Source organism: Paenibacillus xylanexedens (genome assembly GCF_001908275.1).
Taxonomy (GTDB): Bacteria; Bacillota; Bacilli; order Paenibacillales; family Paenibacillaceae; genus Paenibacillus; species Paenibacillus xylanexedens_A.
Genome location: NZ_CP018620.1, coordinates 5478792 through 5534389, shown reverse-complemented (window position 1 = coordinate 5534389; position 55598 = coordinate 5478792). Strand labels below are relative to the sequence as shown.

Genomic DNA, 55598 nt, shown 5'->3' with positions numbered 1-55598 from the left:
TCGTACCTTATTCAGGTATGAACCGGCTTTTATTTATGAATGGGGGATACCAGATGAAGATTATCATTGGACAACCGAGGCTCGAACAGGATTTGTTGCAGCTTGAAGCCGAACTCAAGCAACACCCGGATGCAGATGTATTGCTCTTTCCTGAAGGTTATCTGAACCAGAATGTCAAAGACGCTTGCCGCCTGGCGGCTGAATATGGAACCATGATTGTATCAGGTCATCGCAGGTTGGACGAACGTCCAAAGGACCGATCGATTATCATCAGTAAGGCTGGAGAGATTGTATTGGTGAAAGCTAAATATACACCTGCTGAGACGGTTGAGGAACAGGGTTGGGTAATAAGCACTTTGTTGTGTGATGAGCTGGTTCTGCAAGGATTTCGCAATGAGAATATAGGGGATGTGGACATTGTGATGCATTCCATTGGTGTGGGCATGTTCAGTGAAGAGCAGTACAGTGAGTGGGCCGAAGAGGCTCGGCAGATCGCCATGAAGCATCAATGTATTGTCATGGGCACAAGCCATGCGGATGGTTCGTACCATGATAGCGAGATCTCCATTCCGATCGCCTATTGTATAACACCTGATGGAGAGGTTGTTCTGGCATCCCGAAGTGATACACGTACTCGTACAATCCTTCTGGACAGAGGAAATACAGACCCTTCACCTCAGGAGTCACAAGAAAAACAACTGAAAATTTCCATAGCCCCATCCGGTTAAATTAACGGGTATGGATCCCAGATGAATGGGCTGTTGAACTTGCCGATTCGCCCGGTCACTTGCACGGAATACGCATATGTTATGGCATACCTTGAAATTCAAAGGAGGCCAATCAAATGAGTCAAGTTGGATACGGTTGTTGTAATGCTGGTGGCGGATGGACTTCTACAAGTGCAATTCTTGTGCTTTTCATCCTGCTCGTGATCATCACAAAATCTTTCTGGCTGTAAGTCACGTGTAGAAACGTGCAAACAGTGGCTCCGCTGAGACTTCAGCGGGGCTTTTCCTGTTTATAAGAAGCAACATATGCCATCCATGACATTTGACAACTGAAAACAATGTGCTTAAAATCACATAAGAGACTATTAACAGAGATTGAAGGGATAGCAATGCCGTTTATTCGCTTTAAAGGATTCACTGGTCCTCAGCTAGAGGAAGTTGTACCCCAAATTACAGAGCAGATGGCCCTAATTACTCATATTCCAAAAGAGAGAATGAAGGCAGAGCGTCATGATGTACAAGCGCTAACACCTTCTCCGGCTTCTATAGAGATTCTGATGTTTCAACGTGACCAGGAGATTCATAATCGGATTGCATCGTCGGTGCAAGCTATTTTGGAAGAAGCATACATGCCGGATGTGCATATTTTCTTCAATATATTGTCACCTACTTTGTATTATAAAAAAGGCAGGCCGCTGACAGATTATCGATTGGATTGAGATTGTGAGGGACGAGCAGAATGTTGCTCGTCTCTTTTGATTTACATATTTTTCGTATGTTTAGCAATGGGCTGGTTCCTGTGAACCCTGCTCAACGATAATGAGCATATCGCAGACACAATAAACAAGGCTCCGCCGATAAGGTATACCCATCGAACGCCCAGTTGATCGGCGACTAGACCAAAGATGACTATGGATACACTCATAACGGTGGATATCAGGACGCCATGAGTGGCGTATACCTTGTTTAGGGATTCGACAGGTACACTGTTCTGAAGCGCTGTCTGCTGAGCCACATCACGAATCTGATGAACTGGACCCTTGAGTATGCATAACACCAGAGCGAGCCATGGCAGGTTGTTTAGACCATAAACGACGGTCAGTAGGCTGAAGAGAAGAGAACCCATGGTCATACTAGCGATTAGATGCTTCTGAATACGTTTGGCTAGTGCAAGAGCCAGAATACCTCCAAGCATGGTTCCAGCAGCGTAACTCGAGTTCATGAGTCCCCACCAACCTTCTCCTCGTCCCAGAGCTTCTTTTGCAAAGGCTAGCGTAACAGCTCCGATCCAGATGGAACCCGCAAGAGCCTGGGCAATGTCCATAAGCGTAATCAGTCGTAAGGTTGGATTCTTCCAAAGTATACTCCAACCTTCCCTCAATACATTCCGCGATACAGCAGATTTCTGAGGTTGTTCTACATTCCGTGTGAGCGAGCCCATGGCAATCATGAAGATCAGAACGGCCCAGGACAGGCTTGTAGCTGCCCAGAAGGTCTGTGACGCCCCCCAGTTCATCACGGCGAATCCCGTCATGGCGTAACCGACAATGGTTACAGTCTGATTGGAGAAAGATAGTAGGCTATTTGCTTTTATAAGGTCTTCACCTTGAACCAATCGTGGCGTTAAAGTCTTCAGTAACGGAGTTTCCCATCCGTCCAAGAAGGATAGTACAATCACTCCGAGCAATAGAAGCGGCAGTTGTGAAATCAAGTGATTCAACGAAATGGCTATACAGGTCATGATTAATGTTTTGGCTATGGAAATGCTGATCAATAGTCTGGAGAATGGGAAACGGTTCACAAGTAATGGCAAAGTGAGACCTGCTATTATGCGTGCAATGATCTGAATCAGTGGAAACATTGCAGCAGAGAGTACCGATCCAGTGAGACCGTATATAAATGTAGTAATGACCATGATATATATGACATTAATAAGCGAGAGCAGCGTTTTGGCGGCCCAGTACGGATAAAATGCGATGTTCATGCCAATGATGTCCTTTCCGAAACGATATATCTATACTACGGGCATTGTCATCATTGCACCACAAACAAAGTTATCATTTTCCCGTCATTTCATCACAAAAAACTGCCCAACAGGGCAGTCATCTTCTAATGCCTATAGTTCATGCCATAGCAAGTGTGAAGGCGATAAGCAACATCAGCAGGCTGGTCGTTCTGACCATAGTCATATAAGGCCTGCTGGGTTCGGCTTCACCCTGGGAAATCCAGCCATAGCGCAGATACCAGCCGAATTTTGGAAAACAGAGATTGATGATACAGAGTACCATGAATATAAAAAAGAGGGTTCTCATACCCATCTTCCTTTCTCACTTACATAACGGATCTTATTTTAACGTTTGCGTCTGGTAAAAAAGACTACAATCAAAATAATAATGATGATAATTAACAGAAATTTCATGTATGTTCCTCCTGGTGAGTAGTTAGGTTATTGTGGAATGTTAGTTATCAACTATTACCCAAGAACCACATGACTTGAATAACTATGTTACAATTAAAATATATTGATTTAATATCAACACATTCCGACTGGTTAGTTTTCTCTCCTTATAATGTACGATTGCAGAATATATAAACATTAATGTGTGTGAGATGAAGGAGGAAGGCATGAGCCAACATAATCAACTCTCATTACAATGGGAATTTATCATCTCGAAAGTGAAATCCTCCGTGACGGTGGTCGATGCTACCTTGCCTGAGCTTCCGCTCATGTATGTAAACGAACACTTTACCCAACTGACAGGATACACGTATGAAGAGTCTGTCGGACACAATTGCCGATTTTTGCAAGGGCAGGATACAGACCCCGAAACGGTAATGCAGATTCGTGATGCATTAAAGAAACAACAATCCATTAAGATTGATATTTTAAATTATACAAAAAGTGGTCAGAAGTTCTGGAACGAACTGAATATTGATCCGATCTTTAATGAATCCGGAGAGTGTTTATATTTTGTAGGCATTCAATACGATATTTCAGAACGGAAGTATGCCGAACAGCAGTTGAAGTTCGCAACTTCCATGGCTGAGATGAACAGCAGAGGGCAGTTGGAATTCATCGGCAAGCTGAATCACGAGCTTCGTACCCCGCTTAACGGCATTATGGGCATGATCGAACTTGCCAGTATGGGTGAAACTACGGATGAGCAGACAGAATATCTGGAGCTTGCACGTCAATCAGGTGAGGCGCTGCTGAACATCATTAACAATAGCCTGGATATGGCGAAACTGGGCAGAGGCAAAATGGATGTTGAAAACATTGAGTTTCAACCTCTGAAGCTGATTCAACAGATTGTGAAGACACATGAACCTGCGGCGCAGAATAAACAAATACGTCTGCTCTGTCATGCTGATTTGAATGTTCCTGATGTGCTTATCGGTGATCCGCTAAGACTTCGGCAGGTACTGGATAATTTGCTGAGTAATGCGATCAAGTTCACTGAACAAGGTGAAGTGCAGTTACAGGTGGATGTGAGGCAACAACTGATGGATACCGTTGTATTGGTATTCTCTGTACGTGATACGGGAATTGGCATTCCTCAGCATCAGATCGAACAATTGTTTGATGCATTTACCCAGACCGACATCTCCCATGCGCGCCGATTTGGCGGAAGTGGTCTTGGTCTGACCATCTGCAAAGAACTGCTGGAACTGATGAATGGTCAGATTTCGGTGGAGAGTACAGAAGGGAAAGGCACACAGTTTGAGGTGACACTGCCCTTGCTGCGCCAACAGGCCATTCCCAATGTAGGATAATCAATCAAGCAGGACAGCCGGGCGGTCTCGGCTGTTTTTTTATTGTATTGGATTGTTTTACGAACGGGCGTTCTGTTATAATGCAAGTGTTGAATGGGGGAGACACAGCATGAGTAAGAGACGCACAAGAAGAAAGCGTAAAGGCAAACAAGGTTTCAAAAAGCAGGTACTGACGCTGGTAGCAATGCTGCTGGTAGCCCTCTACGCCTGGGCTGGGGGAGAATGGCCCGAGGAGATACCTAATCCATTCGGTGGGACTAATAAGAGTGTAGACCATACCATTACGTTCCCTTCAGAGCGTTATCCCGAAACAGCCAAACATATTAAAGCTGCTATCAAGGCAGGGCATTCGGATGTATGCACCATTAATCGTAATGGAGCGGAAGGCAATCGGGATCTATCACTTAAGGGTGTTCCGGTCAAAAAAGGTAAGGATCGTGACGAGTGGCCCATGGCGATGTGTGCTGAGGGAGGAACAGGTGCAGATATCCAGTACATTACCCCGAAGGATAATCGTGGTGCAGGTTCATGGGTAGGGAATCAGTTAAGTACATATCCGGATGGAACACGAGTGAAGTTTGTAGTGAAGTAACAACAGGATATGGTTGGGCAGAAATAAGGATTGTAAGGCCTTTGTTGTGAGGTCAGTGGCAGCGTGGTACAGGATAAGTAGAAGAGAAAAACCAGACGTGCATGCGTCTGGTTTTTTGGTGTAAAGTGCTGGCATAAATAGATCTAGTTAACGTATCTATACGGGAACTGGAGTTTCTAGGATTACAGAGCCGACTAAACGAGTTGCATTCCGCTTAAATGATGAGAACGGATGCTTAACAGACGCGTAACATGTTCAACCTCATCAAACGGTATCCACAGACTGCCGTGAACCGTACGTAAGGAGAGAATGGATGTATCAGCGGTACGCTCGGGAAATCCGGTTACCGTCTGACCACTTGTATTACGAACCATGATCTGTTGCTTGCGCCGGATGGCAATTTCTACCTCTTTTTTCATAAGTCATTGCTCCTGATTATGAGATGTTAAATCCATATGTCAATGTTTTCAATGGTTAATTTGTCTTCTTTATCTAGTCTATCAGAACTAGGTATAGATTTCCAGAAGAGAAATCAACATTCTTCTAGGTGATTTGTCTTAGCTGTGGATGATCCGTTTTTGAATGGGGATTACGGGGTTATATTAGGGTAAAAGGAGGGGAACGGAATGACACAATTGATTATTGGGCTGGCCCGTACCGAGAACGAGGCTATAATTATGCTGAATAAGGTGAAAGAGGAAGGCATCAAGGATAAATATTTGGGAGCGGTGGCGAAGGAACAGCTCAATCTGGAGCTGGTGAGCGAAAAGACGGGGCTGCCCAAACCTTTGAAGGGTGCCGGAACAGATGGTGCCTTTGGCGCTCTGAAAGGCATATTGGCTGGTCTGGGGAAGCGGATGGATCAGACGATGTCGATCGGAAATGCAGTGCGCAGACTCGCTGGTAATGAGATTGGAAGTGAGACCGATGATTTGGTGCTTACACTGACTGAAGCGGGGATCTCGGAGGAGGATGCGCGGTATTACGAAGATTGGCTGTTAAAGGACCATATCTTGGTTATCGTGGAGTGCAGTGAGGAAGAAGCGGCTCGTGTTCGACCTATTTTACTTTTTTAGTTTAATTTAAGGCTGATTTTAGGTTTCTTTAATGTTGGGGAGGTATTCTTATCTCACACCTCCCTTAATATAGATTGGTTTACCGGAAGTCCGGGACCGCAACTCGGACTTTCTAGGCACTGTGAGCTGACGCTTGCAGTGCCTGTTTCATTTTTTTTATTATTTTTAATAAAAGTGTTGCAAAGTTAATTAGTTCATGGTAAGATATTTCTTGTCGCCAAGAAATACATAATCCTGCCGGGGTGGCGGAATTGGCAGACGCACAGGACTTAAAATCCTGCGGTAGGTGACTACCGTACCGGTTCGATCCCGGTCCTCGGCATCTTAAAAAGAAAGATCGTATGACGCTTGTTAACCAAGCTGCATGCGATCTTTTTTTATGTTCTGTAATATCAATGTCACTTCATTGCAGACCACATCACCATGCAGCTCATAAACATAAACCCTGCATAATACATATCAGAAGGTACATTTATCTGACTTTTATGAAGAGACGGAACAATGGTGTATACTATCCGTAGGCATATATTACCTCTACCTTGCTGAACGATATAGGTTCAACTACACATTTACACGATAACGGAGAGGACAGCTGTTGTTCTGTCATCGGAGTGCCCGTGTAAATAAACATATTTGAACTTATGTAGAGTCACAAAACCAATAAAACAATCTTATGGACGGAGGACTCAAGTTTATGTTGAAACAGCTTAAGCCATACAAGGTGTTACAGGAGCGCAGAATCGAAGAACTGAAATCGGATGCGTATCTGTTGGAACATCAGAAATCCGGAGCCAAAATTGTACTTTTGTCCAATCAGGACGACAACAAAGTATTCAGTATCGGTTTCCGCACACCTCCGGAAGATGATACAGGGGTAGCCCATATCCTCGAACACTCCGTGCTCTGTGGGTCCAAGAAATTTCCGGCCAAGGATTCTTTTGTTGAGTTGCTGAAAGGTTCATTGAATACATTCCTTAACGCCATGACGTATCCCGATAAGACGATCTACCCGATCGCGAGTCGTAATGACCATGATTTCCATAACCTGATGGATATATATCTGGATGCGGTATTGAATACGAATATTTATGAGAATGAAAAGATATTTTTGCAAGAGGGCTGGAACTACAATCTGACCTCTGCAGATGATGAGTTAACCTACAACGGAGTTGTATATAACGAGATGAAGGGTGCCTTTTCTTCACCGGAACGAATGGTGCGCAGAGAAGTGCTGAACTCCCTTTTCCCGGATACTACGTACTCCTCCGAGTCTGGCGGGTTCCCGGAAGCTATCCTGGATCTGACTTATCAGGGGTTGCTGGATTTCCACACGAGATACTATCATCCTTCCAACAGTTACATCTATCTCTACGGCGATATGGACATGGAAGAGAAGCTGCAATGGCTGGATGAAAACTATCTGAGTGCATATGATCGAATTGAGATTGATTCGGCCATTCAACTTCAACCTGCCTTTGCAGAACGGGTAGACACGGTTAAGACTTACTCTGCGGGAAGTACGGAATCGGAAGTGGATAACAGCTTCTTAACCTATAACGCGGTGATCGGCACAAGTCTGGATAAGGAACTGAACATCTCGTTCCAAATTTTGTTATATGCACTGCTGAACGCTCCGGGAGCGGTACTGAAGCAGGCGTTGCTGGATAAGGGCATTGCGAAGGACGTCTACGGTTCCTATGATGACAGTCTGTATCAACCTGTATTCACTGTGGGACTGAAGAAGAGCAATCTGTCTAGCAAAGAGGATTTCCTGGGAACGGTCAAAGAAGTGCTTGAGCGTGTGGTAAAAGAAGGTTTTGATCCTAAAGCGCTACTCGCAGGGATTAACTCATATGAGTTCAATCACAGGGAAGCGGACTATGGCAGAATGCCGAAGGGCCTGATCTACGGATTCTCTTCCCTGCAAAGCTGGTTGTACGATGAAGATGCACCTTTCACCCATTTGGAGGCCAATGACGTATTTGCTGAGCTGCGGACAAAAATGAACGAGGGTTACTTCGAACAATTGATCGAGAAGTATTTATTACAAAACACACATACTTCTTTTGTGGCGCTTACCCCGGATAAGGGGCTGAACTCACGCAAGGAGGAAGCGTTGAAAGAACGTCTGAAAACTATTCAGGCTGGTCTTAGTGAGGAAGAAGTTCAGACGTTGATTCAGAAAACGGAAGCTCTCGCCGAGTATCAGAATACACCTTCAACCAAAGAGCAGCAGCAGGTCATCCCGACGTTATCGATCGAAGATATTGAACCGAAGGTCTCTACGTTGCATCAAACGGTGAACCAGGTCGACGGCACAACCATTCTCCATCATAACCTCTACACCAACGGAATTGGTTATCTGAGACTGCTGTTTGATATCAAAGAAGTGCCACGTCATCTCCTGCCGTATGCAGGATTGCTGAAAAATGTGTTGGGTTACGTGGATACTCAAAACTACTCGTTCAATGAATTGTCCAATGAAATCCATATCCATTCAGGTGGTATTCATAGCGGGATTGGATCTTATGCTAACGCGCATAAGCACAATGAATTCAAGGCTACTTATGAGTTCAACGCGAAAGTGTTGTATGACAAGCTTGGATTTGCCTTTGATATGATCAAAGAAATCGTGTTCACTTCCCAATTCGATAATTCGAAGCGATTGTATGAGATCATCTCTCAAATGAAAGGTAATCTGCAACGTAATCTGATCAATAGTGGACATTCAGCAGGAATTGGCCGGTCTTCGTCCAAACATTCAGCGGTTGCGGATTTCAGAGAAGCTGTGAGTGGTATCGCGTTTTACCAGTGGCTTGAGGATCTTCAGGCGAACTTTGAGGCGAGAAAAGAAGAGTTATCTTCCAGTCTGCAAGAGTTGACGGGGTATATTTTCAGACCGGAGAACTTGCTTGTCAGCTATACTGCCGATGAGCAGGGATATGAAGGACTGGAGCAACAGGTATCCGACCTGAAAGCGAAGCTGTTTACACATGAGGTTGCCAAGGAAGAGTTTACGTTCACACCGGCTACTCATAAGGAAGGATTCCGTTCTCCTTCAGAGGTGCAGTATGTGGTGCAAACGGGCAATTATATCAACAAAGGATATCAATACACAGGTTCACTACGGGTCTTGCAGGGGATACTGTCTCTGGATTACTTGTGGACCAATATCCGCGCCAAAGGTGGAGCTTATGGCTGTATGTCAGGCTTCAGACGGAACGGAGACAGCTACGTTGCATCGTATCGTGATCCGAACCTGGATAAAACGTACAAAGTATATGAAGAAATACCGCAATATTTGAAAGATTTCCGGGCAGACGAGCGGGAGATGACGCGTTATATCATTGGTGCGATTCAGGATCTCGATACGCCGAGGACACCTTATGGCGAAGGTGCATTCTCGCTGGAGTGTTATCTGTCGAATGTGACTGAAGCGGATCTACAACAGGAACGTGACGAAGTGTTAAGTACAAAGGAAAGCGACATTATCGGTTTTGCTGAGCTTTTATCGGCCGTACTTAAACAGCAACAGCGCTGCGTGATCGGTAATGAGAACAAGATTGAGGAACAGAAACAAATGTTTGACGAGACGCTGGATTTAATTAAAAACTAAGCATTAGTCGCTTATTTCCGGGTCGAATAGGCAGCAAAGCAAAAGGCACTTTTATGAGCTGGTTTCAACAGCTTATAGAAGTGCCTTTTCTAATGGGGAGGGACTGTCTCCATCCATATGATATGAGAATGTGTGACACGCTGCGTTGTTCAGGTGACAGCGAGCATGTTGTATATTTTCAGGGTCCGCAGATCTTCCTTTGAAATTTTTAATTCATTATATAACTCCTGATTCTCGGGCAGCGGGGTTCTGGAGAATAACATTTTGAGCGCAATAGGCATGAAAGGTCTGAAAGAGACACCCGCCATCAGTCCCCATTTTTTCTCCGATTCCTGAAAAGACGCCAGAATATTAATATATAGATTCTCCAGCGGCGTGGCCTGATTTTTCAAAATCAGCGTGGTGAGTGTATCATAATGCTCGGTGTGGCCCCAATACATATTCTCGCACTCCTGGTAGTTCTCAAAATCCTTCACATTCATATACATCACGGTGCGATAACGGTTGGCATCCGACTGAGCCATCATGTCAATGACACAACGAATGAGACTGTTGTTCCGCCCATCATAGAAGTAAGAATAGAAACGTGTGGAGTTCTTGAAAAAGCTGGACGGGACCGCATTCATCAGGGGAGACGCGTGTCTGGGATCTTGGTACAAGAGTTGCTCCACCTGAATGTTGAGCGCGTTAGCAATATGGTGTAACGTGACCAGATCAAGTGTAATATCTCCGCTCTCATATTTGGACAGCGTGCCTTTGCTTTTGAAGATCTGATCCGCAAGCTGTTGAATGGTCAGTCCCCGCCACTTCCGAAAGTTTCGTATTTTCTTGCCAACTTCCTGATTGATATTGTTCATAATCGGTTCTCCTTATGCCAATGTTTCTTGAGAGTACGTGAAAATGATGAAAGTCATTCATAAAAATGATGTTATATGAGAAATATATCACTTTTTCACGGAAATACCTATTTTGGAGAAACAATAAACTTCATTTGTTTCGTCAGAATAGATTGTATTACATTTGATGCAATTCCTGCGTCATGAAATAATGGATGTAATACGACATGAAACGACAATGAAATGTTGAGCAGACAGAGGAGCAGAAGCTATGAAATATAACTTTGATGAGATTATAGACCGCACAGGTACAAATGCCATGAATACGGATGGTTTCCGTCAATATATTTTTAATGCCACAGAGGACATGACTTTTCCATTCAAAGATGAAGAATTTATTCGCATGTGGATTGCAGATATGGAGTTCGCCACACCTCCCGAGATTCTGGATGCAGTTAAGGAGCGTCTGGACCGTAGAATCATGGGTTACTCCCAGGTGTTTGATCCGGCGTATTACGAAGCTGTCTCGAACTGGATGAAAAGATACTATGACTGGTCCTTCCCGAAGGAGCATTTGGAGACCTCAAACGGGATCATTCCCGCTTTGTATGAACTGGTGGAATATATCTGTCAGTCGGATGAGAAAGTACTGATCGTGACCCCATCCTATGGTTTCTTCAAGTCAGCTGCGGAGCATAATGATCTTGAACTGGTATGTTCGGATATGCTCAACGAGCAGGGGCGTTACTCCATTGATTTTGAGGATTTTGAAGCCAAGGCCAAGGATGAGAAGGTAAGGGTATGTATTTTCTGCAACCCGCATAATCCGTCTGGACGTGTCTGGACAACCGAAGAGTTACAACGTGTGGGTGAGATCTGCCTGAGGAACAACGTATGGGTCATTTCGGATGAGATTCACTGTGATCTGCTGCGGACGGGTAAGAGGCATACGCCACTTGCAAAGCTGTTCCCGGATACGGATCGAATCATTACATGCATGTCTCCGAGCAAAACATTCAACATGGCTGGTCTGATGTTCTCCAATGTCATCATTCCAAATAAGGCACTTCGAGACATCTGGCAGGCACGTCATTATGGTTTCAAAAACCCACTGAGCATCGCTGCCACTCAAGCGGCTTACGAAACGGGTGATGAATGGCTGAAACAATTAAAAGGTTATCTAGACGCCAATTTCGCCTGCGTAGAACAGTATGTGAAGCAGCATCTGCCACGGGCTGTTTTTCACATCCCGGAAGCCACGTATCTGGCCTGGATTGATATCTCGGCATATGCGCCCCCAAGTGTAAGTTTACCTTTATTCTTCGCTGAGCAAGCGGGTGTATTGCTCGAAGATGGTCATATGTTTGTAGCCAATGGTGAGGGTTGTATTCGGTTGAATCTGGCTTGTCCGCGTTCTGTCCTTCAGGAAGGGTTACGAAGAATCAGCAGTGTACTTGTGAAAGAAGTCGAAGAGGTACCCGTTCAAGTGTAAATTCATCAAGTCATCACGCAACAGCGAGGTGACTTTTTTGTATGAATATACTGAATGTAGCAAGAATACGGTTTTTTTTGAGGTGGACTTATACCTGATGCGCAATTCTGGTCTGCTGTCCCCGGTTATGTTAAAATGGTGGATAGTCTATGAGTTGCATGACATGCGGCTCTCAGAAGGTAGAGCCCAGTAGTTGGGCTGAACGAAACTGCATTCATCAGGGGAAAGGAGCCTATACATATGTTTGGAAACGATTGGGACAAGGTGCTTCAGGAAGAGACGGAAGCCGAATATTTTAACAAGATTCGTTACACTCTCGCCGCCGAGTACAAAACGCAGACGGTCTTTCCGCCCAAAGAAGACCTGTTCTCCGCACTGAAGCTGACGCCATATCATCAGGTTAAGGCTGTTATTATTGGTCAAGACCCTTATCACGGAGCGGGTCAGGCTCATGGATTGAGCTTTTCGGTTAGACCGGGGGTGCGCGTACCGCCTTCTCTGAAAAATATATATAAGGAACTTCATGCCGATCTGGACCTGCCAATTCCGAATCATGGATCTCTGGTTCATTGGGCACAGCAGGGAGTCTTGCTATTAAATGCTGTTCTGACGGTTCGTGAAGGTCAGCCTAACTCGCATCAGGCACTAGGGTGGCAGACATTTACGGATGCTGTCATTCGTGCGCTGAATGAACGTTCGGAGCCGATGGTATATATGCTGTGGGGCAGTCATGCCCAGAAGAAAGGTGCTTTTATTAACAGGGACAAGCACCTGGTACTGGAGTCTACACATCCCAGCCCGCTGGCTGCGCATCGTGGATTCCTTGGCAGTCGTCCCTTTTCCAAAGCCAATGATTTCTTGACCTCCAAAGGTATTGAACCGATTGATTGGAAGATACCTGAAAACTAGACAGATGGAGGTGAGAACATTGCGACATTGGATAGGACGAAAAGTAGCGGTATATCGTGCAACAGGCATACGGGAGCCATTGAAGGGAACGCTGGTTGAGTGGGATGAAGAAGCGGAATGTGTACGGATCGGACCGAAACGGATTAAGGTATCGTTTGACAATATCGCAATGATCAGACCTCTTCCCGAAGAGAGTCTTCCCTTAAAGAAAGCGCGTTCTGAAGTGCACAAGGTTGGATATGTGATGAAAAAGGCGATTCAGTTCGAAAATGCGATCTATTTCAAGTCACAGGTTATGATCTGGCGCCGGGCCAAAATTGTAGCGTTATCCACGACGATTCTGCGTCATGACGAGGATCAGGTTGAACTTGCAGATGGTCGGGTTCTTCGTAAAGACAAGCATATGTTTGTCGTACGTTCACGCCGTGGGATACGTTAGTTATACGAAGATTTAATAATCATTTCATGCAAAAATCATACGGATTTAATATTTGGTCTGTATATTAGGTAATAACAACCCCTTCTAAATTGATGTGTATTGAAATGGGAGCCCGACCGGCTGCAAACGGTCGGGTATTTTTTTGCCCATTGGTTCTGTTAACCTGTTGTACGTTGTACATACCCATAACATTCATGTTGTATACTATTAAAATAGAAAATTGAACTAAACATTTACACGAGAACGTAGAGGGCAGAAATAACCTGAAGAAGCGGAGCGTTCGCCTAAAAGCTTTCTGAAAGAAAGCTACATCGGAAGCATACGCTATCCCAAGATATTCACCTTTGTAAAATTGAATCAAAAAATCTGGGGATAACAGCGATCGGAAGGTTGTTCTGTCATCGAAGTGGCAAGTGTAAATATTCTTTAGTTCAATCTAAAAGATCACGAGAAGGAGTGAAACCCAATGAAACGTATAGCTGTTTTTGCAGGCTCCAATCCGGGAAATCACCCCGATTATACAGAGAAGGCTGTTCAACTGGGCAAACAGATTGCTGATAGTGGTTATGCACTGGTCTATGGTGGTTCTTGCATGGGCTTGATGGGTGCAGTAGCCGATGCTGCTCTTGAACAAGGGGGAGAGGTTATCGGGGTTATGCCTACCGGATTGTTCCGGGGAGAGGTTGTTCATGGAGGGCTCACACAACTGATTGAAGTGGGAACCATGCATGAACGGAAGGCTACGATGGCTGAATTATCCGATGGATTCATTGCACTTCCCGGAGGGATGGGTACATTTGAAGAACTATTCGAGGTGCTGTGCTGGGCACAGATCGGTATTCATCGTAAGCCTGTTGGCTTATTAAATGTCAACGGATATTATGGACCGTTAATGAAGATGGTAGAACACAGCGTACAGGAAGGATTCTCCAACACCTCCCATCTTAGTCTGTGGAGTCTGGAAGCTGATCCGGCTGAACTGATCAAACAAATGTCATCCTATATTCCTGCAGAGCTGACTCAGAAGTGGTCACAACTCAACGGGAAATGAGTGCATAAGAAGACGGGCCTGAACCTACTCGTTCCTCGGGAGAATTTTCGATCTGCCCAAGCAAGTTGCGCTATCGGACATAGTCTATAGTGTACTTCGATGAAGAGGGGAGTGTCACTCATGAGCGAACTCAAAGGCACAGGTTACGGATATTGCGGAGGCTTCGGTGGTGGAGCATGGACATCAACAGGTGCAATTCTGGTATTGTTCATTCTGTTGGTTATTATCTCTCGCACATTCATTCTGTAATTCGGTCAGTATCCCGGGACGAGGATTAAGCTGCAGAGGCAGCGCCCGAATAAAAAATGACCTTTCCAAAGAGACGCCGGTATATGCCGGCGTTTCAGGGGAACGGTTTTTTGACGTTTCCAGCATACGTTGAGTAATTGAAAAAGCAAAAACCTGCCCCTGAATAAGGTCAGAAGCAGGAGAGAGCCTCCTGAGCCATTAGCTGCGCAACAAGTAGCTTACACCACAACAGCAGTTTGATCCGGATTACTTAACGATTTCCAGGCGATATATAGCCCGATGGCGGCTGCAATTAAGGAGAGTATTGCTGCAACAATAGCCAGCTGATCCAGTGTGTTGGGTGAACTGGAGTTAAGAGAACGCTGATTAGCCGTCTTGCCGGATTTGTTTTTGATATGGACAGATGTTCTGGAAAGCCTGGAAGCCGACTGTAACTGGGATGTGTGAGGACGCGTAGGTATCGATTTTTTCTTTGAGGGATTCAATAGTCAACCTCCTTATAACGGAGTTCAGTGCTTCCATCGTTCATACTATGTTATGTCGATTTTCAGATTGAGTTCGCAAAAATGAGTGAATCCCCAGCCCGTTAGATGTTGAACTCGGTCGCTAGTATTAGCGAAGCAGGCAACCGATTATACGTTCTGTTAATACAGGTCTAACAAACCGTGTTTATAGTGATGATCATAGAGTGAAGCTTGAACACAGGAGGCGCTGGAATGAGGAACATGGAGATTATTGCCCACCGTGGTGCATCTGCCGTATGCCCGGAGAATACGATGAGCGCTTTTGAACGAAGTCTGGAGCTTGGAGCGACAGGCATTGAGACCGATGTGCAGATGACGAGTGATGGCAGACTGGTACTGATTCATGATGAGACGTTAAGTCGAACTGGCGGCGCAGAAGGCTGGGTTAAGGATACGACTTACGATCAATTGCGCACACGGGATGCGGGGTCCTGGTTCCATGCTGATTTTACCGGGGAACGTATTCCTTCTCTGGAGGAGTTATTCAAGCTGGTACAGGGGAAAGGAACCCTGCTTAATCTGGAATTGAAAAATGGTATTGTGAGTTATAAAGGGATGGAAGAGAAGGTCATACAGGCGATCCGGGAATGGAATCTGGAGCAACAGGTTGTGCTGTCCAGCTTCAATCATGCTTCGCTTGTGAGATGTAAACGTCTTGCCCCGGAGATTCGTACAGCACTTCTATATATGGAAAAGTTATATCGTCCCTATGATTATGCCGCCAAACTCGAAGCTTCAGGCCTTCATCCCTACAAGCTGGCCGTCACACAAGAGGATGTTGCTGCTGCACTGGCACATGGCGTTGTTACCTATCCATTTACGGTGAATGATCCTGCTGAGATGCAGGCCATGATTGACATGGGTGTGCAAGGAATCATTACCGATGTTCCGGATGTCCTGGCATCCTTACTTACGGTACATGCTCGTTAAACGAGTCTGTATTTTACATGTTCTACATAGGCAATGATAAGGCTGTGTTCGAGCTTTTTGGCTCCTGCGCAGCCTTTTTGGGTGTAAAATTGTGTGAAAATCTTCATATATGCAATAAACATGTCCTATTTGTCCATTGCCAGAGCCGGTGGATTCACTTACAATGGTCTATGGGAATGAGAATCAATATCATTAAAGTTTGGTATTTATAGAGAGGTGATTGTTATGTACATAGGTTTGAGCAGCTCCACTCATAACGAGGGTGGGCGCGTATGAATTCACAAGCTTCACCAGAAAAACATAATCCGGATTCACCCACAGCGAAGATACACACTCGTCCGTGGGCAGCGACACTTATTCTTACAGGGGGAGTTTTGCTACTCGCTCTGGGTATGGCGTTGTCCATTTCATTTGGCGCTGCTGATATTAAGCTTAGTGTAGTCTGGAAGGCCATCTTTGATTTCAATCCTGAGCTGACTCCACATCAGATCATATGGGAGATTCGATTACCACGTATCCTTGGAGGAGCAATGGTAGGTGCATGTTTCGCTGTAGCTGGTGCGATCATGCAGGGCATGACTCGTAACCCGCTGGCCGATTCAGGTCTGCTTGGGTTAAATGCGGGCGCTGGATTTGCGCTTGCAGTTTGTTTTGCCTTCTTTCCTGGCTTGCCATTTATGTATATCATCATGTATTCCTTCCTTGGGGCAGGGCTTGGTGTCCTGTTGGTTTATGGTTTTGGTGCAGCTTCCAAATCAGGTCTTACACCACTACGCCTTGTGCTTGCAGGTGCGGCTGTATCAGCGATGTTGTCGGCACTCAGTGAAGGGATTGCATTGTATTTCAGAATTGGACAAGATCTGGCTTTCTGGACAGCCGGTGGTGTAGCCGGAACGAAGTGGTCTCAACTTGAGGTCATGTTCCCCTGGGTACTCGCGGCCCTGATCGCAGGTCTTCTCATCTCCCGTTCCATTACTCTGCTTAGTCTCGGAGAAGATATTGCGGTAGGCTTGGGGCAACGTACTGGGCTGATCAAGCTCATAGGCCTGATTGTTGTACTGATTCTCGCGGGTACCGCTGTGTCCGTGGTGGGTGCGGTCGGTTTTGTTGGACTCATCATTCCCCATCTTACGCGGAAGCTGGTTGGGGTCGATTATCGCTGGATTATTCCATGTTCCGCTGTGATGGGCAGTTTGCTGCTTGTATTTGCGGATCTGGCTGCACGTATGATTAACCCGCCGTACGAGACGCCAATTGGCGCATTGGTTGCCCTCATCGGGGTACCATTCTTCCTGTATCTGGCGCGTAAAGAAAGGAGGACTCTGTAACGATGGAATCCTCAACAATAGTTGGAGCAGAGCGCAAGAAGAGAACCAAGAGTACGATTGTCCTCATTGTGCTTGCCCTATTAATTATTACGGCTTTTGTGGTGAGCATGAACACAGGTTTTACCAAGCTTTCGCCGCTTGAGGTGATGCGAACCCTGTTTGGTGGAGGCACGGCTAAACAGGAATTGATCCTGTTTGAATTCCGTCTGCCACGTATTGTGATTTCGGTGCTGGTCGGGGCCGGACTTGCGTTATCTGGTTGTATTTTGCAGGGAGTATCTCGGAATGCGTTGGCAGATCCGGGGATCCTCGGGATTAATGCAGGTGCTGGTCTGGTCGTCATGTTATTTGTTTCCTTTTTCCCGACAACGACAGCAGCGCCGGTATTTCTTTTGCCAATTCTGGCCCTGATCGGTTCCGGTTTTGCTGCATTTCTGATCTACATTCTCTCTTACAAAAAAGGAGAGGGCATCCTGCCTACGCGTATGTTGCTTACAGGGATCGGGGTAGCAGCGGGAATCAGTTCTGCCATGATCGTGCTTACGTTAAGGCTTAGTCCGGAAAAGTATCAATTTGTAGCTACCTGGATGGCAGGCAGCATCTGGGGTTCGAACTGGAAATTTGTAACGGCATTGCTACCGTTTCTTATTATTCTTGTCCCGCTAGTTCTGTATAAGGCACGTGTATTGAACGTACTGAATCTGGGGGACCAGACTGCAAGCGGACTCGGGACTCCGGTTGAGCGTGAGCGACTGATTTTGCTTGCGGCTGCTGTAGGACTTGCCGGCTCATGTGTATCTGTGAGTGGGGGGATCGGTTTTGTAGGTCTAATCGGACCGCATTTGGCGCGTCGTCTGGTGGGTCCAAAACATCAATTCCTGTTACCCGCATCTGCACTGATCGGTTCATTGCTTGTACTGGTTGCAGATACGCTGGGTCGTGTCATCCTGCAGCCTTCGGAGATTCCTGCGGGGATCCTGGTTGCCATTATTGGTGCACCATACTTCCTGTACCTCTTAAGCAAGACGAAATAGAACGTAATCACCATTGTGTGGTTGCATAAGGAGGACTTCAGTCCATGCTTCGCCGTTTCTTTGCCTATTATAGGCCTTACAAAAAGCTCTTTATTCTTGACTTCAGTTGTGCGATTTTAGTCGCCCTGCTGGAGCTGGCTTTTCCACTGGCAGTCAACCGGGTAGTCGATGATCTGCTGCCAGGCGGCCGCTGGGACTGGATTCTATGGGCGTGTCTGGCATTGCTCGGCATCTACTTATTGAATTCATTTCTCAACTTCGTGGTTACCTATTGGGGACACAAGCTCGGTATTAACATCGAGACGGATATGCGTAAAAGTCTGTTTAATCATGTGCAGAAGTTATCGTTCCGTTTCTTCGATAATACAAAAACAGGACACCTCGTGTCCCGCATGACTAACGATCTGATGGATATCGGTGAGATTGCCCATCATGGTCCAGAGGATGTATTTATCGCGGTCATGACGCTAATTGGTGCATTCAGCATCATGATGAGTATTAACGGGAATCTGGCGGTGTTAACCTTTATCATCGTACCGCTGATTATCTATCTGTCGCTCTACTTTGGTAGCAAAATGTCCAAGGCATTCAGCCGAATGTTCGGAGATATTGCGGACTTCAACGCTCGCGTAGAGAACAATATTACAGGTATCCGTGTTGTTCAGGCTTTTGCCAATGAAGAGCATGAAAAAGCACAATTCGCTGTGAACAACGGTCGTTTCCGTCAGACCAAGTTAATTGCATACAAAATCATGGCCTGGAACTCCTCTGTCAGTTATATGCTGATGAAGCTGGTATCCCTCTTTGTCCTGGTATGCGGAACATGGTTTGTCATTCAAGGCAGTATGACCTACGGTCAGTTCATTGCATTTATTATGTTGTCCAATGTGTTCCTGACACCAATTCAGAAGATCAACTCGGTTATTGAGACGTATCCGAAAGGGATTGCAGGCTTCAAACGTTATACGGAGTTGCTTGATATGGAACCGGATGTGGAAGATCGTCCAGGGGCCGTATCGGTATCCCATTTGCGTGGAGATATCCGTTATGAGCAAGTGACCTTTGGTTATTCGGATCAGGAGCCTGTGCTCAAAGGTATTGATCTAAACGTGCGTGCAGGTGAAACCGTAGCGCTTGTCGGTCCATCGGGGGCAGGTAAAACAACGCTATGCAGTCTGCTGCCGCGGTTCTATGATGTGCTGGAAGGTCGCATCACGATCGATGGGCAGGAGATACAGGACATGACGCTGGATTCCTTGCGCAGCCAGATCGGTATTGTACAACAGGATGTATTCCTCTTCGATGGAACCATTCGCGAGAATATTGCCTACGGTAAGCTGGATGCATCCGAAGAAGAAATCTGGATGGCTGCCAGACGTGCACAGATGGAACCTTTGATTCAATCCATGCCGGAAGGATTGGATACGTTAATTGGTGAACGCGGTGTGAAGTTGTCCGGTGGACAGAAACAGCGTTTGTCTATTGCCCGTATGTTCCTGAAAAACCCACCAATTCTGATCCTGGACGAAGCCACATCCGCGCTGGATACAGAAACGGAAGCGGCGATTCAGCAATCCCTTGCTGAGCTGTCTGAAGGCCGGACTACGCTGGTTATTGCTCACCGATTGGCTACGATCAAAAATGCAGACCGCATTATTGTCGTTGCTGAACAAGGCATTACGGAGCAGGGACGTCATGAAGAATTACTCGCAGCAGGTGGGGTGTACAGCCGCCTTCACTATGCGCAGTTTGGTGCGTAACCTATTCGATGTGGATTTAACATTGTAAATATGAGAAGTAACGCCATCATTCTTGACTTGGAAGGAGTCAGGACGGTGGCGTTTTTTTCTTTTTCATGATCAAGTGTGGGTCAGGGGTAATGTGCTCTTATCTGCCTGTGATCATGGATGTGGAAACGGGTAATATAGTAAAGAGAACGCTTAACGTGTAAGATATGTTCATCATCTTGCAAGGTGTAAGGAGGTACACGATATGCAGTTGAACGATATGCTGAAAATTCTTATAACCTGTCTATTATTTATTCTGATTTGGTGGCTTCTGACTCAAGGGATTCGCAAACTTTCCAGTACTCGTGCGGGGTCCGGTTTCCAACGCTGGGGTGGATGGTCCATTGGACTTTTCGTTGTTGGCGCCGTGCCACTCGGTTTTTCGCTATACACAGAGATCTTTGATAAGGGCCTGGATGCTAACATCGGGTTGGGGCTTGCCATGTTTTTTGTATGGGCTTATTGTGTGATCTTGTTGTGTGCGGCGTTGGTGGTATGGGGAAGGTACGTGTACAAAAGGGATATAAAGAAGTGAATGGTTTAACAACCTGTTTACGATGGTCACATCTGCATGCTTGGACATAAGGAAAGGCTCATGACCGAATTCGTATAGAGAATTCATCATGAGTCTTTGGGTTAGTTTATGATTATACATACTGGAAATTCAGTTTTACAAATACGATAGATGACCATGGAAGACTACTCAGAGGTTATGCTAAGGTTATTGTAAAAGAACCCAAGATTCATGGATTCTTTTTAAGAACAAAATTAACTGTGTTATGATCTCCTGGGACTAAATCTACTAATGTTATGTGTCTTGGATACCCTGTAAAGTCTGCGGCTAGTGCGACTGAACCTGCCATAGTGCGTCTGAGAATGAAGTATCCCTGAGCATCAGTCGTTGTTCTTGTAGGATTACCACTTATTCTGACCCCAGGCATGGGTACCCCGTTTTCATCAACCACCTGTCCCCTTACATGTGCAGCCTCTTCTAACACTACGTCGATTTGGATCGTTTCACCTGCTCGAATGTATATACGATCTTCCACGTAGGGAACATAGTTGTCACTATCAACCCACATTGCAATGTTTGCACTATAATCGTAATCAATACCCGTTACTGTATATCTGCCATTTTCATCTGTTTCGACCAGGTATGGGACACTTGTAACTTGAATTTTAGCGCCAGCGATGGGCTGGCCGGTCTGGTCTTTTACCGTACCCATAATTGTGGCAGGCTCATACAACCAGATGTCATGCTTCACCTCATCACCAGGTCTTAGCGTGAAGGTATCGTGTTTATTATAAGAAATGTAGGTGATGAAACCATCCGCACTGACGTACAAATACATATCTGTGGAATCTCGTACAACAGCCTCAATATGGTAATTTCCGTTCTCATCTGCTACTGTACTATATTTCGTTATTTCTCCTAGATGATTGAGTTCATATTCAACTTTGGCGTGGGGTATCACATTTCCTCCTCTATCCGTAACTTTTCCATAAACAACAGCCGGTAGGGTGATATCATTCTCGTAAGTGGAAGGTGATGCCGCTGAACCAGCAGCATGAGATGCTTCAGCATATGTAATGTAAAGTAAGATAGTAAAAATACATAGCATGAATGATTGAATTACCGCTTTTGGACTTTGGATCATACATGATTCCCCCTCATTAATTATATTATCTAATATAAATGATACGTTTTGTATCAAAAGAAAACAAGAGGACTTTTGGGTGTATTTGTAAATCTAACACTCAAAGTTGGCTCCATTGTTATGCAACAATAACCTGATCTAAGACGTCAGCATTAAGAAGTATAATGTGAATTTTGTTAGAGGGGGGAACCAGGAGGTGACTAATCTTCGTATCGTTTGTACAATACTCTCGATCTGGATACTAGGTCTTACGGGATGTGCTGGATCAAACGAGTGCAACTCAGCACAAACTATTGCAAATTCACCGACAGAAAAGGGCTTCACTGGTTATGTGGTTGAACGCAAAGACAATTCCATTCTTGTGGTTGATCCTGCATATGAAGATTTCAGTGCGAACGGAGGAGGAAATCGGTATTATCCGGCAAAATGGTTCTCCAATGCGCCTGATCCGCAGATCGGCTCCTATGTTGAAGTCTGGACGGATGGAGGCCCGGAAAATCAACCCTATCCTGGGGAGGCCAGAGCAGAAACGATAGCGGTATCTTGTCCAAATACTCCAGACGGTGCCCATCTAAGTGAGGCGGACGCAATTCGGGGTGGACTATATTCACCAGATGGAGAAAGAGTACGTGTTCCTGTGATTGAAGATGTACACTTTTATCAGGATGCAGGAATGTGGACGATTCGCATGAGAGATGCGATGTCAACGACGAAGAATCAAGATGAGATTGAGATCAGAGTAGAGGATGTAGAGCCAGTAGAATAACAGAGGGAGTATATGATTTTGCACATAGAGATGAGGAAGTCTAAATGGATATTAGGGCGTGTCTTCCCCGCGACAAACATGACTTTGAAGCGGTTAACAAGTTAAATGAATTTAGAAATGAAGAGTTGAAAGTTATCATCCCAGAGCTTATGGAGTGGTTGCAAGACGGGAATTGGCCTATCTCTAAGCCGGTAGAGGATATACTATTGAGACTAGGCGAGGACTTAGTTCCTCATATTAAGGATGTATTGCAAACCCAAGATTCTTCTTGGGAATATTTTATTTTGGTTGGATTAATTGATCGATTGCCTGTATCTCATCTAAGTATGTTACGGTCGGATTTGGTAAGAATACTGGAGTCTCCTACACATGATGAGATACTAGAGGAGTTGGATGAGGTTATCTTGGAGCTTTTGGAAAAGATGAAGGTTGGATACATAGAGACTTGGAATTAGCATTCTAAGAAAGACTGAAATATTGAAGATGGAGTGATAAAAATGCTAAAATACCAACTTCTTTTCCCTACCTTTTTGAGTTCGGAAATATATTGTTTGCACATTGTTCAACTATTAATTGAATTATTTGATATTTCAGAGAAGGAAGCTTTTCTCAGGATTAATTCTTTTTGGGAAGGCAATGATTTTTTATCAGAAGAAGACCTGATTTTTCATGAGTCCCCTGAGTTTTGGGCAAAAACAATTTATTATGAGGAATCCAATTGGTGGAATTTCCCTGAGAATGAACTAATCCCCAGAAAAATAGATTGAAGATCCAAAACTATAACTAGGCTATAATCTATATGATAAACAAGGAAAACGCCATTATGATTCTATAAAAAGGGAAAGGACTCCTCTGCCCATGAAACTATCAAGGTCTCAGCAATTAGCTCAAGAGCATGTAACCAATTATGCAAGAAGCCGCAAAAATGAGGCGGAGCAAACCATTAGAGAAATCCTTCGTATGTCCAACATCGAGCTGAAGACATTTGAAAAAGCTATCAATAAACTAAAATCTCATGCAAGTATTGCGCTACACTTTCACCCAGATCGATTAGATCCGACCATGAAAAGCGTGGCTGAAGCACTACTTGAGCAGGGAGTTTATAAAAGTCAGTTTGAGACTTTTTTATCAAATGGAAGTGTCTCCGCATTTTCAGGCGGTGAACGTGACGTTTGGGAGAATAAAATGTTTGGCGGAGCGTACCAAATAAATGGCTCAACCAATAGTGAACGGCCCAAGTATGGGGCACTCAATGTTATGTTACATCCCGATGGACCTGCTCCGCGTTTTGGATCATGTTACTTCCTTTTATCCACTGAGGTCTCTCAACGTTGCACGTATACATATTTGGATTCTCACCAAGACCCCGAGGAAAAGGGAACGTATGAGGAATTTGACCTCATTTTGGCTGCTCTTATGAGGGATGTATTCTATAGTGATTTTGCCATTGGTGAAAGAAATCTAACGGTTCAAAAGTTAATCGATCATATGCTCGTCAATCTTGAGAAACCATTCCAAAATCCATCAAGCCAAGAGCCGAACCGAAATCTGGATTATTATATCGAAGCTCAGGTTCATGGTGATATTTCCCTTGAAAAAGATGTAGAGTTGCTTGTTGCCGACCCATCATTTAAAGGCACACATACAGGAAGAATCTTAGAGCAGATATGTTTAAAGTATTCCATTGATCTCCATTGGCACATGGGCTTTACACTATTGGTTGATGACGTTCCAATGGATTTTCGAGGTACTTCGATGCCTTCACTAGCCAAAAGAATTGCAAAAAGTGATTTGATTGATGCAGATATCATTGGTTCCGCAGCTATGGACTTGAAACGAAACCCAAGCCATTGGAGCGATAGAGGAACCTACAGAGAAGTTCTACAAGAGTTAAAATTACTCTGGCATGTCTTAGTGAGATATGGAAAGCCAATGGAAGAGTGAAATAGTACTCTAACGACCTTGAGCGCCTAACCTTTCAAGGTTGTTTTATTATTGAAACTGATTACTGACTATAGATTTATCTATGAATCTGCTGTCACAAAAACGAACGTATGTTTTATAATTAAATTGACTTTTTGTCCTGACAATAATATATTATTGTCAGGACAAAAAAAGAGGTGAAGCAAATGTCCGCCAAAAAGATGGGGCGGCCTAAATCTGACAAACCCAAAAGCAGAACGATTGATATACGTGTCGACGAGGAAATTATGAACAAGCTCGATATTTCGGCTGAGAAACTGAATACGAATCGATCAGACATCGTTCGCAAAGGGATTGAGAAGATTTACGACGAGCTCCAAAAATAAAAAAGGAAGCAGCTTGAGTCCCACGAAGAACATGCTGCTTCCTATCCCGCAATCACTTAAATGAGCGACTGCATAAATATCCTACCATGTGTAGATCGTTCATTCAAGTGAGGTGCGAATTGATATACAGGAGGATGCACATGAATTCGATATTAGAAGCATTATATAATGGACGACTTCGACCGGATGAGATGATGATGCCGACACATCCTGAATACCAAGCGTTAGGGCGGCAGATTGCAGCTCTGACAGAGCAATGGAAGAATCGATTGAGCGAGGAAGAATTCCGTGAGCTTGAACAGTTATTTGACTTGTGTGGCAGATGTGAGGGCATGCATACGGAAGCAGCGTTTGCACAAGGTTTTCGTCTGGGTGCCAACATGCTAATTGAAGTCATGAGTCAGCGTGAGGAATCGGTGTTGGAGTTTAACTAAGTTTAACGATGTCAGCAGAGATCCGGTTTACTTTTACAGCTAAATTCTCAGGAAATGACGTGCATACAACATACTTATTTTTCACCATAAAATGGTATCATAAATTTATTATAACAAAGCCCTCAAATCCTCTCTGCATTCAGCAGCAGGGTTCGAGGGCTTTACTTAAACATACAGTTAACAATATATATAGGGAAAGAACCTGTTAAACAAAATTGTTCCTTAATCTGCAATATTCCCAGCCATTTTCAGACGACGTGCAATTTCCTTGAAGTCTTCTTGCGATATACCTGGTGCAAACTCCTCCTCGACCGCAGGAGCTTCCGGAATCGGGAATCCTTCAGGTATCCCTTGAATGACTTCCAGAGGTTGTCCATCTTCGGGGTGAGTTCCTTTCCAGATCTGGCCGATTGTGTTGAAATCTTTATCACTATAGGTATACAGCTTGGTGTGTACGCCTTTTTCTTCATATTTACGAGCCTCGTTGAAGGCTTTGTTGTTCAGTGAAGGAATAGGAACCAGCTTGGTGACATTTACGCCAGTTGCAATCTCAAGTGCTTTTGCATATGCCACGACATGCACACCGCCACGTACCAGCAGGAAACCAACCACTTCCCGGGCTGCCGGGTGATCCGTCATCTCATATACTTTCATCTTATGGGTACGAGCGCCACATTCTAGGAAGAAGTTATGCAGCAGATCCTCGACCAGATTGCCGCTGTTGAAGACGTTTGCTCCCGTCCATGGATTACCCATAGAGTCAAAAGGCATTGCGCCTTGTGCACCTGCCAGGTAGTGATACGACAGACGAGCATCTTTCACGGAACCTAGCGGTGTGTCGTCGGGTTCTTTGTACTCGGTTGAACCTCTGAGGCATTTGTTAATACCATGAGACACGAGTTCAACATGACCCAATTCTTCGGCCGTAATGCTCATGACGAGGTCATAGAAGGGCTTCAGCTTTTCTTTGGATCGAAAATTAAACGATTGATAGAGGTAGTTGTTCAACGTTGACATTTCTCCGAATTTGCCGCCGAGTAATTCTTGTATAGCTGCCGCAGCATTCGGATCTGGCTTCTCGACATTGGGAATCTCAATCAGGATTTCATCCAAGCGTTTGAACATTCGGGTGTAACCTCCTCTTATTGGTATTGCAGATCGTGTAGAGTTTCAGATCGTGAAGTCACTCTGTCATGGCCTATTACACGTCTATTGGGTTTTTTAAACAAAAAAACAACCAAATGGGACTTAAGCATCGCATAACGCATGCTTCAACTCTTCTTCCATTTGTTATTTCCAATACGGTCAAATTTATGTATAATCAAACATTCAAACGAGTCTTCACGTACAAGAGAAGAGAGTCAGTAATCCATAAAGGAGTAAGAGATGAGATGAACAAGCGTTGGATACAAATAGTTGGGATTGTGATGTTTCTAATGATTCTGATGTACATAAGCAGCGAGCCTGCCACAGCATATGTCGTTACGAACGAGGTTCAGGTGGATGAAGAAACGCGGGAGTTACTTGAAAAGAAATACGGGTTGGATCGTCCTGAGGAGCCGAAGACACAACAACACGTTTTCTCGGGTGACTGGGGAATGAGTTTCCGGACGGAGCCTACTGATTCGTTTGACCGGCTTGTTCATGTGGTTCCTTTTTCCCTACGGCCACTGGCCTGGATCTTTCGTTTATTCGTGTAAAATGAAACCCGGACGGGCAATATAACAGAAACATATTGTCCCAAGGAGTGAGTGAAATGAGAATGCTCATCGTTACCGTCATGTCGGTAGTCCTGAGTTTAGCCGGAATTACATCAGGCACAGGCGCCGCCATCCCTGATTATGCGAAGTGGGGAATTATTGCGGTCAAAGAAACACAGACCAAGTATAATGTGGATATTTTGGACTATAAGCATATCGGTCGTACCTCTCTAACAGCGGATCAATCACGGGAACAGTTCAAGCTATGGGTTCGTGCGAAAGACGGCAAACAATTCGCAGTCTATGTGAATGTTGATTTTAATCCATCTACACAGCAATTGAAAAAAGTGCAATTTTCGGAATCGGATCGACATTGATCCGTTAATGAACGTAGTGATTACAATACAAGGTGTTCATATTAGCTACACTATGGGATGAACCAGACTGCCTTAATCTTAAGGTGAAAGTCTGGTTTTTTATTTTATAAAAATCCTTTTTTTACTATTGAATAAAGAACTTATGTTCGCATATAATAAGGGATACAAACAAACGTTCTTGTCGGAGGGATGACTATGCTAGGGAAATATATTGGCGAGATGGTGGAGCTTGTCTACATGGATCGTGCAGGGCAGATTACGCAGCGACAGATTCGAATTAACAGTGTACGTGGCGGGATGATTAGAGCATCAGCGGGAAAAGAAGGCTCGCCCCGAACATTTCTGGAGCAAGGTATTCTGGCATGGCGTCCTGTTACCGATCTGAATGGGGAGGTAAAGTATGCTGAACGACTTTGAACGCAAGATTTTGCGTATTATGGTGAACTATGCAGGACAACGGCGCAGGCTGCCGCGTATGGATGAACTGGAGAACAAGACGGGACGAAGCAGAGCTTACATTCATGAGTCATTGCTGGAGCTTGAACGCACCGGGCACATCGCGTGGGAGAACCGGTCTACTATGGAAGGGATACAGATTTTGCAGGCATGGGAACAGGCACAACAACCGATTCACAAAAGCCAGCCTTCCGGGGACTCCGCAAAATATTTTACGGACTACTAATCATAATAAGAAAACGCCAACCCGGATATCCGGATCGGCGCTTACTATGTCACACATACAACGTGTGCATCTATTTTAGAAATGGGGAAGTTGGTCCAGGTTGTTGGTTGGGTCACCATCGGCATCGCCGCGAATGTACATTTCGCCATCCTTGCCTTTAAATACATTCACACCAGCAATAGCGCCAGCTTTTACTTCTGCAAGTGCCTGCTGATAATCCAGTACACGTCCTGCTGAAGTCTGAAAGGCTGTCAGGTCACCGTCACCATTTTTCTGTACGGCTGTGAAACTCTCGCGTGTTGTTTGATCCATGATGTCACACTCTCCTTATATGACGAGATAGGAATCTGCTTACCTGATTAGCCTATCCGATTTCCTCGGAAGTATGCATCATATGCTGATAAGACCTGCCAACGCCGAGGGTTTACAAGCTCTTTCTCATACGAACATGCAGAATATCTGCATCATAAAAAGGTTCTTCCGAAATCACTTCATAACCCAGTTTTTCATAGAATTTCTGTGCCTGACATTGAGCATCCAGTACAGAATAGGATAAACCGAGTTCACGTGCCAGCTCCTCCATCGCGAGCAGAAGCACACGTCCATAACCAAATGAACGATGAGATTCAAGCACTGCGATCCGCTGCATTTTGGCCGTATCCTTGCTGTAATAGATCAGACGTCCTGTGGCTACAGCTTGGCCATCCGTACTTAACAATACATGATGCACATCCGGACTGATGACATCATATTGATCAATCTCAATCTCGGCAGGCACCTGTTGCTCGATCACAAAAACGTGATGGCGAATTCCCAGGGCTTGCTCCAGTTGTTCTTCTGTCGATACATAACTAATCTCAGCTGCCAATTCCATTCCTTCTTTCTGCTCTTGCGCGACATATCAGACTGAATTATACAAAAAAATGTTTTTCCTGTATAGTGAAGTCTGGAACATATTGGGAGAGGAGGGGGTAGTGATGGGCATGACAGGCATCATGGTAATTACATTGCTAATGTCGGCGGGAATGATTACTCTGTTGTATTTCGTTACGAAGAAAGCATACTCACGCAAGTGGGATGAAGACGAGTAATTCACCTGTTAACCTTCACGGCAAGACTTCACTGCTTCCTCGCGGAGAATACACATCTTGAATTACAGATTTGGAGTATACGTCCAGCCAAACGGGCAGAGATTCATCATTTTCATTGGGCTGTTGTAATTGTTGGAATTGTACCGTATGTTCATCCTTCTCCAAGCCGCAACCCGTAACGGTAGTAATGAGAATCATAAGCCCAGCAAAGAGAAAGAAGCATTTGGTAAATGTATATTTATTGGATTTTGACCGTTTTGTTATGTTTCTCATAGGGAATTCACCTCGTTGTAGAAATGGTAATCTTTCCTTTATTGTGCACCATTTCGGGTGATTTATAACCAAATAAATCATTGACAATGAACACGGTTACTTGATATGATACTGTTACTTGATTGGGAAACAATTATATATCATGATCTGTTAGCTCAGCTGGGAGAGCACTATCTTGACAGGGTAGGGGTCAGTGGTTCGAGCCCACTACAGATCATAGCCAAAAGTCCTTGTATATCAAGGGCTTTTTTTATTATGGCTTTAGCCAGTTGAGTGCGTGAAACGCGCGAAACAAAAAACCACCCGCTATGCGGGTGGAGGGATCGAGGGTTTGACCACCAAGACCATTCCGATAAAATTGAGATGTTCAGGCTCAAAAGAAAAGAATGGTTTAGGATGGCAAACAAGAGCTACAGTCTAGCTCACACAAAGTGGATGTGCAAATACCACATTGTATTTACCCCGAAGTATAGACGGAAAGAAATCTATAATCAAGTGAGAAAAGATTTAATCGATCGAAATTTTCAAACGTCTATGTAAGTACAAGGGAGTAGAAATTATAGAAGGTCACATGATGCCCGATCATGTTCACATGTTGGTAGCGATTCCACCGAAAATGGCAGTCTCCACGTCCATGGGATATCTAAAGGGAAAAAGTTCACTAATGATATTCGAGAAGCATGCCCAGCTCAAGTATAAATACGGCAATCGAAAGTTTTGGGCAGAAGGGTACTATGTGAGTACAGTGGGTCTAAATGAAGCAACAGTAAGAAAGTATATTCGTGAGCAAGAAGCACATGATCAGGCGGTAGATAAGCTGAGTGTAAAAGAATACGAAGATCCATTCAGCAGTAATCGAAGCAAAAAGAAGTAAAACCATTTTAACAGCCCTGCTGTCAGGGTAGCGTCTTTAGGCGCAGTTTGGCAACAGGGGGTTATACCCCAAGAGGAAACCACCCGTTGGACGGGTGGTCCTGATTTTGAACTTGTAAATCCGTAGCCACTCCGTAACAAAGATAAAAGATAATAAATCCATGAAGCCCTATTCCTTAATTGGAAGGGGCTTATTTTCGTATAGAGAGGAGGAAAGGTCTTGGCAAAGATGACACATACACTCCAAGTTGAAATGGATTTGAATAAACCGGTTGAAGAATTGACACAGGTGATTACTGCTGTTCTTAGCTCGCATCCACTTAATCAAATAGAGATTCTGGCAGCTTTAGATTTGAAGATCGGGAATGCACTGGCAGCACTTGAGATTCAAAAACAAAAAGAGAAAGCGGAAGTTACTGAATAGGGCAGGAAATTTTTCCTGAACAGAGAGACGGGGAAGACGATGGAAGCCATGCCAGGAGGTGAACACGATTGTTGATTTAAAGGTCCAATTAGCTCGGATTGAGGAAGCGTTGAAACCTTTGGCTGCTCTGGCTCCGGGAGTAGCTGAGGTCAAAGAGATTTCCAAAGAAGCACTACAGACAGCGCAGCAGATGGCCCTTCGTATTGTTGAGATTGAATCTGATCTTAAGAAGACAACCGATGTTGCTTATGATGCCAGACGCAATGCAGCAGATGCATTGTCGAGATTGGATAAGCATGACGAAGATCAAAAATGGCTGAAACGTACCGTGTACGGAGCGGCATTAACTGGCATGACAGGACTCATTGTAGCGGCTGTATGGGCCGGAATTAAGTTAGGGGGAATGTAGTGTGGAATGGGAAATTATTAATGGCTTGATTGATGCAAGGTTGGTTATTGTGCTGGCTGCCTGCTGGATTATCGGTATCGTGCTGAAGCAGACGCCGCGGGTACCGGACTGGACGATTATTTTTATAGTTACTGCGGTAGCCATCGTGTTTGTGCTGTTGATGTTGGGCCTTTCGGTGGAAAGCGTGGTTCAAGGCATCTTAGTTGGTGCTGTGGCGGTCTATGGTAATCAATCATCAAACAAGCTAAAAAGGGAGCTGATCAGCAATGACGCTCACATTGGATTATGTAGTGAGTAAATCTGCTTCCAGACTGACAGGTTTATTGCCTATCGTGCGTACAGCTGCGGAGCGGCTTATACAGCGCTCTTTTGCTATTGGCATCCCAATTCATCACGCAGGGTTTGCGGACCATAGCGTAGCAAGACGCTTTGTATGCACAGGGTCGTAGCAAGCCAGGGAAGGTTGTAACTAACGCACGCGGTGGATACAGTTATCACAATTTTGGTGTGGCCGTGGATTATGTGTTGCTCATGCCTGACGGTAAATCAGTAAGCTGGGACACAGTGCGGGACGGCAACGGAGACAAACGGTCTGATTGGCTCCAGGTCGCTGAGATCGGCAAGGGGTGGGCTTCACATGGGGTGGAGATTGGGCGAGCTTCCCTGACTATCCTCATTTGCAAATGGACTTTGGTTTATCAACAGCGCAATACCGTTCTGGGCAGCATCCAACACAGGCGGAAATTAATGCTGTTATGGCAAAATTACAAAACAAGGAGGACAACCAATGACATCAGAAGAAAAGAAACAAATGGATGAACTGAAGGCAACTGTTGAATCTCAGGCCAAGTGGATCGCGGCTCAGAAGGTTAAGGAGAACATGGAATGTCCTAAATGGGCAGAATCAGCTTATGAGTTTTACAAGCCTTTACATCGCTGACAGCAATGGCAGTTACGACTTCTGGCGGCAATTGCTTTTCAACTACCGCAAAGAAGTTGGAATTAAAGTACAATCACAATAATAAAAGTGAGATGTAATTTGCTGTGCGAAGATGCACAAAGCGCGGGTGAAGTTGGACAAGATACCGAAGCAACAAGCTAAGTCAGTTGTAATGAAAGAGGTAGTTAATGAAATGGTTAAAGCGGAGTTTGTTTGATAAGGTAGTACAAAGATAAAAAAACAAGCCTGTTTTCAAGGGCTTGTACATAATTTACTTATTTTGGCGTTTATGATATGATATAAAAGATAGAATTCTTAGGTACTAAGACGTATGTCTTAAGTCCTGGGCACAATGGAGTATCTATAATTGTGCTTACATATATGGAAAGAGTGGTGTTAAGCGATGACTGAATTTTCGCTCAACTTCAAGTATAAGTTCACCGAAGATTATAATCCTGTTTACATTAACGGAGCGCAAGGTGGACTTTCTCCAAACGGAGAGTTTGTTATTAACTTTTACATGGAACGGCATCCGCTTCCCTATTCCGAAACAAGGGATCTGAATGATGATGGGACATTAAGCGCTAATGTTAGATTCGAACCAGAGGAACATAACCTGAATATTATGAGGTTTATACAAACTGGAATTGTAATGAATAAGGAGACTGCTGCTTCCATACACTCTTGGTTGGGTAATATGCTGGAGTCGCTTGAACAATCAAATAGAGAGGGTGGTTAAAATGACTTCCACTTCCACTATTCCTCAAAAAATGATTACTTTCAGGAACTTGGAAAACGTCAGTGCTTTCCAAAAGATGACGCAGTACAAGGAAATAGTTCAGTCTGCATCAAGAAGTTATTCAGAAAAAATTATTATGTATAATAGAAACAAGGCAACTTATAGTCACTTACTTTCATATTTTGAAAAGCGAGAAAAAGTAGTTGAAAGTTCCAGCACAACTACTGAGAAAGATGCTTTTCACCTTAAAGAGGAGAAGCAAAGAACTAGAAACCTTGTGACTATTCAAGAAATAAAGAAATTAGATGATAATTGGAATGATAATGGCGCTGAAAAATTTGAGGAAGAGCTAATTAGTACTGTTATTTCAATTGTTACATTTTTGGATTTCCAGCCATATATTTTTCCTACAGCAAGAAAGAGTATTCAACTCGAATATGAAAAATCTAATGGAGATTATCTTGAGATGGAAATTTACAAAGATAAGATCGGTATCTATATGGAGCTGGAAAATGGAGATGAAACTGACAGAGAAATTCCCCTAACTAAGTACTGGAAATTAAATGAGATTTTAGCTGAATTTAATGGATCCGGAAATTAAGCGGGAAGAAATACTATATCGAGCATTAAAGCCTATACCAGCATGGTGGAAAGACGACTTACCGTCATCTGCTATTTTTAAAGATTCGAACGGCGTTTCTGTGGATAGAGATGGGGGAAGATCTACAGGCAATATCACGCTTAATTTTGAATCAAGGATGGGAAAAGAGAATCTTAGAGCTATTGCAATAATTAAGGTCGAAGATTGTCTAGATAATGATACGGTAGTATTACACAAACCAGTGGAGGACAATGAACACCACGCAGAGATACACAGTTCACACGACAAAGTAGAGCTCACTAGAGGTCAAGCAAGAAAATTATTTAAATGTTGTGACTTCATCTACTTTGACCGCAATAATAATGAATTATAATTTTCTTTAAAACGGGCCGCTGACTCTTGAGTTCAATTGTTAGCGGCCTTTTTAGGAGATAATATGAATCACACATACAAAGTACTAACTACAAATATGGAATTCCTCGCAGCAGCTTTAACCCGAGTATGTGTTTCCGTCTGGCAGCTCCAAGAGGATCGTGAACGACTCATTGATTATGGGTGGAAGATATTTCCGACAGCATTACGAATTCAGAGCACAAAAATAGAGCAGGAGGGATAACCTCACTGCTCTTTCTTTTTATTTGGTCGTATATTCACTTACTTCAAACGTTAAAATCTTATCGAATATCACGTAATCTGTACGCTTGCTAAATGGCCCTTTGTTGTTGCTGTATTTGTTTATTGCAAATTTAGATGGGCCTGTTCCAGTATCTCGAACATCATACCAACTCAAAAATGTATTTACATCACTCATTGGAAGGTCGTATTCTTTTTCTAAACCAGTTGTCATTGATACTGTTAAGATAGCGCGGTCTCCCGCTGGTTGAGGTTCTGGATTAGGAGTAGATATGGTGGGATCTAGAAGTTCTCCATCAATGTCGATGGCATCAAAAATGAAATCAGCTTGTGGATTTAAGTTTATTAATTCTACATTATGCACTGAGTCTGCTAGATCCACTTTTTCAAAAATTAAAGATTGGTCTGTAGAAGCTGAATTATTGATACTATATGTATCGATGATTTCATTATCAATTTTCACTTGAACCTTATCTGTTCTGCTTATATGAGTCTGTGCAATGACTCTTAACTTTGTGCCTTGAAAATTAAATCTAACTGAATCGTTGTCACTTGATTTTGTAATATATTTTACTCCGCCACCATACCATGCGGCACTGCCGCTATTGCTAGTTTCCCATTCACCAGTATAAATAAACTTAGTGTTGTCATCGTCGAATCTGTTCCATCCAGCTTCTGGAGACTTTAAAGACTGTCCAAGATTAGCAGCGAACACACTTGTCCCAAAACTTAAAACTAAAATGAATGATAATAAGATCGGTAAAACTATTTTTTTCTCCATGTTTATTCTCCTTCAGAATGTATTTGCATAAATGATAATACTTTTTCAAAAGAACCATGTCTAAACAATTATGTCTATATATTCAAGTAGTTGTTAGATATAATAAAAAAAGCTTTAACGACCTCTCTAAGTCGATAAAGCTGATAACTTTCTATCCTATCTCTTTTAGCAGTCCTTCACTGTTATTCCGCACATTGCCGACTTCCTTCGGCACCTCGTACGCTCGCATTTCTGAACCTTGATATGGCTTAAGCAGACCAAGTAGTGACTGAACATCATCCTTATCTCTTCCAAGCCACTCAGTCTCATCCTCAGATCGCAAGATAACCGGCATACGATTATGGATATCCTCCATAAGACTATTTGGTTCCGTTGTAATAATGGTGCACGTACTCAATTTGTTTCCATCCGGATCTGTCCAGGTATCGTACAGGCCAGCAAGCGAGAATAAACGGTCATCCTTCATCAGAATGCGCATTGGTTGCTTTTGAGTTCCTTCCTTACGCCACTCATAAATCCCGTTCGTGGGGATGATACAGCGTTTGGAGCTGATTAGACTCTTGAAGGAAGTCTTCTCGGTTAACGTTTCAGCACGAGCATTAATCATCTTGTTACCGATTTTGTCATCCTTGGCCCATGAAGGAACGAGTCCCCAACGGAGCGCACCCAACCGATTTCCGTCCTTGCTTCCTATAATTGTAGGAATGTACTGCATGGGTGCTGCGTTGTAATTAGGTTTGTAGTCAAAGCCATCAGCTATAGATGCATAGTACCTGTCCATTATAGCCTCTATGGGATCAGTGATTGTGAATCTTCCGCACATGATAATGCCTCCTTTGAGACTCTGTACTATGTAATTTTACTCAAATATTTAAGAATAGAAACGGGTAATTTGTGGAGATGCGCATCCAATATAAAATAAAAATGCAATAAATTAGATGATTTTTATAGATCAGCAAGTTTATGTTTAGACATCAATGAAGGACGGTTGTATCTTTGTATCAGTTCAATGAATGATATGGAGGAGTATTTATGATAAAGTCTTTTGTTAGTAAATTAGGTTTCTTGTTGGGTGCAATGTTGATTTTAACCGGATTAGTTTTTCAATTAAATGCATCAGCAGAGGATGCTAGTTCCATAGGGCTGTTAGATGGTAAGCCTGTTAAAACAGGTTCGAGCAATATAAATTTATTTGGTTCAACAACGGCCATTACTGACAACAATATTGAAACCTATTTTGCTTTACCTACCGAAAGAAGTGACTTGAAAGTTGCAGATACACTTGTCTACACATTTGAAACACCAGTAAATATTAATAGCTATAAATTTCATATATTAAATTATGATGGCGGCCCTGTTTCTATTTATTTTATGGATAAGAACGGTGCTGGTCTTCTAGGGAGCATCCCGAATAAATCAATTCCTGGTGACGGAGGGATATATGAGCTTTCTAATGCACTAAAAGATGTAAAACAAATAACCATTACTCAGAAGGGTACAAAAACATATAATGTAGCAGAATTGAATTTTTACAACGAAGCATCTATTCAGTTAGAGGCTACAGGTGGTAATTCCCAAACATCATTGACATGGAGCCCAATTCAAGAAGCGACTGGCTACATTGTAAGATATGGGATTGAGTCTGGTGAATACACTGAAACTGTAACGGCTACAAAAGATGATTACGGAAATTTTATTATCCCTGGTTTGAAAAACGGGACTACATATTATTTTATAGTAAATGCTGTTGTCGAAGGTGTTGAATCCGAATACTCCAATGAAGCCTCTGCAACTCCTCAAGGACCAATTGTAGAGCCAGAAGAGCCATCAGGTAATCGTGCGATCCTAGTCGTTACAATGACAACTGGATTGGAAAAAGAATTTGATCTGAGTATGCAAGAAGTTAACAGTTTTATCGATTGGTATGAAGCAAAACAAGTTGGAAGCGGGAAAGCATCTTATGCAATTGACAAACATGATAATAACAAAGGACCGTTCAAGAGCCGTAAAGACTACATCCTATTCGATCGAGTCCTAACGTTTGAAGTGGGCGAATACTAAGCTATCAATAAAAAAGGCTCCGCATTGAGTTGCGGAGTCTTTTTTTGCATTATCTCAGACAATAAATTGATCAAACACGGGTATATGCAGCACGCCTGAATTTTGTCCAGCTGCGCATTTTGACCCTGGCTTGTATACGTGGTTCCAGGTAAACGTGATTCTTGTCCTCTCCGGTCACGAGCTGCTGGCACACTCCGCGGAAAGCTTGCTTATGTTTTGGACTCTGACCATGCTCGATGATCCCTACCGGGCGCATCCTACCAGTAGAATCCGGAACAGCAGCAAGCCATCCAAACTCAGATTTTTTGTACCCCGTAATGTAAACATCAGCATAGGAACAGTTAATAACCTTCATCCAGTCCTTGGACCGCCTGCTGACGTACTGGCTGTCTTTGCGTTTGCCAACTATACCCTCCATACCCATGGTCTCTATCTGAGTGTATAACTCTTCTCCAGCTCCTTCTATATGGGGCACGATGCCAAAGGAGGGAGAGGGTAAGGCAATGCTGTGTAGAATAGATTTACGCTCCAGGATGGATAGTTTGCGCAAGTCCTGACCTTTGTACTGCAGAATATCAAATATCGCAAACGTGGCCGGAAGCTTCCGAGTGAGTTGTCCATCAACTTTCGGCTCAAAAATAAAATCCGAATGGGAGAAGGGGACTGGCGCTGTTTCAAGTAACATCGGAGAAATAAACATAAAAAAAACTCAACCCAATTATAGCGCTTTGCTACAAAGCATTGAGGCGGTAAGTTCTGGTTTTATTTTTAACACTACAAAATGCGTATAAAATCCTAATTATGTAATAAATGTTTCACATATACATGTAAAAATGTGGTATTATTGTTTCTGTAATACATAAAAATTTTGGGAGATGATTCTATGAATCTAAAGAAAATTTTAACTGCTACTTGTGTATCTCTTTCGATCCTAGCTATTTCTGTACCGGTTATGGCAAAGCCAGATACTGATGTAACGATTATGAACAAGCAAAAATCAGTCACTGTTACTAGGGATTATCCTTCAAACGCACAGATTCCAGGAACGATTTTTTATACTGATGGAGAAAATTACTATGGAACCCTCACAAGAACAAATATAGTGCAAGTTTCTCCATCTCATGTAAGAGCATACTTCTCAGGAATCGTTACTCAAGATTCAGGAATATAAAATTAATACCCCACTGGCTTGAATTAGTCAGCGGGGTATTTACTATGAAACGGTATTCGCGTGATATCATAAACAAGCTATGCAAGTGCTTGGGAGTGACACTAGGAGAACTAATCAAGAATAAATTACAGAAAATGGTGTAAACTATTATTACTCTCCCATGAGTGATAATATAAATGTACCAGGTCCAAATGACTGGGTATTTTTTTTTTTTTGTTGATAAAAGAACGTATGTTCACATGTAATGTTGAAGAGGTGATTTACATGTTAACGGATTATCAAAGAAAGGTCATATGATACCATCCGTTTGGACCAACCAGTACGTTCGGCAAATTGGGCTTGAGTCATTTCGCGGTGGTCAAGCCAGAATTGAAGTAAGCATCTCCCTCGGATTACTTCCACCAATAGGACTCCTTCATTGAAAATTCATAAGTTAGTATATCATGAACTGCGATACTTATTAAACTAGCACTAATGACATCTTTAGCTCGTCTCAGGGGTTTATTGGGTTACATTTAGATTAGTTTGTTAAACAAATGAAAGAGAGCAAAGGAAGTGCACATGCGATTACACCAAATTGATATTAATCATACAATAACACAAAAAGAAGCAGAAGCCCTTGCGCATATTTTAATTTCTGCACAAGGAATCAAAACTCCGGTTATAGTAAAAGTTGTCTCGACGTCTTTAGAATACACGGTTTTTCTTGAATAATCTCAGGGGGACGGTTTGGGGGCGAATTGGGGTCAGACTGTAATACATGTTGTAGATTTAAGGGTGAATCAGAGAGGGCCTAAAGGGATGAGCACCCTTTAGGCCGTTGATTTATCAGTGAGAGGGCGATTTAGTTTGGAGACCCCATAACCTTGACAGGGTAAGGGTCGTGGGTTCGATCCCCACTCGTCCTATATGTAAAATTAAAGGCAACTTCTTTTGAGAATTATATCTCAAGAGGAGTTGTTTTTTTTATATAACAATATGGCTACCTCCAATAATATGTGTAGGTGGTTTTTGTTGATAATAAATTTAATGGCACAGCTTCTCTTCCTCTTTTTAAACAAAACTTAAATGAAACATAAATTCAGCGTAAGGTTCGTCTTCTATACTTGGTTCTGAGGTCAATATAGAACAGGAGAAGGAGAGAACATATGAATTATTCAAGTCCATTTACATCAAAGTTAGCCAGAGTAGGGATCGCGGGTACACTGGCTTTAATACTGGCAACAAGCCCACTTGCCAACATGGGGGTTGTTGCCGCGGAAGCAGGCCCAGCACCTGTATCTACGAAGATATATAACACACCGAAAGACTCTTTAGAGCAGACCCCGATTCAATACCATATTCAGGCTCGGCTGAATGAGAAGGACATGACTCTCCGGGGTAACGAAAAGATTACGTACCGTAACACAAGCAAGGATACTCTGAAGCAATTAGTCCTCCATACGTATGCTGATGCGAACCTGTCGAAGTCTACACAGGCGACGATGTTTCAACAAGCTAATGAAAATATCAGCAAAAATAATCCGGATAAAAAACCGGAAGATTTTCTTGGTGGAATGGATATTCAGGGAGTGACGACAGCAGGGGGGCAATCTCTCGATTTCAAAAACGAAAACCAAGCGTTGACCGTACAATTGAATGAACCTGTACAACCAGGCAAATCCGTCTCATTTGAAGTGAGTTTTCAACTGAACATTCCATATGGATCGCAGCGCATATCGTATTACCAGGATATTATTAATGGAGCACACTGGTTCCCTGTGATGTCTGTGTATGACGAGGGCAAGCATCAGTGGGATACAGCACCCTATAGTCAAACATTCGAAAGTGACTATTATACCTCAGCAGATTATGAAGTTGATTTAAACGTTCCTGATGATTATCAGGTAGCAATGCCTGGTGTTATCACAACACGAGAGGATACCGAACATGGACGTAAAATTGTATCCGCTCTGACTGGGAATACAAGGGAGTTTGTTTTCTTTGCCAGCCCGAAATTTCAAGTAGAAAGCGTTACCCGTAACGGCCTCACGGTTGAGTACTATTATTTTGACAACCAGCCTGGAAAAAAAGAGGTCGTTGAGCAATATATCGATCAGGCTTTCAAAGCTATTGATTTTTTCAGTGACAAGTATGGGAAGTATCCTTATCCAGAGTTTCGGATTGTTGAGACGTATGTGCAAGGTGTAGCCGTGGAGTACGCAAGGCTTATACAAATGGGACAGATTAAAAGCGGTGCTGTTCCAGAAGAAGACACAACATTTGTTCATGAAATAGCGCATCAGTGGTTCCATGCATTGATCGGTAATAATTCGGAAACAGAATCCTTCCTGGATGAAGGCTTTGCTGATTTCTCCATGGTGTATTTTGCCGAGAAACAGGGAGACAAGCTTAATGGCTTTAGATCCTTACAATTTGATGATTCATCCGTAGAGGTGGCGATTGCGTCGACGAATGATGAAGTAGAGGACTTGGCTAGTCTGGTCTTCTATCAAAAAGGACGACAAGCGATATACCAACTTTACCGCTCCGTCGGTGAAGAGAAGTTTGATCAATTTATGAAAGAATATTTCAATCGATACGTGTACCAGAATGCGACGATTGATGGACTTCTTCATACCATCGAAGATGTGCTCGGAAAAGAACAGCGCATGGAAATGGAGACAGCACTATATAAACCTAATTTTGTGTTGAAGCCTGAATACCAGCTTTCGATGGAGGAGCGAAGCGCCTATTTGCATGACGTTTTTCAATTACAGTATCAGACAGTCATGAAACTGATTCCGGATTTACCTTTTGAAGTCATGAACCGCATGATGGATAAAGTTCTTCAGGGTGAGCGTTTAACCATTGTGCTCAGTGATCGGGTAAGCAAGATAGCAGACAAGCAGCAGGAAGCAATCGTGAGTCAGCTGACCTCGTTTTTGGATATGAGTGGTGTGAAGTATGACGTGGTTAGGGATCGTCGTGAACTGAAGCAAAAATTGAAAAAGGACATGGCTACCAGCAACCTGATTGTGATTGGCAATGCGAAGTCAAACGGAGTGGTGCAGGCTTTGAAATCCAGCATCATGGACCGGGCGAATCAGATTGGTTTTGACTGGAAGCAGACTATGAAGCAACCGCTGGCTGCAGGCGCATACATTACCAAACATCCTTATAATCAGAATCGGTTGATGCTTCACTATTTCTGGAATGAAGATCATCTAAGTGAGGCAAGATTTGAACCATTTATGATGAAAATACAAAAAACTATCGGATTCACTAATGATTTTTACCAGTACTATGTATTGGATAACCAAGGCAAGGAGAAATCCAATAAAAAAGTTGCGAATCCCATATCTTCACTTTTTGCGGAGTAATAAGGAGTTGGTTTTGCAGTTTCTTCGTTTAAACAGGTTAGCCAATTCGTATTGGTTAGCCTGTTTATGTTTTATATGAAAACCAGACTTAGAATAATAGGCTGCAAGATGGGCATAATGCTTTAACACAAAGGCAACTTCATGAATATACTTATCGGGAGAAAACAATAGGAGGGATTAATATGAAGGATCAACATTATCCGGGCGTACCAATGAAAGGGACAGTTGCTGATTACAACTGTAAAGGAAATAAAGGAATGAACAAAATGAAAGCGTATTCATATAATGCTAGAATTTGTCCTAACATTTGTATTACTCAGGAGCCGACTGCGAATGAGGGTAATGTTGTTGATTTTTCAATCCTATTAAAGGACACTTCGGATGTTCTATATTCGCGACCGGTAAATGGTAATACCCTGCTCACGAAGGAGTTGAGTTACCATGTCTATGACTGAAAATATTGCTCAGGCAGCACTCGACGCAGCGATGAAGGCAAACAGGGCCGTTGCGCCTTATGATTATTGCGATGCAGAATCCAGACGGATGTACACGCCTCAATTTGATAAAAAAATGGACAATCCTATGTATACCGCTGCAATGGCGGGCCTTCAATCGATCTATTGGTTTCGGGCGATTAAGGTGAAGGGGCTTATCCCTGATGCAAAAGCAGATTATTATGCTACGTATTCTACCAACCATAATCACATCGGAGGAATTGGACTAGCCTACTCGAATAGCCCGACAGGACCATGGACCAAACACGGACAGGTGTATCTCGATACTGTGGTTGGGAATTCGACGGAAACGCCATTTGTGATCTGGAACGATGAAGAACAATTGTTCTTTATGTATTATCAACAAAACGGACTGGGGATCAATCAATCAACGGCACTTGCGACCTCTGTAGACATGATTAACTGGACAAGAGTAGGTTTGATTTTGGACAAACCTCCCGGGTTCCCAGGTGATGGTCATACCGGTTACTTCTCGTGCTTCAGAAATGGCGGCAAATGGATCGGTTTTTCGGTGATGGGCGGTGGTGACTTTGGTCGTAAATGTATCTGGCATTCTCATGACGGACGTAGCTGGTTAGCTGATCCAAGACCATTAATGGGTGGTAATGATGCCACTTTAAGTGCGGGAGAAAACATTTCGAGACCCAATGCTGGTGTATTTATGTACAAAGGGAGCATGTGGTGGCTGGGTATGTTATCGGCTTATGCTTCCGGTGGAGTTACGACTGTAGCTCGGCCTGCCATTGCCAAGATCAGCGCAGACTTTCGTCAACTGTTGGACAAACCTACAGATATATATTTTCCGGCATTGAATTGGGAAACGACCAACATGCAATCCTTGATGGTGTCCGTTATGGACGGCGTAGTGTACGTGTATTACAATACCGATCATAATATCGGTGTAGCCTATTCAGTGGGGGTGTAGAGATGGTTATACGTGATGCAGCGGGTCAGATCGTGCCCTTTGGAAAGGTCCACAAACAGCTTGTGGCCGATTTTCTTTACGGAACGTTACCGGATTGGGTGGAGGTGGTGGGCACCCCTACGTTTGAGCCTTTGCCCGACAGAGGGACCATAACCGTTACAACACCGACAACGGCAGGAGCCACGGCAGAGTTGAAAATGAAACATCTGATTGACAGCTCGAAAGTAACCGCAATTGCAATCACTTTGGAAGCGCTACAATTAAACGGGAACATTGGAATCTCAGTTCAAGTTGGCATTAAATCGAAGGATAGCAAGGCCGGAATCACCTTTTTTCAAAACGTAAATCAGAAGTATGGTATGGTCCGTGCCTATAAAGCAGATGGAACGTACACGGATTTTAATCAAAACATGGTGTTCTTCACCACACATGGCGTAGCAGGAGATGAAGCACAGAACCGTAAGAATCTCTCTGTGCTGCTCTGTACAGGGTTACAGTTCTCAGCTGGGTTCGAGAGACCGTCCGTATGGCTTGGTGCGGATGATCAATATGGCGGTGTTGCTGCTGACCTTAGCGGTGGGTTGTTCCAACATGGAGAACTGCAATGTCTTTTGAAACTGACTACAAGCAAGGCAGAGGCCAAGTATTTCAAATGTGCACAGATGAAAGTGGATATCTGGAGTAATTAATTAAACTGGGAAGACGTTTGAAGATGAACAAGTTGCATGATTTTAATTGGAATGACTACGAGAATAAATAGATTATCTGCATGGATCGGTAAAAAGACATACGTGCAGTGATTTGGTACCTAAATACGGACACTTTGAAAATGAAGTGCAGTGTTTGGGTACCTTCTTTAGGTTTGGGCTTGTCCGGGGTTAGAAATGAATTATTCTCCATACGTGTTTTAAAGTATATTTTTTTATATTAACTATTTACATACACAATTTAATTGTGTACAATGTAATTGTTGGTGATACAAATGAGATAAAATTTTAGTCAAAATAAATCTAATTAACTAAAGGAGTTTTCACAAATGAAAACATTATATGAAACAACAGTAATTAATACAGGCGGACGTCAAGGCATCGTACAGTCCCCTGATAACGTGTTTATGTTGGATGTTGCTGCACCACCAGAACTCGGAGGACAAGTGACGACAGCTACCAATCCGGAGCAGTTGTTTGCAGCAGGGTATAGTGCTTGTTTTAACTCCGCACTGGAGTTTCAATTGAAGAAACACAAAGTTGAGATTGAAAGAAGTACCGTAGCTGCAACCGTAATGTTGGTGACGGACTCTGAGGATAACGGCGTGAAGCTTCAAGTCGATTTGGAAGTTAAAATCCTTGGTCTGGATGAAGAAACAGCACAGAAATTTGTGAAACTTGCCCATGACTACTGCCCATATTCCAAAGGAATCAAAGGGAACGTGAATGTTAACGTGGAACTCGCGTAATCACTGATACTATTTGTTGATAAGAAGCCTCCGAGAAATCGGAGGTTTTTTGGTGTTTTATGCATAAAAATCAATTTCACACTCAATTGTGGGTTATAATGGTAGTAAGTTTACACAAAACTGCTGAAAGGGGAATGTACTTATGATGGATTTTAGCAAACCACCCCATGGCTCTGAGACCGATACCCACCGTCAGCGTCATCAGGAGAATGAACAGAAATACCTGTCCGGAGGCAAGAGCATTTGGTATGAAATCAGCAACTGGCTCATTCTCGGAGGTATTCTTCTTGTCATATTTTTATTATTTAAATACGTTTTCTAAATAGACACACAACCGGGCGAATCCCCATATGATGCATTACATCAGTAAGCACTTGGGGAAATGGGGAATCCGGGATGGCAAAGGCAAAAGGTAAGAAAGCTCCCGCATTAAAGAGTGATAAAATACGTGTATCCATGAAGTTGGTCACATCGGATGTATGCGAGAGATGTAAGACACCATGTACGCGAGGAATGGATTATGCTGCACGTATGAGAATTGAAGGGGCATTAGGCAAGGGCGTTCCATGTATATTGACCCGCCACACTTCTTCATAACTCTTCGTATAATCCCGTATATATAACAATTATAGATCAGGGGCATCCTTTAATGAGGATCGCCTCTTTTTGTGCATTCCAAGGGGTGGAAAAAATTCTGGATAAAAAATGAAAAATGATGAAAAACAGCGCAACTTTGTGGATGAATCTGCAGTATAAATGTACAACAGCTAGCAGCAGGGGAGGGAATATTGACGGGATGAAATGGAAACGAATATTGCTTTGTGTCACGGTATTCTCCTTGCTCGGCGGGTCTTTATTGTTTGCAGATTCGGTGAACGAGAAGATTCGTGTTCTCATTAACGGCAAGGAAGCAGCTGATGGAGGTTATCTCATTGATGGAACGACCTATGTACCTGTCAGGGAAGCCGGAGGCGTCGTCAAATGGGACAGCAGTAACAAGAGAGTAACGGTGATCAAACCGAATGTACATATTTTTCTCTTCAAGGGAGACACTGTATTTGGCAACGTTAACGTAGGTAAGCTGAAATTCAATGTATTTTCACAAGTGGACAGTCTGACAGCAGATGTAGCTGCCGTGAAAGTAACGATCACTAACCCGAGTGGTCAGGTGAAGGATATCCAGTCCCAGGAGCTTACGACCCAGAAGGATAACTTCTGGTTCCGAACATATGATTTTACGTACGATTTCAGTCGTGCCGGCAAGTATCAGGTCGGCTTTCATATTAAAGAAAATGCAAACAGCAGCTACGTCCTGGTAGCGGAGAAAATCATTACAGCGCTGAACGATTGAAGCGAAAATAACCCTGTGAGTTAAATTGACCTGGGTCATTGAACATGTTACGATATGCAAGGTTACACAATTTCTATTTATAAAGCGAGGTATTTCAATGAGCGATCACACACATGAACACGGCGATGGCTGCGGATGCGGGCAAGACCACGACCACGACCACGAGCATGAAGAAGTCCTTCTCACATTAACAGACGAGAACGGCCAAGACGTGGAGATGGTTTTGGTGGAGACGTTTGACGTGGAGAAGCATGTTTATGCGCTCCTGCTGGAACGTAACAATCCTGAAGCTGACGGCATCATCCTGCGTATGGAAGAAGAAGACGAGGAAATGGTGCTCTACAATATTGAAGACGAAGAAGAGTGGAACCGCGTTGAAGCGGCTTACAACGAACTCGTTGCATCACAAGAATAGTCATTCTTTTGGAACATAACATGAAGGCTCCTTGATCTCAGGGGGCCTTTTGTTTGTTTTTTAAGAGGTATACGAGCATTTACACCACCGGTTTGAACGACGAAATAGACGGGAAAATGCAAACTCGCTTGTCCCATAAAATAAAAACGGACCAAGCTAGGGCTTGGTCCTTTAAGTTTATCCCCTGCACAGCGCAAGGAGGTTGTTCTAGAAAATGGCATCGGCTTCCACGATCACTTTAACGTTGGTTACGCTGCGATCTTCGGGTCCTTTGACGGGTAATCCAACTTCGACATGATCGATGATGTAGTCGATGTTTTCCTGGGTGATAACCTCACCCGGTAACAGGATCGGAATTCCTGGCGGATAGACATAGATGAATTCCGAGATAATACGTCCTGCGGATTCCTTAAACGGAATCACTTCGGTATCACCGTAGAATGCATCACGTGGAGTCAGCATCAACTGTGGAATATCCGGAACTTTAACCACCAGTTCATGGGCAGGGTTCACTTGATAATAGGTACGGGAGAGATCCTGCAAAGCGTTCAGCAAGATATCCACACTATTATCCGTATCTCCTGGCGTAATGAGACACAGAATATTGTACATATCACTAAGTTCAACCTCGATGTTGTAATGTTCACGCAGCCAGTTCTCTGTCTCATACCCTGTAATGCCCAGATGGCGAACATGGATCGTTACTTTGGTTGGATCATAGTTGAAGGTCGCTTCTGTACCCAGCAGCTCTCTACCGAAGCAATACAGGCCATCCATATCGTTAATCGAACGTCTGGCAAATTCAGCTAGTTCAATCGCCTTCTGTGCAATCTCACGACCGTGGAGAGCCAGGTTACGTCTTGATGTATCGAGTGAAGCAAGCAAAATGTATGAAGTTGATGTTGAGGTGAGCAGACTCAGGATCGTCTGTACACGCTGTGGATTCACGAACCCATTCTTCGTGTTCAGGTTGAGTACGGAACTCTGTGTCATGGAGCCACCAAGCTTGTGAACACTGGTTGCAGCCATATCGGCACCTGCTGCCATCGCAGACAACGGTAGATCCTCATGGAAATGAATGAGTACACCATGTGCTTCATCAACAAGTACAGGGACTTGGTAGCTGTGTGCCAACTCAACAATTTCTTTAAGATCTGTAACCACGCCGTAATAGGTCGGGTTAATTACAAGCAATGCCTTGGCATCTGGATGACGCTCAAGAGCGCGACGGATAGACTGTGTAGTCACTCCATGGTCAATACCCAGATTGGCATCTTGTGAAGGAGAAACAAATACGGGTTTGGCGCCTGAGAAAATAATGGCGGACAGAACCGATTTATGCACATTACGGGGCACAATAATTTTGTCACCCGGTGAACATACAGACAGAATCATGGTCATAATGGCACTGCTTGTGCCTTGTACACTAAAATAGGTATAATCGGCTCCGAAGGCATCTGCTGCCAAAATCTGTGCTTCCTGAATGACACCGGTTGGCTGATGCAGGTCATCCAACGGTGCGATGTTAATCAAATCTATGGAGAAGGCATTATCGCCAATAAATTCACGGAATTCGGTATCCGCTCCCAATCCTTTTTTATGGCCCGGAATATGAAACTGTACCGGATTGAGTGCCGCATGATTTTTTAAAGCGGTAAACAGCGGCGTACGGTGGTGATTCATCAGTGCTGTCACGACCCTTCCTAATAAAATTGGTAAACAAAGATGAGTATAGCAAATTAAGAACCGAATGCAACAGTATAATCGACAATTTTTTGAATTGCCGAGATTTGGACACATTCCCCACGGTTACACTAAGGATAGGGAATAGGCAATTGAACGGCGAAAGGGGAAAAAGAATGCAAACCGATACAAAACCAGCCAAAATTTTGCGATCACCATTTTTTATCGCGATGTGGCTGACACTTTTTCTAGTTGAAATTATCAAAGGGGCCCTGTTGGTAGCTGTTTTGCCCGTTTATATGGACAATATACTGGGTCTGTCTGCAGGCGTCATTGGTGTGGCATTTGCTCTTCAATATCTGGGAGATAATCTGTTCCGGGCGCCTTCCGGCTGGGCAGCAGAACGGATCGGGTTCCGCGCAACGATGGTTACAGCACTAATCTGTACCTTAATCGCTGTTATTATGATCCTTTTTCTAAAAAGTGCCTTTGGACTGGCCATGGCCTGTCTCATTCTTGGCATTGGTACGTCACCGCTCTGGCCTTGCGCCATGACAGGGGTGACTGCGATGTCTGGCCCACAGAACAAGAATGGTACAGCAATGGGTGCGCTGGAGATGGCTGCTCTCGGCGGAACGGGGCTTGGACCTATAGGAATGAACTGGTTGCTGGAGCGCACGCATCATGATTATCGAACTATATTCCTCGTGTTGATGGGTTGTGCCATTCTCGTTATTCTGGTGGCCATGATTCTTCCTGGACGTGTCATTGTTGATGGAGAGCATGCCGAGCAAGCAGCGAAGAATAGTGATGTGAAATATCCAGCCAAACCGAATCTGCTCACGCCGTTCATCCGGCTGCAAAAGAGTGTTAAGGGTACACTACAACGGGTACGCAGCACACTTAATGTTAATCCACTGGTGTATCCTGCCTTGTTTATGCAGTCGTTTGTCATTGGTTTGCTTAGTCCAGTAATCACGCTATATACACGCACAGATCTGCACATCTCACCGAACCTTTACAGTTTGTTGCTGATTGCGGGAGGTGGAATAACCGTTATTGCCTTACTGCCTGTAGGTAAAATGGTAGACAGGTTTGGCACGAAACCGTTCCTGAACGTTGGTTTTTTGATGGCGGCGGCGAGTCTGTTCGCATTCTCCTCCATAACATCCATTCCGGTGGTGTTTGGTGTTGTCATGTTGGTGGGCATCAGTTATGCCATGATTCTGCCCGCCTGGAATGCTTTTGTAGCCACACTAATTCCCAAAGGGGAGCGGGGAGCGATCTGGGGATTTTTCCTTACATTGCAGGGATCAGGCATGGTTGTAGGCCCTATTGTTTCCGGACTGCTGTGGGACCACGTTAGCCATCCGGCTCCATTCATTGGCAGTGCCATCGTCATGGCAGGACTTGCCGTTGTGCACTTTGTGTTATCCCGCAATCCGTTTCGCACTGCTCCGGCCAAATAAGCAAAAGAAAAGGGAGTTCCACCAACCGTCTTGGTTGTGGAGCTCCCTTTTTCGCGTCCGTTATATCACGATAATCGGGGGCTTGCCCCTGTGCGTCTGCGGAAAGCTGCAATCCGGCGGTCCTTTCGGTGAAAAATAGTCAAATAACCAAGTACCCTTACATAAAATGAAGTATAAAATAGGGTAAGCCGATTGAGTAGAAGCGATTGAAGACGAGGGCCGGAGTTGATCCGGTACAGATGGAGGGAGTGCCGTGAATAAGAGTTATGAAGTTGAATATTGCAATCTGGAGCTGCGGTTCAACCGTCGGCATATCCAAAATTTGATCAGAGACCTTATTCGTGAGGGATATTCACTATATTGGAGCGAGGACGAATCCTTTTTTATCCTGTCAGTCCGGACCGGCCGCAAGCTGGTAAAGCTCCGCTTTCAACAGACACGCACAGGGAACTACAAGATGACTGGGGATTATATCATTAAGGATGCAAAACTTGCAGAGTGGCTGGAGAAGCTGATTGGAGATACACGCGGGCATGCGGTTGTGAAGCGGTTCAAGGATCAGCAGATGACCGTGGAGAACATTTTATTCGGTGAAGTGATTCGGCTCGTGGAAGTGTCCGGGTTCAAGCAGCGTGTCATTTTTCAAAAGGAACCTGCGCCGACGGCGGAAGAGATGGAAGAAATGTTCCTCTCGCGTGAAGGTGAGGAGAGGCTCATGTTGTTGCGCATGGAAGTGGACGATGAACTGGAGCGCCTCTACACGGCCATGCAGATGGATAATATCGAAAAAGCAAATGCTTGCCGTCAAGTCTTAAAACAGTTGTCTGGACATCTGTTAATGTTGGAAGGATGACAAGATAAGGCCGTATTTATGAAAATACGATGAACACCTCAGCAGATTGGGGTGTTTTCTCGTTGCGTAGCTGTGCCACGGGGTTCACTTCTATACATAAAACCGTTAAAATGGGAGTATTGTTGAGAATTTATTTCAATAAAATTAATTGGAGCAAAGGATGGAGGACCAGATGACAAAACAACAAATTGGCGTAATTGGCCTGGCTGTCATGGGCAAAAATTTGGCCCTTAACATTGAAAGCAAAGGTTTCTCAGTATCGGTATTTAACCGTTCCCCGGAGAAAACCAATGATCTTCTGAAAGAAGCTGAAGGTAAAAACCTGACAGGCTCATTCTCCATTGAAGAGTTCGTAGCATCCCTGGAATCCCCGCGCAAAATTTTGATCATGGTACAAGCCGGCAAAGCGACCGACGCTACCATTGAACAACTGCTTCCTCACCTGGATGAGGGCGACATCATCATTGATGGAGGGAACGCATACTTCCCTGACACGCAACGTCGCAGTAAAGAGTTGGAAGACAAAGGCATACGTTTCATCGGTACAGGTGTATCCGGTGGTGAAGAAGGCGCACTGAAAGGCCCTTCCATCATGCCAGGTGGACAGGAAAGTGCTTATAAACTGGTTGAACCGATCCTGACGGCGATCTCGGCCAAAGTCGGTGACGATCCATGTTGTACATATATTGGACCTGACGGTGCCGGACACTATGTGAAAATGGTGCATAACGGTATCGAGTACGGAGATATGCAGTTGATTGGTGAAGCGTACCACTTGCTCAAATCCGTATTGAACGTTTCTGTTGAAGAGCTGCACGCAATCTTTACGGAATGGAATCAAGGAGAGCTGGATAGCTACCTGATCGAAATCACAGCAGATATCTTCTCGAAATACGATCCGGAAACGGGCAAACCAATGGTTGACGTCATTCTGGACGCGGCTGGACAAAAAGGAACAGGTAAATGGACAAGCCAAAGTGCGCTGGATCTCGGCGTTCCATTGTCCATGATTACAGAATCCGTATTCTCCCGTTTCCTGTCTGCGATGAAGGACGAGCGTGTAGCAGCTAGCAAAATCCTGAATGGACCAGCAACTGAAGAGTTCTCCGGTGACAAAAAAGCATTCATCGAGAGCGTGCGTAAAGCCCTCTTCGCAAGTAAAATCGTATCCTACGCTCAAGGATTTGCACAAATGCGTGCAGCTTCCGACGAGTATGGCTGGGATCTGAAATACGGCAACATTGCCATGATCTTCCGCGGTGGTTGCATCATCCGTTCGCAGTTCCTGCAAAACATCAAGGAAGCTTATGATAAAGACGCAGCTCTGAAAAACTTGCTCTTGGATCCTTACTTCCAAAACATCGTTGAGTCTTATCAAGGCGCATGGCGTGAAGTTGTAGCGGCTGCTGTAAAACAAGGTGTTCCAGTACCTGGATTCTCCAGCGCTCTTTCTTACTACGACAGCTACCGTACAGAGCGTCTGCCTGCAAACTTGCTGCAAGCGCAACGTGACTACTTCGGTGCTCACACGTTCAAACGTGTGGACAAAGAAGGCAGCTTCCACCACAACTGGATGGAGTAGTACCACATATACAAGTCTATTAGATTTGGTCAAAGCGCCCTTAAGCAGGTGCTTTGGCCTGCTAAGAGGCTCAAAAGAGGTTTGGCGTTCCGGTGATTGCCGGTTAACGCGGGCCTCTTTTTTTACTGTAAATAAGCTCATTGGAGTTCGTTAGGTTGTTGGATGATTACTGATTGAGATGTTTGGAGGCTCAAAACTGCTTGAGGGTGATCTGACATAGGCTTAGATGCCGGGAGTTACTTAATCTGTCTTGAAGTACTTGCGGATGGTCGAAAGGAAGTCAGTGAGGAGATGGTCTTTCCCAGTCCGCAGGGCTGTGTTATGATAGGACAAAAGTGCTCACGAATTGCTTGAATTAAAGGAGTGTACACCTTGAGCAAGTCTAACAATATTATTCTCATTGGTATGATGGGAACCGGCAAATCAACCGTCGCTGACATGCTTGCACGCGAGCTTGGTTATCGATTGATTGATGTAGACGCCGCGGTGGAAAAAGAGGAAGGCTGTACGATTCCAGAATTGTTCACTGGCAAGGGAGAGACGTATTTCCGTGATGCCGAGAGCCGCATGTTATGCTCGGTGCTGGAGAAGAAGTCACAGGTCATAGCGACCGGAGGTGGCGTGGTGCTACGTTCGGATAATTGTGACGTGATGTTGAAAAATGGTTGGGTTGTTGCCTTGACTGCTGATCCGGCAGTGATTGTAGAGCGTGTTAGTGGCTGTGACAATCGCCCACTCCTCGCAGGCAATGCAGAGGAACGCATTCAGGCAATTATGGAAGAACGGAAAGACGCATATCGGTTCGCACATTATACGGTGGATACAACCGAGTTATCCGCTGCCGAAGTGACTCGTTTAATTTTAGCGCATTACCGCGTCTAAGCTTGTTATCATCGAAGTTTGATGGTTGATAGGTGGTGGCAGATATAACAAAACGGGCCATATAGGCCCGTTTCTAGGAGTGGAGCAGAGCTGAAGTCACAAGGTTACAAATGACTTCGCTTCTCTCCGGGCTTCTCTAGTCTTCCTGTTGCCACTGAAGCATACCGCCGACCATGTTTGTACAGCCTTCATATCCCAGTTGCTGCAGATATTCACATGCACGCTCACTGCGGTAACCGCTACGACAGATGATCACGATCTCGCCTGATTTCTCAATCTCAGACAGTCGGTCCGGAATCTGTCCAAGCGGAATATGCTTGGCTCCTTCGATCATGCCTTGCGCGACTTCATCGTCCTCGCGGACGTCTATCATCTGCAGCTTCTCTCCCGCCTGTAAACGGCGGTGCAGCTCAGACGTTTCAATTTCAGCTATTTGTGTCATATTCAGGTCCTCTTTTCTGTATGGACTTAACGCTATAATGATACCCAAGCGATGCACGGAATGTCAATTTGGCCACAATATAATCAATGAAGGAGAATTTCATCCATGGACGTTATTGTTAAACCAACCCCCACTCTGAACGGGGAAATCGGGGCTCTGTCCTCTAAAAACTACACGACTCGTTATTTGCTGGCTGCTGCGCTGGCAGAAGGCACAAGTACTATTCATTTCCCGGCACACAGTGAAGACAGTGACGCCATGCGCAGATGTATTCGTGATCTGGGGGCAGTACTTGAAGAAGACGACAGCAAGATTGTGATCCAGGGCTTTGGCAGTCATCCCCGTGATGTGCGTGAATTGAATGTTGGGAATGCGGGTGCTGTACTTCGTTTCCTGATGGGCGTTACAGCGCTCTGCCCTGACGTTACGTTTGTGAATACGTACCCAGATTCGCTGGGCAAACGCCCCCATGATGACCTGATCGATGCGCTTGGTCAATTGGGTGTAGATGTACAGCATGAAGAAGGACGCTTACCGATTACAATCAAGGGTGGCAATGCCAAAGGTGGACACATTCGTGTATCCGGCTCCGTCAGCTCCCAATATCTGAGTGCATTGTTGTTTGTTACGCCGTTGCTTGCAGAAGACAGCACCATTGAAGTACTGAATGACCTGAAGTCCAAGGTCGTTATCGGACAGACGCTGGAAGTGTTGGAGCAGGCAGGCATCGTTATCCATGTAAGTGATGATTACATGTCCTTCCGTGTACCAGGTGGACAGGCTTACCAGCCAACGACCTACACGGTTCAAGGGGATTACCCGGGCTCGGCAGCCGTTCTTGCCGCAGCAGCGGTTACACAGTCTGATGTGAAAATTCTGCGCCTGATGGAGCATAGCAAACAGGGTGAACGTGCCATCGTTGACGTGCTACGCATGATGGAAGTGCCATTGACACATGAGAACGATGTTGTACACGTTCAAGGTAATGGCAGACTGAAAGCGATCGAATTCGACGGGGATGCCGCGACGGACGCCGTTTTGGCTATGGTAGCCGCAGCTGTATTTGCGGAAGGCACGTCACGGTTCTATAATGTAGAGAACCTGCGTTACAAGGAATGTGACCGAATCACCGATTATTTGAACGAACTGCGGAAGGCAGGAGCGAACGTTGAAGAGCGTCAAGCTGAGATTATCGTACATGGACGTCCAGAAGGCGTTGAAGGCGGCGTTGAGATTAACGCTCACTACGATCATCGCGTAATTATGGCGCTCACTGTCGTTGGTCTGCGTTCCAAGGAGCCGCTTCGTATTCGGGATGCACACCATGTAGCCAAGTCTTATCCGCAATATTTCGATCATTTGCAGGCGCTTGGCGCCTCGGTTCAATGGGTAAAAGAGTAAATAACTGAAAATCAGTCTTTTGAACACGCACTTTAATCAGAAAAGGATGGTGCTTGAACATGGAATTTAACAACCCTACTCGTGAAGAAATTGGACAACTATTGCGCAAGGCAGGCAACATCGCAGTCGTCGGCTTATCAGACAAATCAGATCGCACTTCCTATATGGTGGCAGAAGCCATGCAGAGCAGAGGTTATCGCATCATCCCGGTTAATCCACAGGTGCAAGGTGAAATCCTGGGAGAGACGGTATATGCCACACTCGCGGATATTCCAGAGCCGGTAGACATTGTCAATGTGTTTCGTCGCGAAGAGTTTTGTGCGGATGTCGCTCGTGACGCCGCTGCCATCAAAGCCAATGTGCTGTGGCTGCAGCTTGGCATCCATAGTGATGAAGCGGTCCAGATTGCTGCAGAGAACGGCATGACAGCGGTAACGAATCGTTGTATCAAGGTAGAGGATTCCATCGTTCTGCGCGGCGCTGGACGCGGCTGAGAGGCTCGTTCACCTGTGATCGAATGATCTCCTGATCTGTCCCAATTGAATGAACACAGGATGAATCCCGTTAACTTGAAGTTGACGGGATTTTTTCTGCTCTATTTTTGCCGTATTAATTACCAATTGGTTACTGTTTTGCTTTGACAAAACGTTGCGTAAAGCTTACCATCTAGGATAGAAAGGAGAGGTCGCCATGAATTGGCTCGGATCCTTGCAGCAGCTCGGACGAGCGGTAATGCTGCCTACAATGGTCCTGCCCGCCGCCGCAATTTTGCTCAGTGTTGGCAGTCTGCCTTGGGACGCCTGGGGATTGGATATTGTCGGTGAAGTGTCTACCGTGGCCGGACACGGTATTTTTTATTTCTTACCGTATCTGTTCGCTGTCGGTGTAGCACTGGGACTCTCCAACCAGGCCGGACAAGCGGGACTTGCTGCTCTGGCTGGTATCGTGATATATGATCAGGTGACTCGGAACTTC

General features: G+C 44.3%; 66 protein-coding genes, 3 tRNA genes and 2 pseudogenes (1 of these 71 only partly in view). 57 read left to right on the top strand and 14 right to left on the bottom strand.

Annotated elements, in window-relative coordinates:
- Positions 1–53: 53 nt before the first annotated feature.
- The 3 genes from BS614_RS24225 (at position 54) to BS614_RS24220 (ending at position 1447) form a co-directional block, all read left to right on the top strand.
- Positions 54–728 carry a hypothetical protein gene (locus tag BS614_RS24225; RefSeq protein ID WP_074095828.1) on the top strand — a complete coding sequence of 225 codons (675 nt, stop codon included), beginning with the start codon at positions 54–56 and terminating at the stop codon, positions 726–728.
- A gap of 116 nt (positions 729–844) precedes the next feature.
- Positions 845–958 (top strand): YjcZ family sporulation protein, encoded by a 114-nt coding sequence (locus BS614_RS31310; RefSeq protein ID WP_082219140.1) that lies wholly within the window; start codon positions 845–847, stop codon positions 956–958.
- A 159-nt stretch (positions 959–1117) separates the two neighbouring features.
- Positions 1118–1447, top strand: coding sequence for a DUF1904 family protein (locus tag BS614_RS24220; protein WP_074095827.1), 330 nt, complete (start codon positions 1118–1120; stop codon positions 1445–1447).
- 41 nt (positions 1448–1488) lie between these two features.
- On the opposite strand, the gene BS614_RS24215 is transcribed toward BS614_RS24220, so the two are convergent.
- Entirely contained in the window at positions 1489–2712 is a 1224-nt protein-coding gene (locus tag BS614_RS24215; protein ID WP_074095826.1) for an MFS transporter, read from the bottom strand.
- On the opposite strand from BS614_RS24215, the gene BS614_RS32635 reads away from it, so the two are divergent.
- From BS614_RS32635 to BS614_RS24200, 3 genes are all read left to right on the top strand, one after another.
- Complete coding sequence (locus BS614_RS32635) at positions 2705–3067, top strand: hypothetical protein (protein WP_157116192.1); 363 nt, start codon at positions 2705–2707, stop codon at positions 3065–3067. The genes BS614_RS24215 and BS614_RS32635 overlap by 8 nt on opposite strands.
- Before the next feature lie 286 nt (positions 3068–3353).
- Positions 3354–4502: a sensor histidine kinase gene (locus BS614_RS24205; protein ID WP_074095825.1), complete on the top strand. Its 1149-nt coding sequence runs from the start codon at positions 3354–3356 to the stop codon at positions 4500–4502.
- Between the two features lie 109 nt (positions 4503–4611).
- Positions 4612–5094: a NucA/NucB deoxyribonuclease domain-containing protein gene (locus tag BS614_RS24200; protein ID WP_047843725.1), complete on the top strand. Its 483-nt coding sequence runs from the start codon at positions 4612–4614 to the stop codon at positions 5092–5094.
- Positions 5095–5288: 194 nt separating this feature from the next.
- Here BS614_RS24200 and BS614_RS24195 read toward each other — a convergent pair whose 3' ends face one another.
- Positions 5289–5513, bottom strand: a complete 225-nt coding sequence (locus BS614_RS24195; RefSeq protein ID WP_017687353.1) for a hypothetical protein — start codon at positions 5511–5513, stop codon at positions 5289–5291.
- Between the two features lie 207 nt (positions 5514–5720).
- On the opposite strand from BS614_RS24195, the gene BS614_RS24190 reads away from it, so the two are divergent.
- From BS614_RS24190 to BS614_RS24180, 3 genes are all read left to right on the top strand, one after another.
- A complete protein-coding gene (locus BS614_RS24190) occupies positions 5721–6170 on the top strand; it encodes a general stress protein (RefSeq protein ID WP_047843724.1) in 450 nt (149 codons plus the stop codon).
- 236 nt (positions 6171–6406) lie between these two features.
- A tRNA-Leu gene (locus BS614_RS24185) sits at positions 6407–6492 on the top strand.
- A 372-nt stretch (positions 6493–6864) separates the two neighbouring features.
- The gene (locus BS614_RS24180; RefSeq protein ID WP_074095824.1) at positions 6865–9786 is read left to right on the top strand and encodes an insulinase family protein; all 2922 of its coding nucleotides are present in this window, start codon (positions 6865–6867) and stop codon (positions 9784–9786) included.
- A 149-nt stretch (positions 9787–9935) separates the two neighbouring features.
- Here the strand turns inward: BS614_RS24180 and BS614_RS24175 are convergent, their stop codons facing one another.
- Positions 9936–10643, bottom strand: coding sequence for a helix-turn-helix domain-containing protein (locus BS614_RS24175; RefSeq protein WP_074095823.1), 708 nt, complete (start codon positions 10641–10643; stop codon positions 9936–9938).
- A 250-nt stretch (positions 10644–10893) separates the two neighbouring features.
- Here BS614_RS24175 and BS614_RS24170 point away from each other — a divergent pair, with 250 nt between their 5' ends.
- The 5 genes from BS614_RS24170 (at position 10894) to BS614_RS32420 (ending at position 14762) form a co-directional block, all read left to right on the top strand.
- A complete protein-coding gene (locus BS614_RS24170) occupies positions 10894–12114 on the top strand; it encodes a MalY/PatB family protein (protein ID WP_074095822.1) in 1221 nt (406 codons plus the stop codon).
- Positions 12115–12354: 240 nt separating this feature from the next.
- On the top strand, positions 12355–13023 hold the full coding sequence (gene ung / locus BS614_RS24165; protein WP_017687368.1) for a uracil-DNA glycosylase: 669 nt from the start codon (positions 12355–12357) through the stop codon (positions 13021–13023).
- Between the two features lie 19 nt (positions 13024–13042).
- Positions 13043–13462: a hypothetical protein gene (locus BS614_RS24160; protein WP_017687369.1), complete on the top strand. Its 420-nt coding sequence runs from the start codon at positions 13043–13045 to the stop codon at positions 13460–13462.
- Between the two features lie 466 nt (positions 13463–13928).
- The gene (locus tag BS614_RS24155; protein WP_017687370.1) at positions 13929–14513 is read left to right on the top strand and encodes an LOG family protein; all 585 of its coding nucleotides are present in this window, start codon (positions 13929–13931) and stop codon (positions 14511–14513) included.
- A 120-nt stretch (positions 14514–14633) separates the two neighbouring features.
- Positions 14634–14762 carry a hypothetical protein gene (locus BS614_RS32420; protein ID WP_255319930.1) on the top strand — a complete coding sequence of 43 codons (129 nt, stop codon included), beginning with the start codon at positions 14634–14636 and terminating at the stop codon, positions 14760–14762.
- 218 nt (positions 14763–14980) lie between these two features.
- Here BS614_RS32420 and BS614_RS24150 read toward each other — a convergent pair whose 3' ends face one another.
- Entirely contained in the window at positions 14981–15247 is a 267-nt protein-coding gene (locus BS614_RS24150; RefSeq protein ID WP_036674861.1) for a hypothetical protein, read from the bottom strand.
- Between the two features lie 231 nt (positions 15248–15478).
- On the opposite strand from BS614_RS24150, the gene BS614_RS24145 reads away from it, so the two are divergent.
- From BS614_RS24145 to BS614_RS24125, 5 genes are all read left to right on the top strand, one after another.
- Positions 15479–16216: a glycerophosphodiester phosphodiesterase gene (locus BS614_RS24145; protein ID WP_074095821.1), complete on the top strand. Its 738-nt coding sequence runs from the start codon at positions 15479–15481 to the stop codon at positions 16214–16216.
- Positions 16217–16488: 272 nt separating this feature from the next.
- Positions 16489–17544, top strand: a complete 1056-nt coding sequence (locus BS614_RS24140; protein WP_074095820.1) for a FecCD family ABC transporter permease — start codon at positions 16489–16491, stop codon at positions 17542–17544.
- Between the two features lie 2 nt (positions 17545–17546).
- A complete protein-coding gene (locus BS614_RS24135) occupies positions 17547–18578 on the top strand; it encodes a FecCD family ABC transporter permease (RefSeq protein WP_074095819.1) in 1032 nt (343 codons plus the stop codon).
- A 44-nt stretch (positions 18579–18622) separates the two neighbouring features.
- The gene (locus tag BS614_RS24130; RefSeq protein WP_074095818.1) at positions 18623–20338 is read left to right on the top strand and encodes an ABC transporter ATP-binding protein; all 1716 of its coding nucleotides are present in this window, start codon (positions 18623–18625) and stop codon (positions 20336–20338) included.
- 232 nt (positions 20339–20570) lie between these two features.
- Positions 20571–20900 carry a hypothetical protein gene (locus BS614_RS24125; protein WP_074095817.1) on the top strand — a complete coding sequence of 110 codons (330 nt, stop codon included), beginning with the start codon at positions 20571–20573 and terminating at the stop codon, positions 20898–20900.
- Positions 20901–21108: 208 nt separating this feature from the next.
- Here the strand turns inward: BS614_RS24125 and BS614_RS24120 are convergent, their stop codons facing one another.
- A complete protein-coding gene (locus BS614_RS24120) occupies positions 21109–22023 on the bottom strand; it encodes a carboxypeptidase-like regulatory domain-containing protein (RefSeq protein WP_074095816.1) in 915 nt (304 codons plus the stop codon).
- A 196-nt stretch (positions 22024–22219) separates the two neighbouring features.
- Here BS614_RS24120 and BS614_RS24115 point away from each other — a divergent pair, with 196 nt between their 5' ends.
- From BS614_RS24115 to BS614_RS24090, 6 genes are all read left to right on the top strand, one after another.
- A complete protein-coding gene (locus tag BS614_RS24115) occupies positions 22220–22789 on the top strand; it encodes a DUF3221 domain-containing protein (protein ID WP_074095815.1) in 570 nt (189 codons plus the stop codon).
- A gap of 44 nt (positions 22790–22833) precedes the next feature.
- The gene (locus BS614_RS24110; protein WP_074095814.1) at positions 22834–23244 is read left to right on the top strand and encodes a DUF5071 domain-containing protein; all 411 of its coding nucleotides are present in this window, start codon (positions 22834–22836) and stop codon (positions 23242–23244) included.
- Between the two features lie 42 nt (positions 23245–23286).
- The gene (locus BS614_RS24105; protein ID WP_074095813.1) at positions 23287–23556 is read left to right on the top strand and encodes a hypothetical protein; all 270 of its coding nucleotides are present in this window, start codon (positions 23287–23289) and stop codon (positions 23554–23556) included.
- 91 nt (positions 23557–23647) lie between these two features.
- On the top strand, positions 23648–24733 hold the full coding sequence (locus BS614_RS24100; RefSeq protein WP_074095812.1) for a DUF3626 domain-containing protein: 1086 nt from the start codon (positions 23648–23650) through the stop codon (positions 24731–24733).
- 185 nt (positions 24734–24918) lie between these two features.
- A complete protein-coding gene (locus tag BS614_RS24095; protein ID WP_047843716.1) occupies positions 24919–25098 on the top strand; it encodes a ribbon-helix-helix domain-containing protein in 180 nt (59 codons plus the stop codon).
- Positions 25099–25238: 140 nt separating this feature from the next.
- Positions 25239–25532: a DUF6809 family protein gene (locus BS614_RS24090; RefSeq protein WP_074095811.1), complete on the top strand. Its 294-nt coding sequence runs from the start codon at positions 25239–25241 to the stop codon at positions 25530–25532.
- A gap of 222 nt (positions 25533–25754) precedes the next feature.
- Here the strand turns inward: BS614_RS24090 and BS614_RS24085 are convergent, their stop codons facing one another.
- On the bottom strand, positions 25755–26657 hold the full coding sequence (locus BS614_RS24085) for a manganese catalase family protein (protein WP_036614750.1): 903 nt from the start codon (positions 26655–26657) through the stop codon (positions 25755–25757).
- 266 nt (positions 26658–26923) lie between these two features.
- Between BS614_RS24085 and BS614_RS31625 the strand changes: the two genes are divergently transcribed.
- The 4 genes from BS614_RS31625 to BS614_RS24065 all read left to right on the top strand — a co-directional run bounded on the left by BS614_RS31625 (position 26924) and on the right by BS614_RS24065 (position 28291).
- On the top strand, positions 26924–27232 hold the full coding sequence (locus BS614_RS31625) for a hypothetical protein (RefSeq protein ID WP_157116190.1): 309 nt from the start codon (positions 26924–26926) through the stop codon (positions 27230–27232).
- Positions 27233–27288: 56 nt separating this feature from the next.
- Positions 27289–27609 (top strand): DUF3889 domain-containing protein, encoded by a 321-nt coding sequence (locus BS614_RS24075; RefSeq protein WP_036614744.1) that lies wholly within the window; start codon positions 27289–27291, stop codon positions 27607–27609.
- 195 nt (positions 27610–27804) lie between these two features.
- On the top strand, positions 27805–28026 hold the full coding sequence (locus tag BS614_RS24070) for a hypothetical protein (RefSeq protein WP_074095809.1): 222 nt from the start codon (positions 27805–27807) through the stop codon (positions 28024–28026).
- A complete protein-coding gene (locus BS614_RS24065) occupies positions 28010–28291 on the top strand; it encodes a hypothetical protein (RefSeq protein ID WP_074095808.1) in 282 nt (93 codons plus the stop codon). Before BS614_RS24070 ends, BS614_RS24065 begins: the two co-directional genes overlap by 17 nt.
- Before the next feature lie 75 nt (positions 28292–28366).
- Here the strand turns inward: BS614_RS24065 and BS614_RS24060 are convergent, their stop codons facing one another.
- The 3 genes from BS614_RS24060 to BS614_RS24050 all read right to left on the bottom strand — a co-directional run bounded on the left by BS614_RS24060 (position 28367) and on the right by BS614_RS24050 (position 29655).
- The gene (locus BS614_RS24060) at positions 28367–28603 is read right to left on the bottom strand and encodes a DUF3892 domain-containing protein (protein ID WP_017687389.1); all 237 of its coding nucleotides are present in this window, start codon (positions 28601–28603) and stop codon (positions 28367–28369) included.
- A 112-nt stretch (positions 28604–28715) separates the two neighbouring features.
- The gene (locus BS614_RS24055) at positions 28716–29159 is read right to left on the bottom strand and encodes a GNAT family N-acetyltransferase (protein ID WP_036614958.1); all 444 of its coding nucleotides are present in this window, start codon (positions 29157–29159) and stop codon (positions 28716–28718) included.
- 238 nt (positions 29160–29397) lie between these two features.
- On the bottom strand, positions 29398–29655 hold the full coding sequence (locus tag BS614_RS24050; RefSeq protein ID WP_074095807.1) for a hypothetical protein: 258 nt from the start codon (positions 29653–29655) through the stop codon (positions 29398–29400).
- A 144-nt stretch (positions 29656–29799) separates the two neighbouring features.
- Between BS614_RS24050 and BS614_RS24045 the strand changes: the two genes are divergently transcribed.
- The 10 genes and pseudogenes from BS614_RS24045 (at position 29800) to BS614_RS24000 (ending at position 34014) form a co-directional block, all read left to right on the top strand.
- Positions 29800–29872 (top strand) — tRNA-Val (locus BS614_RS24045).
- A 179-nt stretch (positions 29873–30051) separates the two neighbouring features.
- Positions 30052–30529, top strand: a pseudogene (gene tnpA / locus BS614_RS24040) (IS200/IS605 family transposase).
- 228 nt (positions 30530–30757) lie between these two features.
- Complete coding sequence (locus BS614_RS24035; RefSeq protein ID WP_244898360.1) at positions 30758–30952, top strand: hypothetical protein; 195 nt, start codon at positions 30758–30760, stop codon at positions 30950–30952.
- Between the two features lie 58 nt (positions 30953–31010).
- Positions 31011–31361: a hypothetical protein gene (locus BS614_RS24030; protein ID WP_074095805.1), complete on the top strand. Its 351-nt coding sequence runs from the start codon at positions 31011–31013 to the stop codon at positions 31359–31361.
- A 1-nt stretch (position 31362) separates the two neighbouring features.
- Positions 31363–31659 (top strand): phage holin family protein, encoded by a 297-nt coding sequence (locus tag BS614_RS24025; protein WP_074095804.1) that lies wholly within the window; start codon positions 31363–31365, stop codon positions 31657–31659.
- A gap of 328 nt (positions 31660–31987) precedes the next feature.
- Positions 31988–32152 carry a M15 family metallopeptidase gene (locus BS614_RS32245; RefSeq protein ID WP_244898189.1) on the top strand — a complete coding sequence of 55 codons (165 nt, stop codon included), beginning with the start codon at positions 31988–31990 and terminating at the stop codon, positions 32150–32152.
- The gene (locus BS614_RS32240; RefSeq protein ID WP_244898188.1) at positions 32149–32301 is read left to right on the top strand and encodes a hypothetical protein; all 153 of its coding nucleotides are present in this window, start codon (positions 32149–32151) and stop codon (positions 32299–32301) included. Before BS614_RS32245 ends, BS614_RS32240 begins: the two co-directional genes overlap by 4 nt.
- Positions 32302–32704: 403 nt before the next feature.
- Positions 32705–33040, top strand: coding sequence for a hypothetical protein (locus tag BS614_RS24010; RefSeq protein WP_074095803.1), 336 nt, complete (start codon positions 32705–32707; stop codon positions 33038–33040).
- A 1-nt stretch (position 33041) separates the two neighbouring features.
- Entirely contained in the window at positions 33042–33641 is a 600-nt protein-coding gene (locus BS614_RS24005) for a hypothetical protein (RefSeq protein WP_074095802.1), read from the top strand.
- Positions 33625–34014 carry a hypothetical protein gene (locus BS614_RS24000; RefSeq protein WP_074095801.1) on the top strand — a complete coding sequence of 130 codons (390 nt, stop codon included), beginning with the start codon at positions 33625–33627 and terminating at the stop codon, positions 34012–34014. The genes BS614_RS24005 and BS614_RS24000 overlap by 17 nt, the downstream gene beginning before the upstream one ends.
- 261 nt (positions 34015–34275) lie before the next feature.
- Here BS614_RS24000 and BS614_RS23990 read toward each other — a convergent pair whose 3' ends face one another.
- Together BS614_RS23990 and BS614_RS23985 are read right to left on the bottom strand one after the other, a co-directional pair.
- The gene (locus tag BS614_RS23990) at positions 34276–35055 is read right to left on the bottom strand and encodes a hypothetical protein (RefSeq protein ID WP_074095799.1); all 780 of its coding nucleotides are present in this window, start codon (positions 35053–35055) and stop codon (positions 34276–34278) included.
- Between the two features lie 151 nt (positions 35056–35206).
- On the bottom strand, positions 35207–35878 hold the full coding sequence (locus BS614_RS23985) for an SOS response-associated peptidase (protein ID WP_074095798.1): 672 nt from the start codon (positions 35876–35878) through the stop codon (positions 35207–35209).
- 209 nt (positions 35879–36087) lie between these two features.
- Between BS614_RS23985 and BS614_RS31300 the strand changes: the two genes are divergently transcribed.
- On the top strand, positions 36088–37116 hold the full coding sequence (locus BS614_RS31300) for a fibronectin type III domain-containing protein (RefSeq protein WP_244898187.1): 1029 nt from the start codon (positions 36088–36090) through the stop codon (positions 37114–37116).
- A 54-nt stretch (positions 37117–37170) separates the two neighbouring features.
- Here BS614_RS31300 and BS614_RS23975 read toward each other — a convergent pair.
- Positions 37171–37816, bottom strand: a pseudogene (locus tag BS614_RS23975) (ATP-dependent DNA ligase).
- Positions 37817–37999: 183 nt separating this feature from the next.
- Between BS614_RS23975 and BS614_RS23970 the strand changes: the two are divergent.
- The 10 genes from BS614_RS23970 (at position 38000) to BS614_RS23925 (ending at position 46311) form a co-directional block, all read left to right on the top strand.
- Positions 38000–38287 (top strand): hypothetical protein, encoded by a 288-nt coding sequence (locus BS614_RS23970; protein ID WP_074095797.1) that lies wholly within the window; start codon positions 38000–38002, stop codon positions 38285–38287.
- 836 nt (positions 38288–39123) lie between these two features.
- Positions 39124–39195, top strand: a tRNA-OTHER gene (locus tag BS614_RS31620).
- A gap of 240 nt (positions 39196–39435) precedes the next feature.
- The gene (locus BS614_RS23965; protein WP_074095796.1) at positions 39436–41649 is read left to right on the top strand and encodes a M1 family metallopeptidase; all 2214 of its coding nucleotides are present in this window, start codon (positions 39436–39438) and stop codon (positions 41647–41649) included.
- Positions 41650–41831: 182 nt separating this feature from the next.
- Positions 41832–42104, top strand: coding sequence for a hypothetical protein (locus BS614_RS23960; RefSeq protein ID WP_074095795.1), 273 nt, complete (start codon positions 41832–41834; stop codon positions 42102–42104).
- Entirely contained in the window at positions 42091–43089 is a 999-nt protein-coding gene (locus BS614_RS23955) for a glycoside hydrolase family protein (protein ID WP_074095794.1), read from the top strand. Before BS614_RS23960 ends, BS614_RS23955 begins: the two co-directional genes overlap by 14 nt.
- A 2-nt stretch (positions 43090–43091) precedes the next feature.
- Positions 43092–43778 carry a hypothetical protein gene (locus tag BS614_RS23950; RefSeq protein WP_074095793.1) on the top strand — a complete coding sequence of 229 codons (687 nt, stop codon included), beginning with the start codon at positions 43092–43094 and terminating at the stop codon, positions 43776–43778.
- 347 nt (positions 43779–44125) lie between these two features.
- Positions 44126–44545: an organic hydroperoxide resistance protein gene (locus BS614_RS23945; protein WP_017687397.1), complete on the top strand. Its 420-nt coding sequence runs from the start codon at positions 44126–44128 to the stop codon at positions 44543–44545.
- Positions 44546–44687: 142 nt separating this feature from the next.
- Complete coding sequence (locus tag BS614_RS23940) at positions 44688–44867, top strand: hypothetical protein (protein ID WP_017687398.1); 180 nt, start codon at positions 44688–44690, stop codon at positions 44865–44867.
- Between the two features lie 474 nt (positions 44868–45341).
- A complete protein-coding gene (locus BS614_RS23930) occupies positions 45342–45896 on the top strand; it encodes a stalk domain-containing protein (RefSeq protein ID WP_036614723.1) in 555 nt (184 codons plus the stop codon).
- Positions 45897–45993: 97 nt separating this feature from the next.
- Positions 45994–46311: a DUF1292 domain-containing protein gene (locus BS614_RS23925; RefSeq protein WP_036614722.1), complete on the top strand. Its 318-nt coding sequence runs from the start codon at positions 45994–45996 to the stop codon at positions 46309–46311.
- A 207-nt stretch (positions 46312–46518) separates the two neighbouring features.
- Here BS614_RS23925 and BS614_RS23920 read toward each other — a convergent pair whose 3' ends face one another.
- Complete coding sequence (locus BS614_RS23920; protein ID WP_026080977.1) at positions 46519–47994, bottom strand: aminotransferase class I/II-fold pyridoxal phosphate-dependent enzyme; 1476 nt, start codon at positions 47992–47994, stop codon at positions 46519–46521.
- Between the two features lie 176 nt (positions 47995–48170).
- Here BS614_RS23920 and BS614_RS23915 point away from each other — a divergent pair, with 176 nt between their 5' ends.
- The 4 genes from BS614_RS23915 to BS614_RS23900 all read left to right on the top strand — a co-directional run bounded on the left by BS614_RS23915 (position 48171) and on the right by BS614_RS23900 (position 52780).
- Positions 48171–49463 (top strand): MFS transporter, encoded by a 1293-nt coding sequence (locus BS614_RS23915; RefSeq protein WP_074095791.1) that lies wholly within the window; start codon positions 48171–48173, stop codon positions 49461–49463.
- Positions 49464–49716: 253 nt separating this feature from the next.
- The gene (locus BS614_RS23910; RefSeq protein ID WP_036614719.1) at positions 49717–50316 is read left to right on the top strand and encodes a hypothetical protein; all 600 of its coding nucleotides are present in this window, start codon (positions 49717–49719) and stop codon (positions 50314–50316) included.
- 172 nt (positions 50317–50488) lie between these two features.
- Positions 50489–51898, top strand: coding sequence for an NADP-dependent phosphogluconate dehydrogenase (gene gndA, locus BS614_RS23905; protein ID WP_074095790.1), 1410 nt, complete (start codon positions 50489–50491; stop codon positions 51896–51898).
- Positions 51899–52270: 372 nt separating this feature from the next.
- Positions 52271–52780 carry a shikimate kinase gene (locus BS614_RS23900; RefSeq protein WP_036614703.1) on the top strand — a complete coding sequence of 170 codons (510 nt, stop codon included), beginning with the start codon at positions 52271–52273 and terminating at the stop codon, positions 52778–52780.
- A 136-nt stretch (positions 52781–52916) separates the two neighbouring features.
- On the opposite strand, the gene BS614_RS23895 is transcribed toward BS614_RS23900, so the two are convergent.
- Entirely contained in the window at positions 52917–53222 is a 306-nt protein-coding gene (locus BS614_RS23895; protein WP_074095789.1) for a rhodanese-like domain-containing protein, read from the bottom strand.
- 105 nt (positions 53223–53327) lie between these two features.
- Between BS614_RS23895 and aroA the strand changes: the two genes are divergently transcribed.
- The 3 genes from aroA to BS614_RS23880 all read left to right on the top strand — a co-directional run.
- Positions 53328–54623 carry a 3-phosphoshikimate 1-carboxyvinyltransferase gene (aroA, locus tag BS614_RS23890; protein ID WP_074095788.1) on the top strand — a complete coding sequence of 432 codons (1296 nt, stop codon included), beginning with the start codon at positions 53328–53330 and terminating at the stop codon, positions 54621–54623.
- A 59-nt stretch (positions 54624–54682) separates the two neighbouring features.
- A complete protein-coding gene (locus BS614_RS23885) occupies positions 54683–55117 on the top strand; it encodes a CoA-binding protein (protein ID WP_017687409.1) in 435 nt (144 codons plus the stop codon).
- 196 nt (positions 55118–55313) lie between these two features.
- A protein-coding gene (locus BS614_RS23880) for a glucose PTS transporter subunit IIA (protein WP_074095787.1) crosses the window boundary here: on the top strand, positions 55314–55598 show its 5' end (the start). Its footprint extends 1596 nt past the window's final position; the window shows 285 of its 1881 coding nt (coding positions 1–285); the start codon lies at positions 55314–55316; its stop codon lies off the right edge, out of view.

Excerpts from the sequence above, each read along its gene's own strand:
- BS614_RS24225 (WP_074095828.1), top strand. The coding sequence starts at position 54 with ATGAAGATTATCATTGGACAACCGAGGCTCGAACAGGATTTGTTGCAG.
- BS614_RS24120 (WP_074095816.1), bottom strand. The coding sequence starts at position 22,023 with ATGATCCAAAGTCCAAAAGCGGTAATTCAATCATTCATGCTATGTATT.
- BS614_RS24060 (WP_017687389.1), bottom strand. The coding sequence starts at position 28,603 with ATGGATCAAACAACACGCGAGAGTTTCACAGCCGTACAGAAAAATGGT.
- BS614_RS24035 (WP_244898360.1), top strand. The coding sequence starts at position 30,758 with ATGACACATACACTCCAAGTTGAAATGGATTTGAATAAACCGGTTGAA.
- BS614_RS32420 (WP_255319930.1), top strand. The coding sequence starts at position 14,634 with ATGAGCGAACTCAAAGGCACAGGTTACGGATATTGCGGAGGCTTCGGT.
- BS614_RS23940 (WP_017687398.1), top strand. The coding sequence starts at position 44,688 with ATGATGGATTTTAGCAAACCACCCCATGGCTCTGAGACCGATACCCAC.
- BS614_RS24195 (WP_017687353.1), bottom strand. The coding sequence starts at position 5,513 with ATGAAAAAAGAGGTAGAAATTGCCATCCGGCGCAAGCAACAGATCATG.
- BS614_RS23885 (WP_017687409.1), top strand. The coding sequence starts at position 54,683 with ATGGAATTTAACAACCCTACTCGTGAAGAAATTGGACAACTATTGCGC.
- BS614_RS24200 (WP_047843725.1), top strand. The coding sequence starts at position 4,612 with ATGAGTAAGAGACGCACAAGAAGAAAGCGTAAAGGCAAACAAGGTTTC.
- BS614_RS24090 (WP_074095811.1), top strand. The coding sequence starts at position 25,239 with ATGAATTCGATATTAGAAGCATTATATAATGGACGACTTCGACCGGAT.
- BS614_RS23920 (WP_026080977.1), bottom strand. The coding sequence starts at position 47,994 with ATGAATCACCACCGTACGCCGCTGTTTACCGCTTTAAAAAATCATGCG.
- BS614_RS23925 (WP_036614722.1), top strand. The coding sequence starts at position 45,994 with ATGAGCGATCACACACATGAACACGGCGATGGCTGCGGATGCGGGCAA.
- BS614_RS24070 (WP_074095809.1), top strand. The coding sequence starts at position 27,805 with ATGCTAGGGAAATATATTGGCGAGATGGTGGAGCTTGTCTACATGGAT.
- BS614_RS24180 (WP_074095824.1), top strand. The coding sequence starts at position 6,865 with ATGTTGAAACAGCTTAAGCCATACAAGGTGTTACAGGAGCGCAGAATC.
- BS614_RS24050 (WP_074095807.1), bottom strand. The coding sequence starts at position 29,655 with ATGAGAAACATAACAAAACGGTCAAAATCCAATAAATATACATTTACC.
- BS614_RS24000 (WP_074095801.1), top strand. The coding sequence starts at position 33,625 with ATGGATCCGGAAATTAAGCGGGAAGAAATACTATATCGAGCATTAAAG.
- BS614_RS24220 (WP_074095827.1), top strand. The coding sequence starts at position 1,118 with ATGCCGTTTATTCGCTTTAAAGGATTCACTGGTCCTCAGCTAGAGGAA.
- BS614_RS24105 (WP_074095813.1), top strand. The coding sequence starts at position 23,287 with ATGCTAAAATACCAACTTCTTTTCCCTACCTTTTTGAGTTCGGAAATA.
- BS614_RS32635 (WP_157116192.1), top strand. The coding sequence starts at position 2,705 with ATGTTCATGCCAATGATGTCCTTTCCGAAACGATATATCTATACTACG.
- BS614_RS23955 (WP_074095794.1), top strand. The coding sequence starts at position 42,091 with ATGTCTATGACTGAAAATATTGCTCAGGCAGCACTCGACGCAGCGATG.
- BS614_RS24085 (WP_036614750.1), bottom strand. The coding sequence starts at position 26,657 with ATGTTCAAACGCTTGGATGAAATCCTGATTGAGATTCCCAATGTCGAG.
- BS614_RS24145 (WP_074095821.1), top strand. The coding sequence starts at position 15,479 with ATGAGGAACATGGAGATTATTGCCCACCGTGGTGCATCTGCCGTATGC.
- BS614_RS24075 (WP_036614744.1), top strand. The coding sequence starts at position 27,289 with ATGAGAATGCTCATCGTTACCGTCATGTCGGTAGTCCTGAGTTTAGCC.
- BS614_RS23950 (WP_074095793.1), top strand. The coding sequence starts at position 43,092 with ATGGTTATACGTGATGCAGCGGGTCAGATCGTGCCCTTTGGAAAGGTC.
- BS614_RS24130 (WP_074095818.1), top strand. The coding sequence starts at position 18,623 with ATGCTTCGCCGTTTCTTTGCCTATTATAGGCCTTACAAAAAGCTCTTT.
- BS614_RS31625 (WP_157116190.1), top strand. The coding sequence starts at position 26,924 with ATGAACAAGCGTTGGATACAAATAGTTGGGATTGTGATGTTTCTAATG.
- BS614_RS24215 (WP_074095826.1), bottom strand. The coding sequence starts at position 2,712 with ATGAACATCGCATTTTATCCGTACTGGGCCGCCAAAACGCTGCTCTCG.
- aroA (WP_074095788.1), top strand. The coding sequence starts at position 53,328 with ATGGACGTTATTGTTAAACCAACCCCCACTCTGAACGGGGAAATCGGG.
- BS614_RS24170 (WP_074095822.1), top strand. The coding sequence starts at position 10,894 with ATGAAATATAACTTTGATGAGATTATAGACCGCACAGGTACAAATGCC.
- BS614_RS24125 (WP_074095817.1), top strand. The coding sequence starts at position 20,571 with ATGCAGTTGAACGATATGCTGAAAATTCTTATAACCTGTCTATTATTT.
- BS614_RS32240 (WP_244898188.1), top strand. The coding sequence starts at position 32,149 with ATGACATCAGAAGAAAAGAAACAAATGGATGAACTGAAGGCAACTGTT.
- BS614_RS31300 (WP_244898187.1), top strand. The coding sequence starts at position 36,088 with ATGATAAAGTCTTTTGTTAGTAAATTAGGTTTCTTGTTGGGTGCAATG.
- BS614_RS23990 (WP_074095799.1), bottom strand. The coding sequence starts at position 35,055 with ATGGAGAAAAAAATAGTTTTACCGATCTTATTATCATTCATTTTAGTT.
- BS614_RS23945 (WP_017687397.1), top strand. The coding sequence starts at position 44,126 with ATGAAAACATTATATGAAACAACAGTAATTAATACAGGCGGACGTCAA.
- ung (WP_017687368.1), top strand. The coding sequence starts at position 12,355 with ATGTTTGGAAACGATTGGGACAAGGTGCTTCAGGAAGAGACGGAAGCC.
- BS614_RS24140 (WP_074095820.1), top strand. The coding sequence starts at position 16,489 with ATGAATTCACAAGCTTCACCAGAAAAACATAATCCGGATTCACCCACA.
- BS614_RS24155 (WP_017687370.1), top strand. The coding sequence starts at position 13,929 with ATGAAACGTATAGCTGTTTTTGCAGGCTCCAATCCGGGAAATCACCCC.
- BS614_RS23965 (WP_074095796.1), top strand. The coding sequence starts at position 39,436 with ATGAATTATTCAAGTCCATTTACATCAAAGTTAGCCAGAGTAGGGATC.
- BS614_RS24100 (WP_074095812.1), top strand. The coding sequence starts at position 23,648 with ATGAAACTATCAAGGTCTCAGCAATTAGCTCAAGAGCATGTAACCAAT.
- BS614_RS23895 (WP_074095789.1), bottom strand. The coding sequence starts at position 53,222 with ATGACACAAATAGCTGAAATTGAAACGTCTGAGCTGCACCGCCGTTTA.
- BS614_RS23985 (WP_074095798.1), bottom strand. The coding sequence starts at position 35,878 with ATGTGCGGAAGATTCACAATCACTGATCCCATAGAGGCTATAATGGAC.
- BS614_RS31310 (WP_082219140.1), top strand. The coding sequence starts at position 845 with ATGAGTCAAGTTGGATACGGTTGTTGTAATGCTGGTGGCGGATGGACT.
- BS614_RS24005 (WP_074095802.1), top strand. The coding sequence starts at position 33,042 with ATGACTTCCACTTCCACTATTCCTCAAAAAATGATTACTTTCAGGAAC.
- BS614_RS24065 (WP_074095808.1), top strand. The coding sequence starts at position 28,010 with ATGCTGAACGACTTTGAACGCAAGATTTTGCGTATTATGGTGAACTAT.
- BS614_RS24205 (WP_074095825.1), top strand. The coding sequence starts at position 3,354 with ATGAGCCAACATAATCAACTCTCATTACAATGGGAATTTATCATCTCG.
- gndA (WP_074095790.1), top strand. The coding sequence starts at position 50,489 with ATGACAAAACAACAAATTGGCGTAATTGGCCTGGCTGTCATGGGCAAA.
- BS614_RS24010 (WP_074095803.1), top strand. The coding sequence starts at position 32,705 with ATGACTGAATTTTCGCTCAACTTCAAGTATAAGTTCACCGAAGATTAT.
- BS614_RS24175 (WP_074095823.1), bottom strand. The coding sequence starts at position 10,643 with ATGAACAATATCAATCAGGAAGTTGGCAAGAAAATACGAAACTTTCGG.
- BS614_RS24095 (WP_047843716.1), top strand. The coding sequence starts at position 24,919 with ATGTCCGCCAAAAAGATGGGGCGGCCTAAATCTGACAAACCCAAAAGC.
- BS614_RS23930 (WP_036614723.1), top strand. The coding sequence starts at position 45,342 with ATGAAATGGAAACGAATATTGCTTTGTGTCACGGTATTCTCCTTGCTC.
- BS614_RS23970 (WP_074095797.1), top strand. The coding sequence starts at position 38,000 with ATGAATCTAAAGAAAATTTTAACTGCTACTTGTGTATCTCTTTCGATC.
- BS614_RS23960 (WP_074095795.1), top strand. The coding sequence starts at position 41,832 with ATGAAGGATCAACATTATCCGGGCGTACCAATGAAAGGGACAGTTGCT.
- BS614_RS24135 (WP_074095819.1), top strand. The coding sequence starts at position 17,547 with ATGGAATCCTCAACAATAGTTGGAGCAGAGCGCAAGAAGAGAACCAAG.
- BS614_RS24110 (WP_074095814.1), top strand. The coding sequence starts at position 22,834 with ATGGATATTAGGGCGTGTCTTCCCCGCGACAAACATGACTTTGAAGCG.
- BS614_RS23915 (WP_074095791.1), top strand. The coding sequence starts at position 48,171 with ATGCAAACCGATACAAAACCAGCCAAAATTTTGCGATCACCATTTTTT.
- BS614_RS24190 (WP_047843724.1), top strand. The coding sequence starts at position 5,721 with ATGACACAATTGATTATTGGGCTGGCCCGTACCGAGAACGAGGCTATA.